Source organism: Photobacterium sp. HL06 (assembly GCF_059552575.1).
Window position 1 is genome coordinate 1,726,802 of the sequence record NZ_CM183914.1, and the last position, 57,671, is coordinate 1,784,472.

At 46.6% G+C, this 57,671-nt stretch carries 44 protein-coding genes (2 of these 44 running past the window's edge); 33 read left to right on the forward strand and 11 right to left on the reverse strand.

Annotation, left to right across the window (positions count from 1 at the left end; all coding sequences use genetic code 11):
* Together AC51G0_RS08210 and AC51G0_RS08215 are read left to right on the forward strand one after the other, a co-directional pair.
* Window positions 1-268 carry the final stretch of a nucleotidyltransferase domain-containing protein gene (locus tag AC51G0_RS08210; protein ID WP_496301562.1) on the forward strand. The gene continues 506 nt to the left of window position 1, outside the view, so 268 of the gene's 774 nt are visible here — the last part of the coding sequence; its start codon lies off the left edge, out of view; the stop codon is at window positions 266-268.
* Between the two features lie 60 nt (window positions 269-328).
* A complete protein-coding gene (locus AC51G0_RS08215) occupies window positions 329-2,707 on the forward strand; it encodes a DNA polymerase II (RefSeq protein ID WP_496301563.1) in 2,379 nt (792 codons plus the stop codon).
* An 87-nt stretch (window positions 2,708-2,794) separates the two neighbouring features.
* Here AC51G0_RS08215 and AC51G0_RS08220 read toward each other — a convergent pair whose 3' ends face one another.
* Window positions 2,795-3,106, reverse strand: a complete 312-nt coding sequence (locus tag AC51G0_RS08220) for a hypothetical protein (RefSeq protein ID WP_496301564.1) — start codon at window positions 3,104-3,106, stop codon at window positions 2,795-2,797.
* Window positions 3,107-3,427: 321 nt separating this feature from the next.
* Between AC51G0_RS08220 and AC51G0_RS08225 the strand changes: the two genes are divergently transcribed.
* On the forward strand, window positions 3,428-3,688 hold the full coding sequence (locus AC51G0_RS08225; RefSeq protein ID WP_496301565.1) for a DUF1289 domain-containing protein: 261 nt from the start codon (window positions 3,428-3,430) through the stop codon (window positions 3,686-3,688).
* Window positions 3,689-3,755: 67 nt separating this feature from the next.
* On the opposite strand, the gene rplY is transcribed toward AC51G0_RS08225, so the two are convergent.
* Window positions 3,756-4,034 (reverse strand): 50S ribosomal protein L25, encoded by a 279-nt coding sequence (rplY, locus tag AC51G0_RS08230; protein WP_496301566.1) that lies wholly within the window; start codon window positions 4,032-4,034, stop codon window positions 3,756-3,758.
* 409 nt (window positions 4,035-4,443) lie between these two features.
* Here rplY and AC51G0_RS08235 point away from each other — a divergent pair, with 409 nt between their 5' ends.
* From AC51G0_RS08235 to AC51G0_RS08250, 4 genes are all read left to right on the forward strand, one after another.
* Complete coding sequence (locus tag AC51G0_RS08235; protein WP_496301567.1) at window positions 4,444-6,606, forward strand: TonB-dependent hemoglobin/transferrin/lactoferrin family receptor; 2,163 nt, start codon at window positions 4,444-4,446, stop codon at window positions 6,604-6,606.
* A 386-nt stretch (window positions 6,607-6,992) separates the two neighbouring features.
* Window positions 6,993-7,988 (forward strand): TRAP transporter substrate-binding protein, encoded by a 996-nt coding sequence (locus tag AC51G0_RS08240; protein WP_496301568.1) that lies wholly within the window; start codon window positions 6,993-6,995, stop codon window positions 7,986-7,988.
* 71 nt (window positions 7,989-8,059) lie between these two features.
* On the forward strand, window positions 8,060-8,707 hold the full coding sequence (locus AC51G0_RS08245) for a TRAP transporter small permease (RefSeq protein ID WP_496301569.1): 648 nt from the start codon (window positions 8,060-8,062) through the stop codon (window positions 8,705-8,707).
* A 3-nt stretch (window positions 8,708-8,710) separates the two neighbouring features.
* A complete protein-coding gene (locus AC51G0_RS08250) occupies window positions 8,711-10,072 on the forward strand; it encodes a TRAP transporter large permease (RefSeq protein ID WP_496301570.1) in 1,362 nt (453 codons plus the stop codon).
* A 57-nt stretch (window positions 10,073-10,129) separates the two neighbouring features.
* Here AC51G0_RS08250 and AC51G0_RS08255 read toward each other — a convergent pair whose 3' ends face one another.
* The 4 genes from AC51G0_RS08255 to AC51G0_RS08270 form a co-directional block, all read right to left on the reverse strand.
* Entirely contained in the window at window positions 10,130-11,473 is a 1,344-nt protein-coding gene (locus AC51G0_RS08255) for a sigma-54-dependent transcriptional regulator (RefSeq protein WP_496301571.1), read from the reverse strand.
* Window positions 11,474-11,476: 3 nt separating this feature from the next.
* Window positions 11,477-13,258, reverse strand: a complete 1,782-nt coding sequence (locus tag AC51G0_RS08260; protein WP_496301572.1) for a sensor histidine kinase — start codon at window positions 13,256-13,258, stop codon at window positions 11,477-11,479.
* Window positions 13,259-13,454: 196 nt separating this feature from the next.
* Window positions 13,455-15,197 (reverse strand): DNA repair helicase RadD, encoded by a 1,743-nt coding sequence (gene radD / locus AC51G0_RS08265; RefSeq protein WP_496301573.1) that lies wholly within the window; start codon window positions 15,195-15,197, stop codon window positions 13,455-13,457.
* A 180-nt stretch (window positions 15,198-15,377) separates the two neighbouring features.
* Window positions 15,378-15,872: a GNAT family N-acetyltransferase gene (locus AC51G0_RS08270; protein WP_496301574.1), complete on the reverse strand. Its 495-nt coding sequence runs from the start codon at window positions 15,870-15,872 to the stop codon at window positions 15,378-15,380.
* 280 nt (window positions 15,873-16,152) lie between these two features.
* Between AC51G0_RS08270 and rsuA the strand changes: the two genes are divergently transcribed.
* The 3 genes from rsuA (at window position 16,153) to AC51G0_RS08285 (ending at window position 18,881) form a co-directional block, all read left to right on the forward strand.
* The gene (gene rsuA / locus AC51G0_RS08275; RefSeq protein WP_496301575.1) at window positions 16,153-16,848 is read left to right on the forward strand and encodes a 16S rRNA pseudouridine(516) synthase RsuA; all 696 of its coding nucleotides are present in this window, start codon (window positions 16,153-16,155) and stop codon (window positions 16,846-16,848) included.
* A gap of 183 nt (window positions 16,849-17,031) precedes the next feature.
* Entirely contained in the window at window positions 17,032-18,222 is a 1,191-nt protein-coding gene (locus AC51G0_RS08280; RefSeq protein ID WP_496301576.1) for a Bcr/CflA family multidrug efflux MFS transporter, read from the forward strand.
* 8 nt (window positions 18,223-18,230) lie between these two features.
* On the forward strand, window positions 18,231-18,881 hold the full coding sequence (locus AC51G0_RS08285; protein WP_496301577.1) for a DUF2913 family protein: 651 nt from the start codon (window positions 18,231-18,233) through the stop codon (window positions 18,879-18,881).
* A gap of 149 nt (window positions 18,882-19,030) precedes the next feature.
* Here the strand turns inward: AC51G0_RS08285 and AC51G0_RS08290 are convergent, their stop codons facing one another.
* Window positions 19,031-20,491: a DUF2867 domain-containing protein gene (locus AC51G0_RS08290; RefSeq protein ID WP_496301578.1), complete on the reverse strand. Its 1,461-nt coding sequence runs from the start codon at window positions 20,489-20,491 to the stop codon at window positions 19,031-19,033.
* A gap of 154 nt (window positions 20,492-20,645) precedes the next feature.
* Between AC51G0_RS08290 and AC51G0_RS08295 the strand changes: the two genes are divergently transcribed.
* The 11 genes from AC51G0_RS08295 to AC51G0_RS08345 all read left to right on the forward strand — a co-directional run bounded on the left by AC51G0_RS08295 (window position 20,646) and on the right by AC51G0_RS08345 (window position 34,912).
* Entirely contained in the window at window positions 20,646-22,016 is a 1,371-nt protein-coding gene (locus AC51G0_RS08295; RefSeq protein ID WP_496301579.1) for an MATE family efflux transporter, read from the forward strand.
* Window positions 22,017-22,277: 261 nt separating this feature from the next.
* Window positions 22,278-22,949, forward strand: coding sequence for an ABC transporter ATP-binding protein (locus AC51G0_RS08300; protein ID WP_496301580.1), 672 nt, complete (start codon window positions 22,278-22,280; stop codon window positions 22,947-22,949).
* Window positions 22,930-25,389 (forward strand): ABC transporter permease, encoded by a 2,460-nt coding sequence (locus tag AC51G0_RS08305; RefSeq protein WP_496301581.1) that lies wholly within the window; start codon window positions 22,930-22,932, stop codon window positions 25,387-25,389. Before AC51G0_RS08300 ends, AC51G0_RS08305 begins: the two co-directional genes overlap by 20 nt.
* Window positions 25,389-26,474 carry a lipocalin-like domain-containing protein gene (locus AC51G0_RS08310; protein ID WP_496301582.1) on the forward strand — a complete coding sequence of 362 codons (1,086 nt, stop codon included), beginning with the start codon at window positions 25,389-25,391 and terminating at the stop codon, window positions 26,472-26,474. Before AC51G0_RS08305 ends, AC51G0_RS08310 begins: the two co-directional genes overlap by 1 nt.
* 44 nt (window positions 26,475-26,518) lie before the next feature.
* Window positions 26,519-27,835 (forward strand): amidohydrolase, encoded by a 1,317-nt coding sequence (locus tag AC51G0_RS08315; RefSeq protein WP_496301583.1) that lies wholly within the window; start codon window positions 26,519-26,521, stop codon window positions 27,833-27,835.
* Window positions 27,836-28,016: 181 nt separating this feature from the next.
* On the forward strand, window positions 28,017-30,305 hold the full coding sequence (locus tag AC51G0_RS08320) for an FUSC family protein (protein ID WP_496301584.1): 2,289 nt from the start codon (window positions 28,017-28,019) through the stop codon (window positions 30,303-30,305).
* A gap of 40 nt (window positions 30,306-30,345) precedes the next feature.
* Window positions 30,346-31,965, forward strand: coding sequence for a TolC family protein (locus AC51G0_RS08325; RefSeq protein ID WP_496301900.1), 1,620 nt, complete (start codon window positions 30,346-30,348; stop codon window positions 31,963-31,965).
* Window positions 31,966-31,970: 5 nt separating this feature from the next.
* On the forward strand, window positions 31,971-32,174 hold the full coding sequence (locus AC51G0_RS08330) for a DUF1656 domain-containing protein (RefSeq protein ID WP_496301901.1): 204 nt from the start codon (window positions 31,971-31,973) through the stop codon (window positions 32,172-32,174).
* 17 nt (window positions 32,175-32,191) lie between these two features.
* A complete protein-coding gene (locus AC51G0_RS08335) occupies window positions 32,192-33,073 on the forward strand; it encodes an HlyD family secretion protein (protein WP_496301902.1) in 882 nt (293 codons plus the stop codon).
* 47 nt (window positions 33,074-33,120) lie between these two features.
* Window positions 33,121-33,792, forward strand: a complete 672-nt coding sequence (locus AC51G0_RS08340) for a potassium channel family protein (RefSeq protein WP_496301585.1) — start codon at window positions 33,121-33,123, stop codon at window positions 33,790-33,792.
* Window positions 33,785-34,912: an AI-2E family transporter gene (locus AC51G0_RS08345; protein ID WP_496301586.1), complete on the forward strand. Its 1,128-nt coding sequence runs from the start codon at window positions 33,785-33,787 to the stop codon at window positions 34,910-34,912. The genes AC51G0_RS08340 and AC51G0_RS08345 overlap by 8 nt, the downstream gene beginning before the upstream one ends.
* Before the next feature lie 158 nt (window positions 34,913-35,070).
* On the opposite strand, the gene AC51G0_RS08350 is transcribed toward AC51G0_RS08345, so the two are convergent.
* Complete coding sequence (locus tag AC51G0_RS08350; RefSeq protein WP_496301587.1) at window positions 35,071-36,981, reverse strand: diguanylate cyclase domain-containing protein; 1,911 nt, start codon at window positions 36,979-36,981, stop codon at window positions 35,071-35,073.
* A gap of 680 nt (window positions 36,982-37,661) precedes the next feature.
* Here AC51G0_RS08350 and AC51G0_RS08355 point away from each other — a divergent pair.
* From AC51G0_RS08355 to AC51G0_RS08375, 5 genes are all read left to right on the forward strand, one after another.
* Window positions 37,662-39,314 (forward strand): thiamine pyrophosphate-binding protein, encoded by a 1,653-nt coding sequence (locus AC51G0_RS08355; RefSeq protein WP_496301588.1) that lies wholly within the window; start codon window positions 37,662-37,664, stop codon window positions 39,312-39,314.
* A 185-nt stretch (window positions 39,315-39,499) separates the two neighbouring features.
* Window positions 39,500-40,453, forward strand: a complete 954-nt coding sequence (locus tag AC51G0_RS08360; RefSeq protein ID WP_496301589.1) for an SDR family oxidoreductase — start codon at window positions 39,500-39,502, stop codon at window positions 40,451-40,453.
* 200 nt (window positions 40,454-40,653) lie between these two features.
* The gene (locus AC51G0_RS08365; protein WP_496301590.1) at window positions 40,654-41,763 is read left to right on the forward strand and encodes a YcjF family protein; all 1,110 of its coding nucleotides are present in this window, start codon (window positions 40,654-40,656) and stop codon (window positions 41,761-41,763) included.
* Window positions 41,744-43,276: a GTPase family protein gene (locus tag AC51G0_RS08370; protein ID WP_496301591.1), complete on the forward strand. Its 1,533-nt coding sequence runs from the start codon at window positions 41,744-41,746 to the stop codon at window positions 43,274-43,276. The genes AC51G0_RS08365 and AC51G0_RS08370 overlap by 20 nt, the downstream gene beginning before the upstream one ends.
* A gap of 169 nt (window positions 43,277-43,445) precedes the next feature.
* Complete coding sequence (locus tag AC51G0_RS08375) at window positions 43,446-43,862, forward strand: hypothetical protein (RefSeq protein ID WP_496301592.1); 417 nt, start codon at window positions 43,446-43,448, stop codon at window positions 43,860-43,862.
* A 146-nt stretch (window positions 43,863-44,008) separates the two neighbouring features.
* Here AC51G0_RS08375 and AC51G0_RS08380 read toward each other — a convergent pair whose 3' ends face one another.
* A complete protein-coding gene (locus AC51G0_RS08380) occupies window positions 44,009-45,340 on the reverse strand; it encodes an Lcl C-terminal domain-containing protein (RefSeq protein ID WP_496301593.1) in 1,332 nt (443 codons plus the stop codon).
* Between the two features lie 312 nt (window positions 45,341-45,652).
* Between AC51G0_RS08380 and AC51G0_RS08385 the strand changes: the two genes are divergently transcribed.
* The 6 genes from AC51G0_RS08385 (at window position 45,653) to AC51G0_RS08410 (ending at window position 55,203) form a co-directional block, all read left to right on the forward strand.
* The gene (locus AC51G0_RS08385) at window positions 45,653-47,026 is read left to right on the forward strand and encodes an SLC13 family permease (protein WP_496301594.1); all 1,374 of its coding nucleotides are present in this window, start codon (window positions 45,653-45,655) and stop codon (window positions 47,024-47,026) included.
* Window positions 47,027-47,415: 389 nt separating this feature from the next.
* A complete protein-coding gene (gene fruB, locus AC51G0_RS08390; RefSeq protein WP_496301595.1) occupies window positions 47,416-48,534 on the forward strand; it encodes a fused PTS fructose transporter subunit IIA/HPr protein in 1,119 nt (372 codons plus the stop codon).
* Window positions 48,534-49,514 (forward strand): 1-phosphofructokinase, encoded by a 981-nt coding sequence (pfkB, locus tag AC51G0_RS08395; protein ID WP_496301596.1) that lies wholly within the window; start codon window positions 48,534-48,536, stop codon window positions 49,512-49,514. Before fruB ends, pfkB begins: the two co-directional genes overlap by 1 nt.
* A complete protein-coding gene (gene fruA / locus AC51G0_RS08400) occupies window positions 49,514-51,268 on the forward strand; it encodes a PTS fructose transporter subunit IIBC (RefSeq protein WP_496301903.1) in 1,755 nt (584 codons plus the stop codon). The genes pfkB and fruA overlap by 1 nt, the downstream gene beginning before the upstream one ends.
* A 201-nt stretch (window positions 51,269-51,469) precedes the next feature.
* Window positions 51,470-52,399, forward strand: coding sequence for an NHL repeat-containing protein (locus AC51G0_RS08405; protein ID WP_496301598.1), 930 nt, complete (start codon window positions 51,470-51,472; stop codon window positions 52,397-52,399).
* Between the two features lie 20 nt (window positions 52,400-52,419).
* Entirely contained in the window at window positions 52,420-55,203 is a 2,784-nt protein-coding gene (locus AC51G0_RS08410; protein WP_496301599.1) for a response regulator, read from the forward strand.
* 347 nt (window positions 55,204-55,550) lie between these two features.
* Here AC51G0_RS08410 and AC51G0_RS08415 read toward each other — a convergent pair whose 3' ends face one another.
* Entirely contained in the window at window positions 55,551-56,228 is a 678-nt protein-coding gene (locus tag AC51G0_RS08415; protein WP_496301600.1) for a hypothetical protein, read from the reverse strand.
* 338 nt (window positions 56,229-56,566) lie between these two features.
* Entirely contained in the window at window positions 56,567-57,400 is an 834-nt protein-coding gene (gene ppsR, locus AC51G0_RS08420; protein WP_496301601.1) for a posphoenolpyruvate synthetase regulatory kinase/phosphorylase PpsR, read from the reverse strand.
* A gap of 255 nt (window positions 57,401-57,655) precedes the next feature.
* Here ppsR and ppsA point away from each other — a divergent pair, with 255 nt between their 5' ends.
* On the forward strand, window positions 57,656-57,671 hold the beginning of the coding sequence (gene ppsA / locus AC51G0_RS08425; protein ID WP_496301904.1) for a phosphoenolpyruvate synthase. Its footprint extends 2,318 nt past the window's final position; the window shows 16 of its 2,334 coding nt (coding positions 1-16); its start codon is at window positions 57,656-57,658; the stop codon falls past the right edge of the window.

Genomic DNA, 57,671 nt, shown 5'->3' on the forward strand with positions numbered 1-57,671 from the left:
CTTGGACTATTGTGAACATATCGCTAAGAAGATGCTCTGGAGCTGCTTCTCTTTGGTGATGCACCGAGAGCAGGCTCTGGCGCTGTCGATAGAGCAATGCGCTGAGGCTTTCCTTAAATATTACCCAGAAAAAGAGTTGGAAATTGAGCGTTTGTTTATTTTAGCAAGCCGTACCCAGGTGCCTAAGAAAGCAGCATTGTTTATGATTGACTCGTTTGGCGGATGGATAGTGTCAGAGTTTGATAAAATTGATCGTAAGATTGGTTAATCTTTATTGAGGTAACCTCTATGTTACTTCTGAATATTTTATGTTGTGCTTGAGGTATTTTTGCAAACTCAATCAACGGGCTTTGTGCTGACAAGGCAAAGCCGAGACTTACGCGGTCAAACAGAGATCGTATTATGGGTTAAAACAGCTCAGGGGCCATGTCGCTTGATTGTTCAAGGGGACAAGCCGGTCTGTTTTATTGTCAATGATGACTACCCACATGCTGAAAGTATCCTTCGTGCTGCTAATGTCTCCGTGACCTGGCGCTCGTTGCCTTTGAAAAGCTTTCAGCACAAGCCAATGTATGCCTGTTATAGCCAAACAGTACGCGACAGTTTGCAGCTGACCACTTTACTGCGTGGTGAAGGTATCGAAGCTTTTGAAGCTGACATTCGGTTGGCGGATCGTTATTTAATGGAGCGCTTCATTCGCGGTGGCATAGCCTTTACCGGAAATAGTCAACAAAAAGCGGGCTATGTGGAATTCCAGCAGGTAAAAGCAAAGGCAGCGGATTATATTCCCCAGCTTTCAGTCGTTTCGCTAGATATAGAATGTTCTGAAAAAGGGGTTTTATATTCAGTAGGTTTGCATAGTGACATGGATAGCCGTGTCATTATGGTCGGAGAGCCGAAAGCAGAGGCGCCAGCAGAAAGCTGGATTCAGTGGGTTGCCTCAGAAAAAGACCTGCTGCTGGCCTTGGAGTCTTGGTTTATTCAGTTTGATCCCGATATTGTGATTGGCTGGAATGTGATCGATTTTGATTTTCGCCTGTTGCTCAAGCGGGCTGAGTGGAACACGCTCAGTTTGCGAATAGGACGGGGGAAACAGACTCCGCATTGGCGGCAATCGACGCAGAACCCCAATCAAGGCTTCATTACTATACCGGGCCGGGTCGTACTCGATGGTATTGATACGTTGAAAACGGCCACCTATAACTTTCGTTCTTGGTCGCTAGAGTCGGTCTCGCAAGAGTTATTGGGAGAAGGCAAGCAGATCCATAATGTCCATGACCGGATGGATGAAATTAATCAAATGTTTCGTCACGATAAGGTTTCTCTTGCGCGTTATAACCTGCAGGACTGCAAACTGGTCACACGTATCTTTGAGTATACGCATTTGTTGGACTTTGCTGTTCAGCGTAGCCGTTTAACCGGTGTCGAGCTGGATCGAATTGGTGGCTCGGTAGCAGCTTTTACCAATTTATACCTTCCTCAGCTTCATAGGACTGGCTATGTGGCGCCTAGCCTAGATAGCGAGAACTGGATTGCCAGTCCTGGCGGTTATGTGATGGACTCAAGACCCGGCTTATATAATTCGGTATTGGTGTTGGATTTCAAGTCGCTTTACCCATCGATTATTCGCTCATTTCGGATTGACCCGATGGGGCTGGTGGAAGGTCTTCAGTTAGAAGAGGGCAAAGAGGATGATCAGGCCATTGCCGGCTTTCGAGGCGGGCGTTTCCATAGAGAAAAACATTTTTTGCCAAAGATGATCGAAGATCTATGGTCAGCGCGTGATCAGGCCAAACGAGATGGTGAGAAAGCGTTCTCCCAGGCGATCAAGATCATTATGAACTCTTTCTATGGTGTATTAGGATCGTCTGGCTGTCGCTTCTTTGATCACCGCTTGGCATCGTCGATCACGATGCGTGGACACGAAATACTTTCTTGCACCAAAGAAATGATCGAAGAGCAGGGGTATGAAGTTATCTATGGCGATACTGACTCCGTGTTTGTGTCTTTAGGTAAGAGCCACACTCAGGATGAAGCCGATACGGTGGGCGATCACCTGGTTAACCGTATTAACGCTGAGTGGCAAAGACGCCTAAGAGATGACTATAACCTTGATTGTTATTTAGAGCTTGAATACGAAACGCACTATCAGAAGTTTTTAATGCCGACCATTAGGGGCTCTGATACGGGCTCCAAGAAACGTTACGCGGGGCTGGTGGTTGATGCTGGCAATGAGAAGATGGTATTCAAAGGATTAGAGACGGTACGGACTGATTGGACACCATTAGCGCAAGAGTTCCAACAAACACTGTACGATATGGTGTTCCATGACCAAGATCCGGATGAATACATCAGGGATTACGTGAGCAAAACGCTAGCAGGGGATCATGATCATCAGTTGGTGTATCGAAAGCGTCTTCGAAGGAATCTTAACGAGTACCAGAAGAACATCCCACCACAGGTACGAGCAGCCCGTATGGCTGATGAGATGAATGCTAAACTTGGCCGCCCTTTGCAATACCAAAACAAAGGGGTGATTGAGTACCTATTTACCACCTCGGGTGCTGAACCCAATGAGTTTAGGCAGAGCCCGATCGACTATAACCATTACCTCGAGAAACAATTAAAACCGGTTGCCGACGGGATCTTACCGTTTATCGGTAAACATTTTGATGAGATCACCGCGCCCCAGATGGGGCTGTTTTAGTTCGGCAGGGCTGCAACACTTCACAGAGAAAGCCGTAATAAACGCGCTGAGGAGCGCGTTTTTATGATCTTGCATGATCAGATTAGATCAGTTGAAGTATTCGACGCTTACAACTGCGGTCTTAACAGCATGAATAGGATCAAACTTAATCGCACCGCGGTTAGGAGTACAGACTTTATAAACATCACCGCAATCGTAGATCGCTAGTATAGTTTCATCGGTACGAAAGACTGCTGGTAGAGGCTTGCCGATTTCGCAGCTGCAGGCTTCTCCTTCATGTTGCCATTCAAGTTTGAAGACGCGCTGCGTTTGAGCAGGGGCTGATACATGGTTGGCAATTGATGAAAAAACAGATTCGGCCTGTGCTGGGCTAGACGTCGATGGTACAAAAAAATCCATGGTTCCCTCCTGGTAAACGTAGTTAAGAATATAAAGTCCGGGCTACGTTAATAAATATTCAAGCTATCAGTCCTGATAACCTTGAAAACAGTACCAGAATTGGAGATAGCTTTGCAACTTAGTTGAATATTCAAGCATTTTGATGCTTCATATAACATCCTATATTTTGTTTTCCTGTAGTGCTTTACTCTATGTAGAAGTTAAAACGCAGTGAAATAACAACGTGCGATTGGCCTGTGCTCTCACTATGAGTACCAAAAGTGGACGTTGTGATTTGTTCTGCTTATTATCAATTGAGGTATTGAATGTGGGGAGGGTAGGATGGAGCAACTCGATTTTTTCTCAATTCCTAGCCCATGTATTGGGGTGTGCCAGGTTAATGAGCGTGGTTACTGCAAAGGTTGCCTACGAAGCCGGGAAGAACGTTTTAACTGGCAAAAAATGACTGCCGATCAACAGCGAAATAGCCTACGTTTATGTCGTCAGCGCTATTTGAGGGTGATGCGAAGAAATAAGGCTAACCAGGAGCCGCCGCTGCCTGAGCAAGAAGTTAGCTCGCAGCAATCGTTGTTTGATGAATGAATGTGATTAAATAGCAGATAAAAAAAAGCGCCTCGAAGGCGCTTTTTTGAAGAGTATGAACCCGCAATTAGATGCGTTTGAAGTCCATGTGCTCAACTTTTGGCTTGTACGCGTGACGCTGGATGTCTTGAGGCTTAACTTGAACTTCAACACCGTCGATCACTAGAGTGATAACTTCGTAGAACTCAGGCTTATCCATTTGGTTGATAACATCGCTGTGCTTAAGAGCGATTGCAATCGGAGCTGCTTCGCCACCGTAAATGATTGCTGGGAACTGCTCTGCGTGACGTAGGCGGCGGCTCGCACCTTTACCTAGATCTGTACGTACTACTGCTTCAAATTTCATCTTAAATACTCTTTAAGTTAACTAAGTCGGACGTAGGAGTAATGCGACCTTACTCAATGTCCTAAATCGAGCGCGGATACTAACATTGGAATGAATATCCAGCAAGGTAAAATCAGCAAATACTTGTTTTAATATCTATATTAGCAGCACTTAACGCATTCCTAATCCGTTTCGTTCGAAATCTGTGCAAGTGTTGCTTGTTATGTCCATTCAAGTGGTTGTCATGAAGTGGCAGCATAATCCATGATGAATTTGCTGGTTGAAGATGCGAGCAAATTTTTGCCGTTAAGCATTCTGTAAAATCAAAAAAATTGATCTAAATCATGCTGATAATGATAGTAATTATCATTATTGTTTGTAATAATCCTTGCCGTTGTCCAATTGATAAAACTAATTTTAAGCAGGGAATATGAATTACAAGCTCACTTTCATTGCCAGCTCGGTTGTACTGGCTCTGTCATCATCACTACATGCCCAGGAAGAAATCTCAATTTTTGATGAAGTTGTTGTTTCGGGTACCCGCTCAGAGCAAAGCATTAAAAATGTGCCTGCGAGTATCTCTAAAGTGACATCTGAAGATATAGAGCAGAACCTTGCCTCTGATGTTAAGCAGGCATTGAAGTACGAGCCAGGTGTCACAGTGAATGGCCGTGGTCGCTTTGGGATGGAGGATTTTACTATACGCGGCATGAGTGGCAGCCGGGTAAAAGTGATGGTTGATGGTGTTGAGCAGCCATCTTCATATAATCCTGGCGCTGATGTTATGCGTAAGAACTCAAATACCTTTGAAGTCGATACATTAACAGCGATTGAAGTTAACAAAGGCCCGTCATCAAGCCTGTACGGTAGTGATGCTTTAGGTGGAACTGTGCTATTGCGTACCAAGAACCCGGAGGATCTTCTGGGATCGGGAAATGATACGCATGTCGGCCTTAAAACGGGTTACGCAAGTGCAAGCGAGGAATATAAAGCAACGATTGAGGTAGCTAATCGCACTGGTGACCTAGAATCGTTGCTTATTTATACCTATCGTGACGGCCATGAGACAGAAGCTCACGGCGATGGTGCCGATATTGATGGCCCGGATCGTGGTGCGGCCGATCCGTTTAATATCGCTTCACATAATGTTCTCGGTAAAATTTTCTATCAGGTCAATGATGAAAACCGGGTAGGCCTGACGGGTGAATACTATACCCGAAGTGCTGATGGCCAAATATTATCTCGTGAAGGCTACGATGGTGGCTTTATGCCTGGTTTTGTTTATACCAATGTTCGTGCGGACGATAAAGATGAGCGTGTAAGGCTGGGAGTTGAGCACGAGTGGTTAGCGGACAATGCTATTTTTGACACTTTAGACTGGAAACTGAACTGGAGCCGCAGCGAGACTGAGCATGATAGTTATGATCGTACCGGACGTTATGGTAACCGTAACCGGGCGAGGGCGGGCACAGATGAGAGTATCCAATTTGATGCCCAGCTACAAAAAGAGATCCAGCTGGCAACTAGCCGCCATGACTTGACGTATGGTGTCTCTACATCAGACAGCTCTTTCGAGCTCGATTATACCGATCACTTTCTAGACGATGGTACGACTACACCGGGGCCGACCGAAGTGCCAAAGTCTGATTCTGATAAACGTGCAGTTTTCGCACAGGATCAGATGTTCTTCATGCAAGATAAACTGGTTGTGACTGCTGGTCTTCGCTACGACGATTATAAAGCAACACCAGAGAGTGCTTCAGGCTTACTTGAGCATAACAGCGATGCATTAACATCGCGCCTGGGGGCGGTTTATCACTGGAATAACAACTTCAGCACCTATGTCCAGTACAGTGAAGGTTTCCGTGCACCAACGATTCATGAGCTCTACTACGACAAAGACAATGCTGCTCACGGCTACAAGATCGTCTCTAACCCGAACCTAAAGCCTGAAGAAAGTCAGTCTTATGAAATTGGCTTGCGTGCGAGCAGCGGTGTGGGTGCCCTTGAATTGTCGGCGTTCTATAACGACTACAAAAACTTCATTAAGAGTACGACAACCGAGGAAGGCGGTTTAGATGTTACAACCAATGAGAATATCGACGCGGCTGAGATCTATGGTGCCGAGTTCAAGGGGAGTCTGTGGCTAGATGAGGCATTGGGTGCACCGATGGGTTCATACGCTCGCTTGTCTTTGGCATACCTCGATGGTGAGGACAAGAACTCCGGCGAGACACTTAATACAATTGCGCCGTTTACGACCGTCGTGGGTTTAGGTTACGACGCGCCTAGCGAACAGTGGGGTAGTGCACTGAATGTCACCTTGGTGGCATCTAAATCTACCAATGACTGGGAAGTAGCAGAAGATGGGAGCGAGGCTAATGTTGAAGCGCCAAGCTATACAGTGGTTGATCTGACAGCTTACTACCGTCCGGTGAATGAACTGACGCTACGTGCCGGCCTGTTCAATGCGTTTGACGAGAAATACTGGCAGTACCAGGATCTTGAAGGTGTCACAGCATCAACCCAAGGTGTGGATAGCCGCACGCAGCCTGGCCGTAACTGGGGTATCACCCTGGATTACACCTTCTGATCGATTGTTGTAAGTAGCCAAGCAGACAAAAACCGCATCATGATGCGGTTTTTGTTGTTTTATGAGCGGTGATCACTAACAGCAACATACCTGCCAGGGGGGTTAACAATATACCAGTGTAAGTATATTAGGCAGAGGCGCTGGCTAACTGACACGCTTTGTCATGTGGTGACAAATGACCCAAATGGATTTTGTCATGTGTCATTTCCCACCCATAGTGACTAACGTGAACATTTTGAGTGCTCGATAAAGTGTGTGAATATTTCTCGCCAGCCCTTGTGGTTAATGGGTTGTTATTTATTTGTGATAGCTTGGCCTGTATATTGCTGATAAGTGGTTATGCAGTCTCCAGAGACGGGGCTGTTACATAATCAAGGAGAGTAATAATGTTAAAGCCACTTACCCTATTATCTGTTTCCGCACTTGCTCTAATGAGCTTCAATGCCGCTGCTGACTGTGATCCCGGCGAGACTGTGATTAAGTTCAGCCATGTAACTAATACCGACAAGCACCCGAAAGGGATTGCGGCATCGTTGCTGGAAAAGCGTGTTAACGAAGAGATGAACGGCAAAGTGTGTATGCAGGTGTTCCCGAACTCGACCCTGTACGATGATAACAAGGTACTGGAAGCCCTTTTAAACGGTGATGTTCAAATGGCGGCACCTTCGCTATCGAAGTTTGAAAAATTCACCAAGAAATACCGCATTTTTGATCTTCCTTTCTTGTTTAATGATATCGATGCTGTCGACCGTTTCCAGAACTCGGAAGCAGGTGACAAGCTGAAAAACTCTATGCGCCGACGAGGCCTCCAGGGGCTGGCGTTCTGGCACAATGGCATGAAACAGATGTCGGCTAATAAGCCGCTGTTATCACCAGAAGATGCCAGTGGGTTGAAATTCCGCGTTCAGGCTTCCGATGTCTTGGTGGCACAATTTGAGCAGCTTGGCGCTAATCCACAGAAGATGTCATTCAAAGAAGTGTATGGCGGCCTGCAGACCAAGGTTATCGATGGCCAGGAGAATACCTGGTCGAACATTTATGGCAAGAAGTTCTTCGAGGTGCAGGACGGTATTACCGAAACCAACCACGGTGTGCTGGATTACCTAGTGGTTACCTCAAATGATTTCTGGAAGAAGCTGCCTGATGATGTGCGCGACCAGCTAGCAACCATTCTTGAGGAAGTGACCACACAGCGTAACTCGGAATCAACCAAAGTTGATTTGGCTAACAAGCAAAATATTATCGAGGCTGGTTCAGATGTCCGACAGCTGACCCCGGCTCAGCGTCAGGCATGGGTCAATGTACTTCAGCCTGTATGGGGTAAGTTTGAGAAAGATGTCGGCTCTGATCTGATTGAGGCAGCGAAAGCGTCCAATCTGTAAGCGTTGAACGGAGCCCTTTGTGATAAAGGGCTCCAGTCTCAATCTGGTGATAACGATAAGTGAAGTATTGTATGGAACAGTCCTTTTTATCCAAGGTTGGAAGCATTACCGATGTGCTTGAAGAGACCTTGATTGCGTTTTTCCTCGGCGCCATGACCTTGTTAACCTTTGCCAACGTAGTGTTTCGTTATGTCTTAAACGACAACATTTTATGGGCGTTGGAACTGACGGTATTTATGTTTGCGTGGATGGTTTTGGTCGGCGCATCGTATGGTGTAAAAAAACATTTTCATATTGGTGTTGATGTCATCATCAATATGGTTTCTGAGCGCTGGCGCAAAACACTGGCTTTGATTTCAGTGACCTGCTGCTTGGCATTTTCTGTTCTGTTGCTGATTGGCTCATGGAATTACTGGTATCCGTTTGCTACCGATCGGGCGTGGTATGAAACCGATGATATCCCGATGCCGGAAATGCTACAGTTTTTGGCTGATTGGCTTAATGAAGGGGAGCGTTACGAAAAACTACCCCGCTTTATTCCCTATGCTGCCTTACCGATCGGCATGGCGCTACTGGTGTTTCGATTTAGCCAAATTGCTGCCCAAATAGCCACGGGCAAGCTAGATCGCCTCATTGCTGGCCATGAAGCCGAGGAAGGTTTGGAAGCACTGAAAGCACACGACGATAGTCCAGACCAATCAAATAGCAAGGAGCACTAGGCCATGGAAATCTTGTTTCTATTTCTGATGGTGATCGGTTTTATGCTGGTAGGTGTGCCGATTGCGATTTCTTTGGGTTTATCGAGCATACTATTTTTGCTGATGCACTCAGATGCCTCCTTGGCATCAGTGGCCCAAACCCTGTTTAACGCCTTTGCCGGACACTATACCTTGTTGGCGATCCCTTTCTTTATTCTGGCATCGAGCTTCATGTCGACGGGGGGGGTTGCTAAGCGGATTATCCGATTTGCGATAGCAATGGTGGGCTGGTTCCGCGGTGGCTTGGCTATGGCCTCAGTCGTTGCCTGTATGATGTTTGCGGCGCTGTCCGGCTCCTCGCCGGCGACTGTTGTTGCTATCGGTAGTATTGTGATTGCCGGTATGGTCAAAAACGGTTACTCGAAAGAATTTGCCTCTGGAGTTATCTGTAATGCCGGGACATTGGGAATTTTGATCCCACCGTCGATCGTTATGGTTGTGTATGCGGCCGCAACCGATGTCTCGGTCGGGCGGATGTTCCTTGGTGGGGTGATCCCGGGTTTGCTTGCCGGGGTGATGTTGATGATTGCCATCTACATCGCTGCCCGGATCAAGAAACTGCCAAAACAGCCGTTTGTTGGTTGGAAAGAAGCGATTGATGCGGCCAAGGACTCAAGCTGGGGGCTGTTGTTGATCGTAATTATTCTGGGCGGTATTTATGGTGGCATCTTCACGCCTACCGAAGCGGCGGCAGTGGCGGCTGTATACGCGTTCTTTATCGCCAACTTTGTCTACAAGGATATGGGTCCCTTTGCTGAGAAAGGCAACACCAAACCTGCGGTTGTAAAAGTGTTTCAGACTTTCGTGCACAAGGATACGAAAAATACCTTGTACGACGCTGGTAAGCTGACCATTATGTTGCTGTTTATCATTGCCAATGCATTGATTCTAAAGCATGTTCTTACTGAAGAGCGGATCCCGCAGATGATCACTGAATCGATGTTGTCTGCCGGGCTCGGGCCGATCACCTTCTTGATAGTGGTTAACGTGCTGTTGCTGATTGGCGGCCAGTTTATGGAACCATCGGGTCTACTGATTATTGTCGCGCCGTTGGTTTTCCCAATTGCTATCGCTCTTGGAATCGACCCGATCCACCTTGGGATTATGATGGTGGTGAATATGGAAATAGGGATGATAACCCCGCCGGTAGGGCTCAACTTGTTTGTCACTGCCGGGGTTGCCAATATGTCGATGATGAATGTCGTCAAGGCGGCGTTGCCATGGGTAGGGGTGATGTTCCTGTTCTTGATCATCGTTACCTATGTGCCATGGGTATCGACCTGGTTACCAACAACCCTGATGGGACCGGAAATTATCACCAAGTAGCGGTTATGCTTGTAGCATGAGAAAAGCCCGGCAGCCTGAAAAGCTGCCGGGCTTTTTTTAGTCGATTTTGTAGTCGTCTTTATCGAGGTTGTAGCGCTGCATTTTGTCGTACAGGGTTTTCCTCGCCACATTGAGGGCTTCCATGGTGCCTTTGATGCTGCCGCCACACTCGATCAACGCTTTTTCGATAACAGCCTTTTCAAACTCGAGAACCTGATCGGTAAGGCTGCGGTTGTCATCCTTCGTGGGTGGGGTATCACCCAGCTGTGCCAGTTTCCCAAGCAAGACAAAACGTTCGGCAGTATTACGCAGCTCACGAATATTGCCTGGCCAATTGTGGCTCATCAGCTGTTGCAGATCTTGCGCTGGCAGGGCGGTAGCCGCTTTTCCATAGCGAGCGGCTGCAACCAGTAAAAAGTGATGGAACAGGGCCGGAATATCTTCTTTTCGCTCACGTAGTGGTGGCAGATCAAGGGTGACGATGTTGAGTCGATAATACAGGTCCTGTCGGAAAGAGCCTTCTTCGGCTGCTTGCTTCAAATCCACCTTGGTGGCAGCGATAACCCGGATGTCGAGTGGGATAAGGGTGTTTGAACCGATCCGCTCAATCACTCGTTCCTGCAATACTCGGAGCAGTTTTATCTGGGCCTGCATCGGCATGGACTCGATCTCATCGAGGAACAGTGTACCGTTTTGGGCGTGTTCGAACTTACCGATCCGCTTACTGTCGGCACCGGTAAACGCACCTTTTTCATGGCCGTACAGCTCGCTTTCAAGCAAGTTTTCCGGCACGGCACCGCAGTTGACGGCAACGAAGTTGTGTTCACGGCGGCCACTTTGTTCATGCAGCGAGCGGGCAACAAGTTCTTTACCGGTACCGGTTTCTCCAAACAGCAAAATATCGGCACTGGTATCTGCGACCTGGCTGATTGCGTCTCGCAAGTCATTGATGCTTGGAGTATCGCCAATGATCCTCGGCCCGAGAGCCTGACTGGCTTTCAGGCTGCGTTTAAGCTGCTGGTTTTCGAGGGTCAGTTTACGTTTTTCTATTGCTCGGTTGACGGTTTCTATCAGTCGTTCGGTTGAAAATGGTTTTTCGATAAAGTCATACGCACCGTCACGCATTGACTGAACCGCCATGCTGACATCACCGTGTCCGGTAATAAGAATAACCGGAATATCGGGCTCTTGGTGAAGAATGGTATTGCACAGGCTTTGGCCAGAAATCCCTGGTAGGCAGATATCACTGACAACGACTAGGGGCAAGCCATCTTGTTTGACCGCTAATAATGCTTCTTCGGCTGATTCAAAAAATCGGGCGCTGATGTCGGCCAACTCGAAGCTTTGCTCGAATGCCATCCTGAGATCAGCTTCATCATCAATAAAAAAGACATCGCACATACTTTATCCTTGTAGTTTACTAAGGCGGACAGAAAACCGTGCCCCGCCCATTGGTGAAGTCGAGATACTGAGCTCACCATCCATGCTTTTTATAATTTGTTGCGAAATAGATAGCCCAAGCCCGAGTCCATTCTTCTTGGTAGTATAGAAAGGCTCGAACAGGGAATGTTGTTTGTCTTGATTTATCCCAGGGCCATTATCGTCGATGTGAATACACCATTCCTGCTGTACTTGCTCTACCGAAAGGTGAATATGCTTGTCGGCGTTATTTTCCAGCGCCTGAATGGCATTGGTCAGCAGGTTGATCAGGACCTGTTCAAGCTGAAGCGGATTGACCTTTACCATCATCGGTGAATCGGCGAGTTGCAGCTCGAGATTTACCCGTTGTTTTTTTAGCTGGGGCTGAACCAGCTCTTTGCTGGCAAGGATAATCGGTGCCAGGTTGGCACTGACTTTTTCATCGGGGTCGCTTTTACGAACGAAGGACTTAAGCTGCTCGCTGATCCGTGCCATTCGCTCGGTCAATGCCGCAATGCGGGTGAGGTTCTCTTCGGTGCGCTCTACTTTGCCTTTGGCAAGGAAGAGGCGGCCGTTGTCGGCATAGCTCCGAATAGCAGCGAGCGGGTTATTGAGCTCATGACTGATACTGGCTGAGATCTGCCCCAGAACCGCCAGTTTGGCTGCTTGGATTAGTTCATTTTGGGTTTGCTTGAGCGCTTGAGCCGTCCGGATCCTTTCGGCTATTTCGGCATGGAGCTCGGCAGTACGTTCCATCACCTGAATTTCCAGTTTTTGGTTAGCAGCCGCTTGCAGCTGCTCGAATTGAAGCCGCTTTAGCTGACGCTGGTAGAGCAGGATAGAAATAAGGTAGAAGATGGCGAATACCAAACAGAGGATCCCCAGAAAATTAAGGCAATCCAACAGTAGCTGGCTTTTAGGCGTCAGAACACGGATGTTTAGTGCAAGGTTGTCGATCGACCGTGAGCTTACGATGTAGTCGTTGGTTATACCGCTGTGTTGGGCATTGCTAAGTTCGCCAGCTGGTTGGTCAAGATCACCAACCAGATTCAGAGAACGAATATCTTGATCCAGATACTGACGGCTGTTTTTGATGTCCATCCTCGTTTTCTGGCTTAATGTCGTTAGGCCTTTAAACAGCCACTCAGGTTTGCTCGACATGAAAATAACCTGATTTTGATCGGTAGCAACAAAGTAGTTGCGCTTGCTTTTCCAGTTTTCTTCTATGGCGGTGAGATCCATTTTTACCACCACAACCCCGAGGATCTCAGCTCCGTGGCTGATCGGGTAGGAATAGTAGTAACCCCGTTTTCCTGAGGTTGAGCCCAAGGCAAAGTACTGGCTACTATTGCCTTCGATAGCGCGTTTGAAATAGGGGCGCCAGGCAAAATTGCGGCCAATGAAAGAAAGCTTTTGGTCCCAGTTACTGGCGGCAATGGTGAGCCCTTTGGCATCAATCAAATATGTATCAGACGCCTGAATGACGTTATTAACCTGTTTGAGGTGTCGATTGGTGATATCAATCTGTGCGGGGTTAGCAGGATCCTTCAATGCGTCAACAAGGGCTTTGTCCTTGGCGATCAGCCGAGGAATATGGGCATATTTATCGAGTCGGTTATATATATGGCTGGCAAAGCGCTCTAGTTGATCTCGTTGCTCAGCGAGCAGGGTACGGTAGCTATGCTGCCAGACAAAATATGATCCCGTAACGGCGCTAACAAAAAATATTGTTATGAGTATGAAATTAATATGCCGGATCCGCAGCATCCTTACGTTCTCCTTTTCCTTTCTGATAGGGTAAACCTTTTCCCTTATCGTCGGTTGAAAATGCTGCTGCGGGGGCGGGAAAATAAGAGGTTGATCATGATATAACCCTGTTAAAATAGGAGCTATATCAATCTCAAGTATCCATGTTCATTGGATTGGCTGGAAAATGAACGGTTAGCGCGGTGTTGATTTAGTGTTAACTCTTCTGGTGTTGGTCAATATCGAATAGCTTGTCACGAATGGCCCAAAAACGGCCGCTTTTTCGGGCAATGATGATCTCTGGTGGCCGCAGGCGGTGTTCATTATTAGCGACTTTTGTCGGTGCCGTATCTGTAAACGGACGGTGGCGATCCACTAGGTGCGGGTTGATAAATTTTTTCAAGAAGCTGTCTTTTTGGGTTTTGGTCGCAAGTGGCCATACTTCGCTGATTTCAGCTTCTTCGTCACTGGAATAAATGACTTTCAGCTGTGGTTTGCCGAATTTGTTTTTGCCTGGTTCCAGCCGTAGATCGGTGCACTTCATGATCATCGCATCTTTAAGCTTTAGCGCGTCCCGGAGCTTTTTGTCAGGGTCGACCATAACGGCATCGCACAGATGGCATCGGCGGGCAGCGATATCATTGTCGGCGCCGCATTCCTCGCAGTATTTGGCCCTGAAGCGATAACCACATTCTTCTCGCTCGCCATCGTCATCTTCAAAATAACCCTGGCAGCGGCGGCCGTAGTGCTCGATGAGGAATCCGGCAGGGTCGAGTTTGCCCCAGAAGCTATTGTTAAACCCACAGGCTGGGCAGGGTACCATGATGACTTCGCTATCACTGTCTGGTTTGGGTTCACCGACTTCAGGCTGGTAGAGATCGTAGCAGTTACCTGCGTATTCCAAGATCAGGCAATCTTTTTTACCTTCAAACAATCGCAGGCCACGACCGACGATTTGCTGATAAAGGCTGATTGACTCAGTCGGACGAAGAATGGCAATCAAATCAACATGGGGGGCGTCAAATCCGGTGGTGAGTACCGAGACATTGACCAGGTACTTGATTTCCTGTCGCTTGAAGGCTTCGATAATCCGATCGCGTTCTTCTAATGGCGTGTCGCCGACCACCAAGGCGGCATTTTCATTAGCCAGGTAGCCCAAGATCTCTTGCGCATGATTCACTGTTGAGGCAAAAATCATGACACCGCGGCGATCTTCTGCGTATTCAATCACTTGCTCGATGATCATAGGGGTTGCACGAGATGATTTTTCGAGCACGCTATCTAAATCGGCCTCACGGTAATTGCCGCTGGCAGAAGGCTTAAGGCTGGAAAAATCATAGCCCATTACCGCCATGTCCATGACTTTGGGCTCGGTAAGGAAGTTTTCGTCCAATAGATAGCGAATAGGCAACTCAAAGATACAGTCACGGAAGAAACGATCCTGATCGGTGCGCACCTGGCCACGGGTGTGGTATTTGTAGATCCACCCCATCCCCAGGCGATAGGGGGTGGCGGTCAAGCCTAGGATCTTGATGCCTGGATTAATGGCCTGCAGGTGGCTGATCACCCTTCGGTAAGCACTGTTTTCATCATCGGGCACCCGGTGGCATTCATCGATGACCAGCAAAGAAAACTCGTTGGCAAATTGGTCAAGGCTATTGACCATCGATTGGACCGAGGCAAACACAACCTGTCGGTCTGTTTCTTTTCGCCCTAAGCCTGCGGAGAAGATAGAAGCCTTGAGGCCATAGCTCTCGTACTTGCCGTGGTTTTGCTCAACCAGCTCTTTAACGTGGGTAAGCACCAGTACCCGGCCTCTGGCAATGCGTGCGAGCTCTGCGACGACCAGGCTCTTGCCTGCCCCGGTCGGCAAAGCCAGTACTGCTGGCGTACTGTGTTTGCGGAAGTAGTGAATAGTCGCTTTGACGCTATCTTGCTGGTAGGGGCGAAGGGTATACATAGAATACTAACTCATGGACATCAAAAGATGAGTCGGTTTGACATTGGGGCTAAGAGTGTACCTGAAATCAGCAATGAAAGGCGATAGCTGAAGGCGCTGGGGTTTAGCGGCCCACCCGTCAAGTGAGCCTGTTTGTGTCACTTCTCTGGAGTTGAGATCAGCACTTCAACAGAGAAGGTACTACGAGGCGATGTGGAGCGGCATTTCTTCTTGCTTGATCACCTTTGTCATCATACAAAACTGGCGGCGAGGGACGAAGCCATGTTTTTCATAGAAGCTTCTGGCTCCGGCGTTGCCAATGTTCACTTCTAATGACAGGGCATGCACACCTGCTTCAGTTACATGCTGCTCAATCTGAGGGATCAGTTCGGTACCAATGCCTTGCTGTCGCCATTCAGGCTTGAGATAGAATTGGTCAATCAGCCCAATACGGCCCCCATATTCAAGGCTGAAGCTATAGCTGATGATGATATGGCCGGCGATCATTTTTTCGCCTTCTTGTTCAATTTCAATAAACCAGGCTTGACCTAGTTCAGGGTTACTTAGCAGCTGGTGGACTGCCTTACTCGTTTGTTCGATTTTTTGAGGGAGAACTTCATATTCAAATAGTTCCTCAACGAGTTTAAGTAGCATGTCAGTTGATGACAAACTTGGCGCAACAAGTGAGATGTTCATAGCACGACCTTTGTTGTTAGGTTTTTTTCATCAAATCCGCTCTGATGATACTGTATGTTTATACGTAACCTATGTGTAACATGTTCATAATTAAAGACCACGAAAAACCAGAAATGTTCTATTTTTTTGTAGCTTAGTTTGTGTTTGGTTGAAAAGCTGGATCTTTCTCTCAGTTGTGAAATTCAGTCGCAAAAAAGATTGCAGTCAGCTAGGCAGGTGTGTCTATGTCCGCATCCATAAAATTGGTATGATACGCGTTTTGCACCATGCGGAGCCAGTAATGAGGCTTGATAAATTCTTAAGTACCACTTTGGGTATCACCCGTAAAGAAGCCGGTAAGCTATTAAAAAACAAACAAATTGAAGTGAACGGCGAGATCGTAAAGAACGGTTCATTGAAAGTAACAGATGACTGCGACGTTGAGTTTAACGGCCGCTCTCTGAGCTTCAGCGGGCCAAGGTACTTTATGCTGAATAAGCCCGAGGGTTTTGTCTGTTCTCATGTTGACGATTATAACCCAACCGTGTTTGTACTGCTTGACGAGGTGAGCCCTGAGAAACTGCATGTTGCGGGGCGCCTGGATGGTGATACAACAGGCTTGGTACTGCTGACCGATGACGGCCAGTGGTCGCACCGTATTACCTCACCACGCCATGACTGCGAAAAAGTGTATTACGTTGAACTGGCGGATCCGCTGCCGGAAGAGACTATTCAGACTTTTGCCGAAGGGGTACAACTGCGCGGTGAAAAAGATCTGACACGTCCGGCGAAGCTTGAAATTCTCGGTGAGCGTGAAGCCGTGATCACCATTTCGGAAGGTAAGTATCACCAGGTTAAGCGGATGTTCGCCGCGGTAGGCAACAAGGTTGTTGGCTTGCATCGAGAGCAAGTAGGTAATATCGAGTTAGATGAAGAACTTGAGCCAGGCGAATACCGCCCGTTGACCGACGAAGAAATAGCCTATTTTCTGAAGTAAGAAAAGACGTCAGAAAAAGATAATAGTGAAAGGGCGGTTTATCCGCCTTTTTTTATGTCTTCAGAGTCTGTTAGCAGGGTTAAGCGAAAAGAAACAGATAATTTCCCTACAGGAAAGAGTTACATCAGTAAATTCATCGTACAATAGTCGGCTTCCTGTTCGAACCTCCAGCATTGAGTATTTATGACAACACAAGACAGTCAGAAGCTGAGCTTGCAATTGATTCTTATTTTGGGCGCTATTGCTGCGCTGACCCCATTGGCTATAGACATGTACCTTCCGGCTATGCCAAGTATTGCAAGAGATTTGGCTGTCTCGCCGAGTGCAGTGCAAAAAACCTTAACCGCCTATACGGCAGGTTTTGCCATTGGCCAGCTATTGCATGGCCCTCTGGCCGATAGTTACGGCCGTAAACCGATACTCATTATTGGTGTGGTTTTGTTTGCGATCGCCGCTTGTGTCAGTGCGGTGAGTCAAGGCATTGTTGAGCTAACTTGGGTACGTGCTGCACAGGGTTTTGCTGGTGCCTCTGCAGCGGTCATTATTCAGGCGCTGGTCAGGGATATGTTTGAGCGTGAAGAATTTGCCCGAACCATGTCGTTTATAACCTTAGTCATGACCATTGCCCCGCTTGCTGCGCCGATGATTGGCGGATATTTGTCGATTTGGTTTGGCTGGCGCTCCATTTTCTGGGTACTGGCTTTGTTCGCCGTTATTGTCATTGTGGCTGTGCTTGGGAAAATCCCTGAAACTCTCCCTAAGGAAAAGCGCTTGCCTTTCCACCTTGGTTCGACGTTGAGAAACTATGCACGAATGCTGACCACACCTACGGCTGTCGGTTTGATCTTTTGTAGCGGTTTCTCTTTTGCGGGGATGTTTACTTTCCTGACGGTGGGAGCCTTCGTCTACATTGATCTTTATCACGTCAGTACTGAACACTTTGGCTTGCTGTTTGGCCTTAATGTTGTCTGCTTGATTTTGATGACCAGCATCAATGGCCGGATGGTGAAAAAGATGGGCTCGCACTGGATGCTGCGTTTTGGCCTGATTGTTCAGCTTATCGCCGGTATTGGTTTGGTTAGTGGCCAGTTATTCCAGCTTGGCTTGTGGGGCGTGGTGATCCCTGTCATGCTCTTTGTCGGTACCATTTCAATTATTGGTAGTAACACAATGGCTTGCCTGTTGGCTAAATATCCGCATATGGCGGGTACGGCGTCATCACTGGCTGGCACGATGCGATTCGGGACGGGAACCGTTGTTGGCGGTATGGTCGCCATGATGCCAGACGCCACTGTTTGGCCAATGGCATTGACCATGGCGATATGTGCAGTATTATCTGCCGGATTTTATTGGTTTATGTCCCGAGACGCTTAAGGAACCACATGGCAATTTTTTATCAAGAAATCTATAAACTGGTCTCTGACGGGCTTCAGGAGCTGGCTGAGTCCCTGCAATCAGGTAAAACACCACATAACCCGGTAAGTGAAACACACTTTCTAAGTGCCTGGGTAACGAAAGTGATCAAGCAACAGCGTTATGATCATTGCACAGCCAAGACCTTACTGGCTTGGCAGCAGCAAGCGCGCAGCATGGGGAAAAATGCTCAGCTGAAGCAGCAGTTTGAACATATTCACCAAACGTTTGCAGGCATCCCTCGTGATGAAGATGTCGCTAAGGCGACCACCAGTGAGCAGATCCAATCGTTGTACAAATTGTTAGAAGACGCTGATTGGTTAGTCACGACGGGCTATGAAGTGAACCGTAAAGTGACACACCAAACGGGCGGCCAGGCCTCCTTGGTTGTCTGTTCGAAACAATACCAAGAGGCTGTGTCTGAAGTGGGTGAAGTGATCAAGCCGATTTCACTGTATGTCCGTGGTGATGCGCAGTTCATCATTGATACGGCCTACAAAGTTGGTTTGCTAATGTACAAAGTCACCGACTACAAGTCGAAAGTGAAGTATCACGGTGAGTATATTATCTACCCGCAAAACGGTGGCTCACACCTGCCTGAGCTACCAACTGCAGCATAGAGTAATACCAATCTAAATAAATATCTGGCCGTTTTATATGGTTAAAACCGCCAACGACTTATCCAGATTGGTATAAGCAGTTAGATCCGATTATCGAGGAATAAGTGGTTATACATTTTTTCCTCGATATTCTTCTCCGCTTCCCGCTCTTACTGCGTAATCGACTTTCCTTCCTGAGCTTTGGCTTTACACCGCTTGACGAGGGCGTGCGTCATTCCTTTGAAAATAAACAGGTGGGCAGGCATCATGGCAAACCAATAGAGTAGCCCGGAGAAGCCAGCAGGGTGCCACCAGGCACGAATATCTATCTCGCGGTATTCGCCTTTATCTTCGATGGTAAATTCAAGCCGTCCCAGCCCCGGGGCTTTCATTCCGAACAGCAGGGAAAGAAAGCGGTTGGGAACGAGATTGATGACTTTCCATGAATCAACCTTGTCGCCAAGTTGAAGTTTCTCGGGATCTCGTCGGTAACGGGTGAGTGCATTCCCGCCAATGACAAAATCCATCCATTCACGGATTCGCCATAAGTAATTAGCAAAGAAGTAGCCTTCTTTGCCTCCTACAAGCTGTACCTGGTGCCAGAGTTGCTCGCAAGTTGCATCTGTTTTCAGTGTGTAGCCAGCCTGCTTAGGGTAATAGCCATAGCCAGTTTGCCAACGGGCAAGGGCGTCGGGGTCAAACCCCCAGATTTCATTGCGCACGACTTCGCTTTCATGGCCGAGGCACTCTTCGACGGCTTCGTCATAAGTGAGCAGATATTGCGGGATCAGCGATTGAATTGCGCTGCCGTCGGCCGAAAGGTCAAAACGCAGGCCACCAATGAGCGCACGGGCAATGTTGGTTGGCACAGAGGTAATAAATTTTAGCCAGTAGGCCGCTATTGACGGGGTTAACAAAGGAAAGGGTAATATGCGAACTTTTTTACCGGCATGAGCTCCCAGCTTACGCATTTGAGTTTCATATGTGATGGCTTCCGGGCCGGTAACATCCATAATTTGGTGCCGGGAAGGACTAAAGTGCAGTAGCTCAAGTAAGTAATGAAGCAGATTACGCAGTGCGATAGGGGAGTTACTGGATTTCACCCATTTCGGAGCGATAATAACTGGTAGGTGGTAGACAAAGTCCCGCATCACTTCGAAAGCGGCTGAGCCTGGACCGACAATGATCCCGGCACGTAGCTCGGTGACGGGAATGCCGCTTTCGCGAAGTATTTCACCTGTTTTCTTTCGGGCGGTAAGGTGTTTGGAGTTCCCCTTTTTAGCTTGAAGAGCACCGAGGTAGATAACCCGTTGAACATCGCTACGCTTGAGAGCCTGACTGAAGTTTCGGGCTGCATTTAATTCGATATCAATAAAATCATGACCATGGTTCATACCGTGAACCAAAAAGAAAACGGCATCGATACCTTGAAGTAGTCCATCTAAGTTGTTGTGTTTATTTAAGTCGAGTTCAATCAGTTCAATGTTGGGAATAACGTCCCAACCTCGTTTTTGCAACAAATCCAGGTTTCGACCGGTGGCTTTGATCTGGTATCCGCTGTTTGCCAATTCGGGAACCAGGTGACTTCCGACATAGCCTGAGGCTCCAACAACCAGAATTGTTTTTATCATCTATTACATGCTCCTTGCTGTAATCTTCTATCACTGTTCTAAGTTAATGATGACGATGGAAAGCGGATGAATAAAAAGTGTTGTTTATAAAAATGTAGTGGATAAAATTCGAACTGTCTTTGCCATATTTTTTTTATTGATATCAAGGTTATCTATGTCCCACCCGGTTCTGTTCCATTTCAGGGGCGATTTTGTCCGTCGTTTGTTGCTCATTGCACTTCCCATTGCATTGCAGACAATGTTGTTTTCCAGCCGTAGCCTGGTTGACATTTTAATGTTGGGGCAACTGGGTGAGCTTGACGTTGCTGCGATCGGTATTGCCGGAAAAGCGCTGTTTGTGGCAACGATAATGATCTTTGGGGTAACCACCGGAGGGGCGTTACTAACCGCTCAGTATTGGGGGGCTGGAAACCCACAGGGTGTGAAGCAAAGTACGGCCTTAACCGTGCTGATGACGACGCTAGCGGCACTGGTGGCAGGCAGTGTTTTTCTGTTTTTACCTGAGCATGTTGTTGGGCTAGCGACGCAGTCGGAAGCGGTGATCAAATTGGGGGCGCATTACCTGAGGATCACGTCTTTTAGCCTGTTCGCTGTTGCCTGGGGCAGCAGTATGGCTGTTGGCTTGCGGGCTATGCATCAGCCCGGTGTGAGTACTTTTTTCAGTGCTATTGGTATCGGGCTGAACATATTTCTTAACTGGGTACTGATTTTTGGTCAATTCGGGATGCCAGCGATGGGCATCGCTGGTGCTGCCTGGGCGACGGTGCTCAGTGGCTTGGTTGAAGTTAGCCTGCTTTATGCTTACCTGCATAGCCGTAACCACTTGCTGGCGTTCCGCTTTACGGTACTGGTTGAGGTGTTTGACTGGAGCAAAATAAAACAATTCCTCTCATTATCGTTACCGACAACCTGCAACCACCTGGCTTGGTCGGCGGGGATTTTTGTTTATCATGCCATTATTGGCCAGGCTGGCGTTCAGGGGTTGGCGGCACTCTCCGTGATGACCCCAATAGAGTCATTCTCGCTGGCTTTATTAATTGGTGTCTCTAATGCGTCGGCGGTAATGATAGGTAACCAGCTAGGGGCAAATAAAATGGAAGCCGCTTATTACCAGGCATGGGCGGTGTCATTTTTTAACTTGGCCTGCAGTGTGCTGGTGGCAATCACCATGTTGTTGATGAAAGATACCGTACTGGATTTATTCTCTGCACTGTCTGGTGATACTCGGGAGTTAACCGAGCGATTCTTTATGGTCTACGCCGTGGCAGTTGTTGTAAAAAGCATTCCAATGACCATGATTGTCGGTGTCTTGAGGGCTGGGGGAGATATTCGCTTTTGTTTCTACCAGGATATGGCAGCTCAATGGCTCATTGGTATTCCGATTACAGCTTTCTGTGCACTTGTCTTACAATTACCATTAGAGTGGATTTATGCGATGTTAATGCTTGAGGAGCTTGTGAAGAGTGTTGCTTCAATTATTCGCCTTAAATCCCGTGCATGGATGAATAACTTAGTTGCAGAATAATAGTAATAACATAAGCGCGACGGTTAAATATTTCATTCCAGAGTTTGTTTAATAGGTTGGGTGAATGCATTCTTACTCAAGCTAAGTGTCTTGATTTATCAGACGATTGTAATTGTCATGTAGGTGGTTTGTTTAAATTGTGGGTGGTTTGTAACCTGTTGTATTAAATTTCCTAATGAGACTTTTAAAGTACTTTCTCGAGTCCGGGCTTTGCTGTAAATTTCACATTCGGAAAACACCTACAAATATTTGGGGATTTGGATGTTACGATTAGTGGAGCTTTGCAAAGGCTATCAGGATGGCGGTGAGTATCACTCTGTCTTGCAAGGAGCAGAGCTGGAACTAAAGCAAGGTGAGCAGTTGGCCCTTATGGGGGAAAGTGGTTCGGGTAAAAGTACCTTGTTAAATCTGATTGCAGGTCTCGATACTGTAGATTCTGGTGAGGTTTGGTTAGGAAAAACGCCCATTCATGCTATTTCCGAGCGTGAGCGTACTGCTTTTCGGCGTAACAATATTGGCCTCGTCTTCCAACAATTCAATTTACTCCCCACGTTGACCACCGCCGATAACATTCGTTTCTGCCGGCAGTTAAAAGGGTTGGATGAAAAGCCAAAATTATGGCGCCAGATTATTTCGGCACTTGACCTCATGCCATTGTTGGGGCGATATCCGGAAGAGATGTCGGGTGGGCAGCAACAGAGAGCAGCTATCGCACGTGCTTTGTATATGGAGCCAGATATCCTGTTGGCCGATGAGCCAACCGGAAGCCTTGACGAGCGCAATGCCGGCGCGGTAATACGTTTGCTTGTTAATCTTACGCGTCAGCTTGATTGCACATTGTTGCTGGTGACACACAGTAAACAAGTGGCAGCACATATGAGTGGCTGTATTCGACTTCAGGGAGGCCAGTTACATGTCAAGCCCCGTAGCTAAAGCGCTTTGGGGGCACTATAAGCGCCACCCCTTCCAGATTGTCTTAGTATGGCTAGGCCTGACATTGGGTATTGCCCTGTTGGTCGGCGTGATGGGTGTTAACCAACAGGCGAGAGAGAGTTACCGCCAAGGTGAGCAACTGTTTTCCAACCCATTCCCATATCGCATTCGTCACAACCAACCCGCTATCAAGGTCCCGCAGGGCTTCTATATTCAGCTACGCCGTGCAGGGTTCAGCCAATGTGTACCGATGGATCAACACAGAATCGTCACCGACCAAAACCGAGGTTTTGATATTGTCGGTATCGATCCCATCGCAATGTTTTCAAATTTTAAAGATCAGGTTACCAGCCAAAATCAAAGCCAGATGATGTCGCTGATGCGGCCACCATACCCAATCATGGTCGGTGAACAGCTAGCAAGCTATATGGGAGTGGTCGATGGCCAGTTTCTAACGTTAGAAGACGGAAAGCAGATTGGCCCGCTGAAGGTTATGGACGAAGAGAGAATTCGTGGCCCAAGGATGATTGCAGATATGTCGCTGGTGCGCGACCTGCATCCTGGCTCAGGCCTTACCTCAATTTTATGCGGCAATATGACGCCGCAACAACTTGCAGCACTTGCCGATCAATTACCTCCGGCCCTGAAATTGGAACGCCATCAAAGTGCAACGCTTGAGCCTCTGACTGATGCATTTCACTTGAACTTGTTCGCAATGGGCATGCTAGCGTTTGTTGTCGGCCTATTTATCTTTTATCAGGCGATGTCACTGTCGCTGTCTCAGCGTCAGCCGTTAGTGGGGTTGCTTCGCCAGGCGGGTGTTTCTGGCTCGCAGCTGGCGCAGGCGTTATTGCTAGAGTTGCTAGTGTGGATTGCCCTTGGCCTGGTTGGCGGGAATTTACTGGGCCTTCTGCTTGCTCAGCAGTTATTGCCCTCTGTGGCAGAAACACTGAATAGCCTCTATGGCGCCAATGTGAGCTTATCGGTGAGCTGGCATTGGCAATGGGGTCTGGCGTCATTGGCTATCGCACTGTTTGGCAGCTTGCTGGCCTGTGGCTGGCCTCTGATCCGGCTGATCAAAACCCAGCCCGCACGTCTATCAACCCATATGTCTCTGGTACGGTTTAGCGGACGTGAGTTTGCCTGGCAGGCACTGTTTTCCTGTATGTTCATTGGTGCGGCCGCCGCGGTATACCAGTTACCACATGGGCAGCTAGCAGGGTTTGTGCTGATAGCATTTATCTTGATCGCTTCTGCCTTGAGTATGCCGTTCTTATTGTGGCAATTGTTCCAGGGCTTAGGCTTAATTGTACGCTCGGCCCGGCTGCGTTGGTTCTTTTCCGATGCGGCAGCCAGCCTGAGTTACCGAGGGGTAGCGGCAATGGCGTTCATGTTGGCATTGGCGTCGAATATTGGTATGGAAACCATGGTTGGTAGTTTCCGTAATACGACGGAAGTCTGGCTGGACCAACGGCTTGCCGCTGATATCTATGTTCGCCCTTCACTCAATGTCGCACCGCGTATCGCCAGTTGGTTAGACAGTAAAGATGAAGTAAAACAGGTGTGGTGGCAGTGGCGTAAAGAGGTACTCACCGATGCAGGAACCTTACAGGTTGTCAGTATTGGGGGAACCAAGGAAGAGCAACAGGCGCTGTCGATAAAAGTAGCTATACCTGATTACTGGCAGCGTTTGCATCACCAACGGGCTGTGCTCGTTAGCGAGTCAATGGCACTGAAGCAGGGCTGGCAGCCTGGTGATGAAATCGAGCTACCAGCACCAATGAACAAGAGCTGGTTGATTGCTGGTGTCTATTACGATTACGGAAACCCTCATGGACAGGTTATTCTGTCTCACAAGCGCTGGCAGGATTATTGGCCGTACAAAGGCCAGGTTGGCTTGGCTATTCACCTCAATCCAGGTACTGACAGCATGGCTGTAATGAAAGAAATGGGCGAACGCTTCCACCTGTCACCAGAGCGGGTACGTAACAATGTTGAGCTTATGGCGCAGGCAATGCGGGTGTTTGATCGCACATTTATCGTTACGGCAACCCTGGGTAAACTGACGTTGTTTATCGCAGTTTGCGGTCTGTTCTTTGCCACTGTCGCGGGTGAAGTCTCGCGTCAGCGTCAATTTGCGCTGTTGCGGTGTATGGGAATGACGGGAAGGGAATTAGCCGCCTTGGGCGGGGGGCAGCTCTTGATGATTGGGCTGTTGACGGCAGTGATTGCTTTGCCATTGGGCCTGGTATTGGCGCAGTTGCTGATCGATGTCGTGTTGAAATACTCCTTTGGCTGGACAATGCCCGTGCAGTATTTTCCGTATGAATACCTGACTTCCTTAGGCTCAGCATTAGCTGTGCTATTGGTGGCAGGAGCCTGGCCGGTGTGGCGGTTGGTGAAACGTTCTGCCATCTTGTCTCTACGGGAGGCATTCTGATGTTGTATCAAACAGCTCGCCGTGGATGGATGATTGTACTGTTGGGCCTAGTAGCGCTAGTGGGGTGCGATCCGGTCGAAACCCGGTCGAACTCGGCTGACATACTCAGCCAGGAAGCAGAAGAAGGCTATGAGCCAGTCGTACCGGGGAAACAATGGGTGTTTCCACAAGATCATCTGGGCCATCCTGGTTTCAAGGCCGAGTGGTGGTACCTCACGGCAAACCTTGAATCTGAAAGTGGTGAATCCTTTGGGGTACAGTGGACACTATTTCGCTTCGCAACCAGTGCAGAGCCTGGCGTTGGCTGGAAAAGTCCACAGATGTACATGGCTCATACAGTGGTTACCAGCAAGGATAAAATATGGCATGCAGAGCGTTTTGCCCGAGGAGGTATAGGACAGGCTGGTGTAACGGCCAACCCTTACCGGGCCTGGTTAGATAACTGGTCATGGCGCTCACATGGAGATAGCCCTTTCCCGGGAACGCTTGAGTTTGCTGATGGAAATATGGCTGCTGAACTTGATGTTATCAATGTCGGAGAATTAATATTTCAGGGTGAGAATGGTTATAGCAAGAAGCACCCGACAGAAGATATTGCTTCCTATTATTACAGCGCACCTTTTTTGAATCTTAACGGCAGCTTAGAGCTGGATGGAAAGATCTATAAGGTTAAAGGTGATGGTTGGTATGATCGCGAATGGAGCAGTGAAGGATTATCGCAGAAGCAGCAGGGCTGGGATTGGTTTTCTATTCATCTAGATGATGGTAGCGCCTTAATGGTTTATCAGATCAGGGAAGAAGATGCCAAGCCGCATTATTTTGGTTCATTGAGCTGGCCTAATGGCAAAACAATCTTATTACAGCCAGAGGATCTCAGGCTGACCCCAATGTCATTTGCGACACACGAGGGAAAAGAGTTTCCTCTTGAGTGGCGCATAGATGTACCAACACAGCAGATACAACTAGAAGTGGATGTTGTCCGCAAGGAGCAGTGGCTACCCTTTATCTTCTCATACTGGGAAGGACCAATCAGGGTCAGTGGGAGCCATTCAGGACAAGGATTTATGGAGTTAACTGGCTACTAGGTACTAAGCCTAGCCAGTTTGCCGTAAACAGATAGGATGAAAACGTGGTAAAAAATATAACAGTAGATGAACAGATGCTAGCTCAGCGTTTAATGAACTATCGTCGTGAGTTTCATCGCTATCCCGAATCGGCTTGGTGCGAGTTTTTTACCACCAGCCGGATTGCAGGTTTGTTGCAGTCACAGGGGTATGAGCTTTACTTCTCTGACGCGATCATCGCACGAGACACGATCATGGGGCGAGATGATGCCAATGTTGTCGGCGCCCAGGAGCGTGCGATCAGCTGGGGAGCTGAGCTTGAGCACCTAGCCCAAATGAACGGTGTAACTGGTGTCGGAGCCGTATTGGATACAGGCCGTCCGGGACCTGTGATAGCCCTGCGTTTTGATATCGATGCTGTTGATGTAATGGAGAGTCAGGATGACTCTCACCGGCCACGCTTTCTTGGTTTCGCTTCACTCGCCCCAGGTGTCGCCCATGCCTGTGGGCATGATGCCCATGCGGCTATCGGCTTGGGAATTGCTGAAACTCTGGCAGCAAACAAAGACAAACTTTGCGGCAAAATAAAACTCCTTTTTCAACCTGCCGAAGAAGGTTGCCGTGCAGGTAAAGCCATTGCCGAAAGTGGTTGGCTTGATGATGTCGATTATTTCTTTGCTGCGCACATCGGCATGAATGTCCCGAGCGGTACATTGGTTTGCGATCCGCAGCACTTCTTGTGCAGTTCAAAGTTCGACTTACACTTCTCGGGTAAACCTGCCCATGCTGGCATCGAGCCTAATGCGGGCCGCAATGCACTCGCTGCTGCATGTACGGCTGTGACTCAAATGCTGGCAATACCTCGCCACCGTGATGGTATGACCCGCCTGAATGTGGGTCAGCTCCATGCTGGTGACGGGCGAAATGTTATCCCGGCCAATGCGGTGCTGATGGGGGAAACCCGCGGCGAGAACCGCGAGCTGAATAACTACATGTATCAGCAGGCTGAACAGATAGCCCAGGCTGCCGCGATGATGCATGGAGTCAAGATTGAAATCAAAGCACAGGGTGAGGCAATAGGCCTGGAAAATGATCCTGAAATGGTTGAGTTACTGGCCAAGCTAGCGCCACACAGCGGCTTTACCGAGATAGTGCGCGAGAAAGACTTTGGAGCCAGTGAAGATGCCGGTTACCTGGTTGATCGGGTACAGGCCAATGGCGGGAAAGCAATTTACTGCCTGGTGGGCTCGGACTTAACCGCTGGCCACCATAATGGTGATTTTGATATTGATGAAAGCCGCATGTTGCCTGCGGTTAAACTGTTTTTGAATGCTATCGAGCGGCTGCAGACCATTGCTGCACCGAAAGAGGACGTCGCTTAACCTCTAGTCCCACTTTAACAGCGTTACGAATAGTTCGTGACGCTGTCACTTCCACTCTGATGCATACCCCTTCAATCGAACTACCCCTAGGGTGTTATATCTAAGACACTTTCTTCGCTTATAACGCTATATTTATCTAGTCTAAATAGACTTTAAGACTGAACATATGCGGGGGTAGGCGATGGCTGAAGAAAGCACAGAATCGGTGCAGCCGTCAGGCGCTGGTATCTCATCCCTTCAGTTTCGTCATTGGCTTTTCCCCTTTTGCCTCAGCGAAAAGTTTAAGTTTGCTGCCCGAGTTGCCATTAGCCTGACCCTCGCTTACCTGATCCCTATGGCCCTTGGGTGGCCACAAGCCTCGACAGCGGCGACAACAGTGATGTTGATTGCCTCGACTGGTAGCCGTCGTGAGTCGCTCGCGAAGGGCACTCTCAGGGTACTCGGGACGATTGCTGGTGCGATCATTGGTTTGGTCTTAGTCGGATTTTTTGCCCAGGACCGGTTGCTGTATATGCTCTCAGTGTCGGTTGCTGTTACTGTCGTTTTCTATATCCGCAGCGCTTACCTTGCTGATCCGACGCTTTTCATGCTCACGGGTGTGATGATCCTGATGATGTTTAATGGCGGGGATGCGGAAGGCGCGTTTTTATATGGCCTTGACCGAACCTACATGACAGTCTTTGGGGTGGTGGTGTACACCCTGGTTGGCGTGTTTATTTTCCCGCCACAGGTTGAACAAAATTTGCGTCAGTTAGCCGATGAACTCGGTGAAATTCAATATCAGTTATTTTTGCTTATCAGTACAACGGCATTAGACAAGGGAAGTACTTCTGGGGCTGAGTCTCAAGCTGCCTCGACACCTGTATCGGTCAAGCCAGAGGGGGATCCATCTCCGGAAAGTGTTTCTAGTATGATCCCAAAATTGTATGCCGCTCAAGAGGCATTTGAGTCACGTTACAGCACCATCAGTACAGAGTGCAGTGAAATTTCAGCGTATAAAAAAGAGTGGGATTACGCCCTGTTTTACTATCGCCAGATCACTGAACTCTTGCTGTTCGCGGCGAAAAGCCACGATCAGTTGTCGGCACAGTCGCATCAATATGTCGAAAATTACCAGCGCCTGGTGGATGATATCAAGCAGCTTTTTACACAAATTCCCGAGGCTTGGGAAAAAAAAGACGGGAGTTTACAAAGAGAGAGCACGTCTGTTATCTATGACATGGACAAACTTCAGACGGCAGACCACCTGAGACGGGGCACAGCAATCACAACCGGCTTTTTGTTTAGTAAGCTTAATGAAAAGTTAACCTGCCTGATCAGTACGGTAAGCTGTATCGATTCGGTGACTGGCAGAATATCATTTCATGACGTGTTGCCAGGCGAGCCTCCAGCATTTAACTGGTGGGATGCTGAAAATGCCAAGACTGCGCTAAAAGTGTTACTGACCTACTGGTTTGCCGGCGCGATTTGGATATTTTTTAATCCACCTGGGGGGTATAATTTTGTCGTTTTCTGTACTTTATTCGTCTCAATTCTCTCATATTTGCCTATTCACCCTGTCTTGTTATTAATACTATTTTCTTTAGGGTTTCTTTTTTCAGTGCCAGCTTATGTCTTTATTTTGCCGCAGTTGTCTTTGGGCTCTGAACTTGCTGTATTTATCTTCATTTACACCTTTGTCGGCTTTTATATATTCAAAGGCCCAATCACCATTTTCTTTTTAATCGGGATGTTTACCTTAGGTATTGATAACGATATGACGTATCACTTCGGTATCATTTTAACAATTGTCACCTTGTTTTACCTTGTCGTATTTATGGTGGTTTTCTCTTATTATTTTCCGTTCTCATCACGTCCAGAGCACCTTTTTCTCGTCATGCGGGAGCGTTTTTTTCGGCATGTCTGTGGGGTTGTTGCCTATTATCAACAAGTAACACCTTCGTACTGGAGCCGGTGGAAGCTAGGCTGGCATTTGGCAACAATGAAGGTAACAGTAAAAAAGCTCAAGGTTTGGGGCAGTAAAGTCAATGCTGCCAACTATGAGAAAATATCGACCGAAGAGCTCATGGCATTTTGTCAGCAGTGCGAATTACTTTGCCATCATCTAATTACGCTAACAAAGTCAGAATCTAGGTTACAAGGCAATTCATTGGTGACGAAAGCCAGAATAGCGCATAAAGATACAGTGATCCCTGAGATTGCCATGCAGTTAGCGTGTTTAGATATCAGTAAATTTATTGAAGATGATAAAGACAGCGTATTGCTTCGTGCTAATGAAAGCTATCATGCTCTTGAAAAAAAGCTGGATGTTTTCTTTGAAGAAATAGAATGGTCTGAGTATTCAAAATCAGACATCGCAGGTTTTTATATTTTTCTAAACTTGAAAAAAAATATATTTGACTCGTTAGTTAAATCTAAGGCCGCAAGTGATGCGATTCACTGGGAGCAATTAACTCAGAGTCGATTTTAGGGGGGGGGCAGTGCTGAAAGTTACCAATGCTTTTATAGCTATGTTCTCTTTTGGAATACTAACAGCGTGCACTGTTTCCGGTCCTGATTTTGAGGGGGTGGAAACCGCGACTCTACCGCAGAATTGGTTGGGAGGAGATAGCTTGCAAAGTGGCTGGAAGACTGCACGTTGGTGGATGCGATTTAACGATCCTGTGCTTGACCGTTTGGTTGAGCAAGCCTCTGCTCAGAACTTGGACTTGGAATCTGCGGGGCTGAGGATCGTACAGGCCCGGGCTGCTCTCGGTGTGGCGGACTCTTTTCGCTATCCGCAACGACAAACCGTGTCAGGCAGTTTGGCTAAAATCTATCAGAATGAAAATACGTTTGATAATGCTACTTTAAGTTTTGATGCCGGTTGGGAACTGGATGTCTGGGGTAAATATGCCAGAAGTATTGAATCAGCAGAAGCTAGCCTGTATGCCTCTATAGCCTCTTACCATGACATTTTGGTGAGCATTACGGCAGAGGTGGCACGGAACTATGTCAACTACCGCACCTTTCAGGAAAGGGTATTGCTGTCCGAACGCAATATTGAGATCCAGGCGCGGGTAGTCAAGATCACCGAGATCCAGTTTGAATCCGGCAATGTTACCGAGCTTGATGTCCAGCAGGCTAAAACCCAGCTCTACACCACCAAATCAGCCCTGCCAGGCTTGAGGATAGGTATGATGCAGTCACGCAATGCATTGGCTGTGCTGCTGGGAAAGTTGCCTAGTGAGGTTGAACAAATACTGGCATCTGCAGCAATCGATGCCAAGATAAAAGCCTTTGATGATAAATATGGTGCTAGCCGATCGAAGCAGAAGCTGAGTGGTTATGACCAATATTCATTGATCCCGTATCCGCCATCAGTCAGCAGCACTGTCGATGCGTCTTTGGTGTTACGCCGTCCGGATTTGCAGTTGGCTGAGTTGCAGGCCCATGCCCAAAGTGCTCAGATTGGTGTAGCTGAAACAGAGCTATACCCCAAGTTTTCACTGTTTGGTGCCATTGGCATTAACAGTACCGTTCAAGCTGGCAATGATTTTAGTTTCAGCGATTCACTAACCCTGTCACTTGGGCCGTCCTTTTCCTGGAATATTTTCCAATATGGCCGGGTTGAAAATAATATCCGCCTTGAAGATGCTCGCTTTCAGGATGCGCTGACTAACTATAATAAACGGGTTCTGCTTGCTGTGCAGGAAGTGAGTAATGCACTTGAGGCTTACCAGCTGAATCAACTGCAGAAATCACTGGCATTTAGCTCAGTAAATGCGTCTCTCCGCGCGTTCAATATTTCGCTCACACAGTATGAAAATGGCCAGATCACGTTCGAAAGGCTGTTGAGCTCGGTAGAGAAAATGACCCGCAGCGAAGACACGTATGCCCAGATAAAAGGTAATGTCGCCAATCAGGTCGTGGCACTTTATAAATCCCTGGGTGGGGGATGGGAAGCTAATTCGGGTAAGCCGTATTTACACAAGCAGCAAACAGAGCAGATGCGGGCGAGAACCGATTGGGGAGACATGCTAGATCACCCAATTTTACCACCGCTTTCGCCGGATCAAGTGACAAAAGCCACGTTGCCATTTGGGGACAAAGAAGACACTGAAGCAGGCCAACAACAGGGGGAACCATGATGGAGATGCCTCATGAACTGGCTGTTGGTGATGTGTATTTCTCGCCTTTTTTGCTGGTGGTGATTTATGCCGTAATAGCGACCTGGGTTTCTGTGGGGATTTTGAACAAAACCCGGCTGTCACGGTTGATTGTATTTCCTTCGTTGACGTTTCTGGCTATTACGCTGCTCTATGTTGTGGCTATTGATGCCTTTTTCCTACGATTTTAGGTGTGAAGATGAAAACGATAAAAAAGCTCTTCGTTATCGCGCTTAACATCCTGATCATTGGCGGTGCAATTTACTTTGGCTACCAAAAGTATGAAGAGTACTTCAATAATCCCTGGACTCGAAATGGTCAGGTTCGGGCCAATGTGATCAAAGTTGCCCCACGGGTATCAGGCCCCGTCGTCTATGTTGCCGTCAGTGATAACCAATTTGTCCGGAAAGGTGATCTGCTGTTTCAGATTGATCCAAGTACCTATGAAGTCGCACTTTCCCAGGCTGAAGTCTCATTGGAGCGTGCCGTTGTCAGCTCTCGAGGCAAAAAGATTGAGTATGACCGACTGCTAGATATAAGAGCGAGGGATAAAGGGGCAGTTTCGCACAAAGATCTCGTTCGCCGTCAGATAGCTTATGAAGAATCTCTACTGCAAATCAAGGTCTCAGAGCAACAACTCAATGCGGCTAAACTGAATATGGCTTTTACTCAGGTTTTTGCATCTGTCGATGGCTATGTTTCTAATCTCGATATCAAAGAAGGTACACAGGCTGTGGCAAACCAGCCGCTGATCGCATTGGTTGATATCGACAGTTTCTGGGTGTTTGGTTATTTCCGAGAAAGCCAGTTGGAGAATATTCGTATTGGTGATGCGGCTAGAGTGACGTTGATGGCCTACCCAGAGCAGCCAATTGAGGCTGTTGTAGATTCCTTGGGCTGGGGGATAGCACCGAAAGACGGCAGCGTTGGCTATAACCTGTTGCCAAACGTCAATCCGGTGTTTCAGTGGATCCGTCTGGCGCAACGTATTCCAGTTCGTATTTCGCTCAGGCAGTTGCCTGAAGGCATTGATCTTCGGTTCGGGCTCACTGCGTCCATCATGGTCATGAAAGATACAGAGCAGAAGTAGTTATGCCTAGTTAGGTTGTCATAATTGAGCGGGTAGGAGGCGAGTGCATGGGCAAAAGAATCAGTGAAAGGAATAACTTCTATTACCTGACAGCAGCATTGGTGATCTTGCTGATCAGCTCGTCACTGGAGCAGGTACTAATGACTGGCTTTTTGGATCTAGTACTGCAAGGTGTAACGGTCTTAAATTTTGTCGTTTGCTTGGTAAGTCTGCGTTTTGACAAACACTGGTACAGGTTTCTCCTGGTGATTGCAATTTGTTGGGGGCTGGTGTCGATAACCAAGGCTATATTCCCGATCCGACAAATTGATGTACTAATTCTAGCGCTAATGTTTACATTTTTTTGGGGCACATTTAAATCGATTGCTCGGCAAATATTGTTTACTGGCAGTATCGACACAAATAAGGTCGTTGGCTCATTGGCCTTGTTTTTGTTGTTGGGGCTAATGTGGGCGATAGCTTATTTGGTGATCCTTGAGTTTTCGGCAGAGTCGTTTACGGGAATGGTGCAATTACCATGGGGTGAGAACTTCTCAAATGCCGCCTACTTTAGCTTTGTCACTCTGACGACACTGGGCTATGGCGACATCAGCCCGATTTCACCGGTTGCCCAGGTTATCGTTTATCTAGAAGCGATAGCGGGTGTGTTCTATATGGCCATTGTTGTGGCCAGTCTGGTTGGCGCCAGCCAAAGTAATCAGGAAAAGAACGATGGATAAACAAATTGAAAAGCATCAAAGCAGTATCTTTGTCAATAACATGGTTGAGTCTGCGATCCGGATTGGTTTGTTGTTTGTGCTGCTCGTCTGGACTTACGACATTATTAAACCTTTCATTATCCCCGTTTTATGGGGAGCGATTATCGCCGTTGCGTTAATGCCTCTGACCATTAAACTTGCCAATGTTTTAAATGGCAAGCGGGGATTAGCTGCCACAATTTTAGCCTTGATTGGGATAGCCTTGCTTGTCACCCCCTTTGTGATGGTCTCAGGGTCTATCTATGATGGGGTCGCGCATTTGACGGAGGTGTTGCAACAAGGTGATGTGAAAATCCCGGGGCCAACGCAACGTGTTGCCGAGCTCCCATTAATCGGTGAGCAGTTATATGAAGTATGGGCCTTGTTCGCGTCCAATATGGAAAGTGCGGTTGCCCGCTACAACGAAGAAATAAAAGCGGCGGTGGGAGCGGTAGCCGGATTCTTGGGTAGCAGCCTAGCAACCATGGTCATGTTTATTATTTCATTATTGATTGCGGCCGGTTTTATGGCGCACGCGGAATCAATGTCAAAAGCCGTTCAGGCCGTGTCAGTTCGGGTAGTCGGTAAGCATGGTGAACAATGGGCTAATTTAACGGCAGCAACGGTGCGTAGTGTATTGCTCGGCGTAGTCGGTGTGGCATTCATTCAGTCTTTGCTGGTTGGGGCCGCATTCTTTGTGTTTGGTGTTCCTGCCGCTGCACTGCTCACCTTTATCGTGTTTATTTTTGGTATCGCCCAGCTACCGGCAACATTGGTGGTATTGCCAGTGATCCTTTACGTATTTTCGGTTCAGGATACAACACCGGCGACGATATTTACGGTGTGGGTATTGCTCGCCGGGCTGTCGGATAACTTCTTGAAGCCGTTATTGATGGGGCGAGGGGTATCAATTCCGATGCCTGTGATTTTGTTCGGTGCCATTGGCGGTATGATCTCGGCGGGAATTATCGGTTTATTCCTTGGTGCAGTGATCCTGGCAATTTGGTATGAATTATTTACCACCTGGCTGAAGCTGGATCCGGATGTGGTTACGGAGTCGGCGGAAACTGAACTGGAGCAACAAACACAATCAGAAAAATGACCAGTGTAACGGCATAATCATTATGATTTGCCGTTTAGGTAAAGGGCTTAAGCTAAATCTCTTTCTAGTTAAAAACATTTAAGCCCTTTTTCGACCGTTGAGAGCTATGAAAAATAGGATAAATTCAATTATAAATAATAACTTATTAAGTTATCTTTTTACTGCGAAATCAAGAGGCGCTGGTGCTGCGATTTTTCTTTCATTGATGCAGAAAAATAATAGTAACGGTTACGGCCATCAGCCTTTGCTGTGTACATGGCTAGATCGGCATTCATAAGCAGGGCGTCGGCATCCGTTCCATCTCGCGGATACAGAGAAATCCCTATACTAGGTGAAATAAAGACATTTTCAGCACCTAACGAGAAAGGCGCAGAAAACTTGCGTAAGATTTCTTTTGCCACGCGTTCGATGTCATGTTGGTTATGCTCTGTGATGATTATGGTAAACTCATCCCCACCTAGGCGTGCTACTGTATCGGTTTCCCGTACAGAGTTGCGTAGCCGTTCCGCAACATCTTTTAGCAGTCGATCCCCCATATTATGGCCAAGTGTATCGTTCACTTCCTTAAAGCGATCAAGATCAAGGAACAACAAGGCCATAGGCTGGCCTGTACGGTTTGCTTTGTTCTTTTCCTGCTCCAGCCTATCAAGGAACATTTGGCGGTTAGCTAGCCCGGTGAGGGAGTCAAAGTTCGCTTGACGCCAGATAAGTTCTTCAGCTTTTTTCTTGTCTGTTATATCGGTAAGGGTGCCACACATACGTAGCGGGCGCCCGTCCTGCCCATAGTTAACAATTTTGGCACAGTCCAAGATCCACTTATATTCTCCCTGTTTGGTGAGTATGCGGTATTCCATTTTGTGCTGAGAGCTGCGGCCTTCCAAGTGAGCTGTAATGGATTGCCAAGTTGCCTGTCGATCATCGGGATGTATATCGTTAAGGTTTAGGTGCGAGTCAGCTTGTATCTCTTTGAAACTGTTCCCCAGAATGTTTGCCCAGCATACATTCCTTTGCACAGTGTTGGTTTCAATATTCCAGTCCCAGAACCCGAGCTCGCTGCCAGCTAAAACGGAAATGAGTTGCTCCTGACTGGCCAGTAATTTAGCTTCGGCATGTTTACTTTCGGTAGTGTCTAACATTCCAGCAATTGCAAACTGGACTTCCCCTCTGACCCGGTAGCAGGCAACCGTCATATGAGCATAAACGGTTTCACCATCTTTGCGGATAAAGCGTTTGTCGAGTGAATATCCGTCATTATCGCCTGCTAGCATGTGTTCAAACTTATCTACATCATGCGACAGGTCTTCAGGATGAGTTAAGTCAGACCAGGTCAACTGCAGCAGTTCTTCCTGGCTGTAGCCGAGCAGCTCACAAAGCTGGGGGTTTACTCGAAGCCAGCTTTTTTCAGGGCTAGTAATAGCAATCCCTATGTTTCCTAAATCAAATTGGGAGCGAAACAAGAACTCACTTTCTTGCAAGGCATCGGCGGTTTGCTTACGCTGAAGCCGTCGCGTAAACAGCATGCCCAGTAAGACAGTAATAAGAGGAAAGAGCAGTAATACAGGGAAGGTAATGTTGGAAAGTACTTTTAGCGCGATATCCCAGGGTAAAATAAATATCAGTGCCAGCATTACGACATGAATAATAATACCAAACAGATAAATTTCGCGGCCCGATAATTTTGATAACGGACGCTGACGAGAATAGTGCCAGATTATACCTAAGGAGCCTGAAGATATAATAACAGCAACGCCAGCAATTGCGGCTTCCCCTCCTTGGAAAAGGCGCAATGTTGCAGTCATTGCCATAGCAATTAAAGTAGGAACTGCGCCGAAAAAAAGCCCTGAGATCCCAAGCAGTACAGAGCGAGTATCAATGATTATTCCTGGTGCATACTCCCATGGAGAGAGCATGATGATGATGCCGATCAACCCAAGAGCAAGGCCTGTTGGTGCGGCCTTAAATGAGTTAAGTTCAGTACGATAACTGCTGGTTGCCATGTCATAGATAAAAAGCATTGCCAGTAATAAAGCGGCATTATGAGTCAGGGCGAGGAGGCCGGAATGGTACATGCCTATTTGAGTCTCTTATTCATTTGTTTTTATAATGTAATGTTCGTGTTGCAAGTTGGTGCCGAATAATAGCAACTTAATGTAAGGCTTGACCATAGCTATTTGTTGTAATGATTATAATTTTTGTTTGATTTTCAGGTGTGCTAGTAACAATTGATCACATGTGGTAATAATGTGTAACAAATAGAAATAAACTGTCATGTGTGCGTGTTGGCTTTCCATTTTTGGTTATCAATTAATTCATTTTTGAACAATATTACCCCCCTTTCAATTAGATTTAATGAAGAAATGTTCGAACTTGCATTAATAAATTTATCGTTCGATCATATTCCACATGGCGAATATAAATGCAAATCAATGCGATTCTAGTGGTTTTTTATATTTGTCGAACAATAATTATTACTCCTATATGAATAGTTGAGTTTCCCCGGCTTACTATCATATTTCTTGGTAAAACCAGAAACTTATACCTATTCTAATTGTGTATCCTAATTATGAATATTAGGCCTTATCCGGGAGGCATAATTAACACCTGTCTCACTGATAGACCAACATTTTGCCCGTACTTATACCTAACTGATTATAAAAAGTTAATTTCATACCGACGTTGGTGTAATTATATATTATAAATCAGCCGCTTAATAAAATGAGGCGGGGTATATGGAATAGGAGAGAGGTTTATGACGACACTCGCTCAAGTTTTGTTCCAACGCATTGAAAAAGAAGGTGTGGATTGTACTTTCGGGATCCCTGGGGATTTTGTTCTTCCTCTGTATGCAGCCCAGGAAGAATACGGGATGAAAAGCATTGTTTGTACTCATGAACCCAGTGCAGCTTTTGCTGCAGATGCTTATGCTCGGTTGAAGGGGCTAGGGGTGGCTTTGACCACGTTTGGCCCGGGAGGGTTGAATATGGTCAACCCGGTAGCGATGGCGTATGCAGAGCATTCTCCTGTCCTGGTAATTAGTGGAGCGCCCGATCTTAAAGGAAGAACTCCAGGATATTACCCGCATCACCTGGTAAAAGATTTTAATAGCCAATTAAACGTCTTTCGTGAGATTACTGCGGCTGCAATTACTCTGGACAACCCGGAAACAGCGGTGAATGATCTTGAGTGGCTGATTCAAACCATTATTCAATTAAAACGACCAGGGTATCTTGAAATTCCCCGGGACATGATCAATTCGCCTGTCCGGGTTCCCATTGATTTTCCCCGTACGCTCTCCCTCAAATTCGAGTTCAATCAAGATACGCTCAATGAGGCGGCCCGGGAAATAGTACATATTTTGACTACGGCGGTTTCCCCTGTCATCTATGCAGGGGTTGGTGTCCGTAGAAATAATCTAGCTCCTCAGGTGATCAGGTTGTCGGAACAATGGGGAATTCCGGTCGTCAGCTCGGTATTGGGAAAGGCTTCATTTCCAGAAACCCATTCCCAATATCGAGGCGTATATATGGGAGAGCTGGGAGATCCTCTAGCTAGAGATATTATAGAAAATGCAGACAGTGTGCTCTCCATTGGTGTTATCCATAGCGACGTGAATACCGGTTTTTTAACCGGGGAAATCAATAGACATCGCCATATTGCGATCCACGAATTTGTTACTGAGGTTTTTCATCATAAATATGAAAACTTACCTATGGAGGCGATGGTTACGGCGTTAGCCGAGAGACCGCTACCCGCTAGAAAAGTACTTCCTGCTCAAGTGGAGATTGCGAAAGACTTAGAGGAAGGGATACAAGGGAAACCGGGTGAGCCATTGAAGATGGTTGAGACCCTCCATGCGCTGAAGGAATTGGATGCATCAAAGTACAGTGTGCTGGCAGATATAGGAGAAGCATGGTTTATCGGGCTGGGACTCAAAACGGATATATTTATGGCTCCTGGGTATTATTCGAGCATGGGGTTTGCAGCCCCTGCAGGTCTGGGTGCAGGAATGGCCCGGAAAGATCTGCGCCCTTTGATTATTGTGGGAGACGGAGCCTTCCAGATGACTGGTGTTGAAATTGCGACCATTCAACAACAGGGGATCCGTGCAATTGTGCTGGTATTGAATAATAGCGGATATAATATGTTGCGGGCCTTGGATGATTTCAAACAGTATTATGATATTCCCTCCTGGGATTATACTGCTCTTGCCAAATCTCTCCATTGTGAGGGAGAAAAAGTCACTACTCTTCCAGAATTACAGCAAGCACTTGAACATGCAGAGCACGCTTCAGGGCTATATCTGATTGAGGCCTTAGTGGATCCAACTGATCACGCCCCGATTATGGCCAAAATCCAAACGCTATTTGCTAAAAAGAGAAACGTCTATGATGGGAATAATTGAGTTTTAGAGAGAGTGATAATAATTGTTGAAAATCAATATCTTAATAAAGGTGCGCGCTCCCTTGCTTTGCCAGTTTAGGAATGGGTAGGTAGTAAGTTGAATATTTGCTCTATAATGGAACCAGGGAACAACGTTGCAGGATTGGCGTTGATAATAGGCGGATATGCAAAAGGAAGTGAAAAGCAATGGGAACAATATTTGATAAGGCCAGACGGCTGATTAACAAATTGGAAGTGATCACCAGTACTATTAACCTGCCAAAAGTAAAATCTGACGAGTCAAATACCAGCCCGCCGCTAACTGGGCGGTTCGGGGCATTAGATAATAAAACGGTTTTTATTAGTGGGGGCTCTCGGGGAATTGGTTTTGCCATAGCAAAACGCTGTGCAGAGGCTGGGGCAACCGTAATCATCGCTGCGAAAACAACCGAGCCGCATCCTAAACTCCCTGGGACAATTTATACCGCGGCGGATGAAATCAACGAGATGGGTAAAGGTAGGGCGATCCCTATTGTATTGGATATTCGCGATGAAGAGGCGATCAAGCATGCGGTAGAGCAAGCTTGTGAGCAAACCTCTGGCATCGATATTGTTATCAACAATGCCAGCGCGATCAATCTGGAAAATACCGAAAATACCCCAAGTAAAAAGTTTGACCTGATGTTTTCTATCAATGTACGGGGCACATATTTACTGACTCAGGCTTGTTTGCCTTACCTGAAACGATCGGATAACCCGCACATCCTTACTCTTTCACCACCGATTAACCTCAAACCAGAATGGTTCAAAAACCACGGTGCCTATACCGCATCAAAATACGCAATGTCGATGATGGCACTGACTTTTTCTGAGGAATTCAAAGCCTATGATATAGCGTCTAATGCGCTGTGGCCGAAAACAGCGATTGCAACTTCAGCGATATTGAATATGACAGCAGGGAAATTACTGAAGGATCGCTCGCGGAACCCGGAAATCATGGCTGATGCCTGTTATGAGATCATCACTAGGGATGCCAAAGAGTGTACCGGGAACTTTTTCATTGATGAAGAAGTGCTCAGGCACCAAGGGGTAACTGATTTTAAACATTATGCCTGCCATCCAGGTGGTAGCTTACAGCGGGATCTATTTTTAGATAGTTAGCACTTTTTCAGATTAAGCTATGGTATTGTCAGTATTAGTTTCAGTTACTTACTAGAATGTACTCAGCACAGTTACTCTTATTAAGCTGTACATTTGGAACGTGAATAGACAGACCATAGCTTCGTTCATCTTTGGTTCAAATCGAAGCAGGTATATCGGAGTAGGAATATAGGTGTTCTCACTAGGAAGTACTTGTAGCTATGCATCACTTTTTTAAGCAAATTTATCAATATATCAATCCTTCGGTAAACCCTGATCTTGAGTCTGCCGCTTCGCAATGGCAGTCGCAGCTGCCGACGATTTGGCTATTAGGGAAAACGGGAGCCGGAAAGTCTTCCCTTGTTCAGTCCATAACGAATAACTCAGCTATTGCTGTCGGCAATGGTTTTCAGCCCTGTACCCAATCTTCAGTCATTTATCGCTATCCGGAAAGTAACCCGCTGCTGGGTTTTCTCGACACACGTGGGCTTGCTGAAGCGAACTATGATCCTGAAGAGGATATCGAAGCCTGCCAGCACCAGAGCCACGCATTGCTGATTGTGATGAAAGCCGAAGAGCCGGAACAAAGTGATGTGTTAAATGCCTTGCGAAAAATACGCAAATCAGGGGCTATCAAGCAACTGTTGATTGTCCATACCGGTATTTTGTCGCTGCCGGACTCCGATGAGCGAAATAGGGCTATCAGCTATAACCAGTCACAGGTTGAGAGTGTCTGGCAGGGTGAGCTTGAATCGGTGACGGTAGATTTTTCTCCTGATGATGGGCATCCGGTCGGGTTAGAGGCGCTTAGAAAGTCGCTGGCCGACATGTTGCCAATCCTCTATTTACTGGCTGATGAGCAAGAGCACCACAGCCGTGAAGAAGCGAATTTTCACCAGCTAAAGCGAGAAGTGATGTGGTATGCGGGAACAGCGGGGGCAAGTGATGCCATTCCCGCTGTTGGTTTGGTTTCGGTTCCCGCTATTCAAGGCAAAATGTTGCATAGCTTGGCAAACCAATATGGGGTCGAATGGGATAGGAAAAGGTTTAGCGAGTTTGCAGGCTTGCTCGGGACCAGTTTTGTGATTCAGTACCTGTCAAAGCTTGGGCTCAGGCAACTCGTGAAGTTGATTCCTGTCTACGGGCAAACCGTCGGAAGTGCAACGGCAGCCGCATTGAGTTTTGGTTCAACCTACGCAATAGGGCGGGCGGCCTGCAAGTACCTTTATCATATCAGTAAGGGCGAGCCGGTTTCCGAACAGGAAATCAAGCAAGCTTTTGAACAAGCGTTCAATAATGTAAAGGATCTGCATGAAAAGAACCCGAAATAGTATTGGTACCCTGGCACAGTTCTCGAGAGGAGTAGTACCGCTGCTTCTGGCCTCATTGTTGATACCTTTATTGATATTGGCGGTTATTGGTGTGATCAGCTTGGTGCAGGATGGTCGGTGGTTGCTGTTCGCAATCTTGGCGGCGATATCATCAATAGCGGTGATCATACCTTACTTCTTGGTTAGAAAGCTCTGGCAGGCGGATGAACAAGCATTGCATACCGTGCCTGATTATGATGTTGAGCCCTCGGGACAATGGAGTGAGTTTGATAACGAAACCTGGCAAGTTCTTAATCAGCGCATTGATGTCCTTTTGAGTACGAATTCAGAATGGGGGGGATTACGCGATCATGCTTTTTTGCTCGCAATGGAAACGGCGGATCATTATCACCCTGATAAGCAGTCGAAAGAACTGGCGTTTACCGCACCGGAATTTCTGTTGATGGTTGAGGAGGTCAGCCGTCGCTATCGCCAGTTTCTGCTCGAGCATGTGCCATTTGCAGAGAAAATTCGCCTTACTACGTTGAAACAAGGTTACCAGCAAAAAGATAAATTGGGTGCGGCAAAACAGGTTTACGATATTTATCGTGTCTTTAGAGCAATGACGCCGGCAGGATTGGTCGCAGAGGCCAGGGGGCAGATCCTTGGTCATATCTTTGATGAGGTGAGCGATGAAGTTCAAACCAAATTAAAACGTGTACTGTTGCAAGAAGTGGCCTCTGTCGCCATTGAACTGTATAGCGGCCGTTTTGCTGCTAGAGATAATGAGCTTGGGGCAAGTTCTGTATTGCGAGCAGACCAAGAGAAGGTTGTCGCAGATGTTGAACCTCTACGAGTTGCGGTTGTAGGACAGATCAGCGCGGGTAAGTCATCGCTGATTAACGCATTAGTAGGTAGCATGGTTGCAGAAGTGAGTGCACTGCCTTCAACGGACAGTGTGATGATCCACCGTTGCGAAGTGGAAGGGATCGATTGGGTGCATTTCGTCGATCTTCCGGGGATTGATGGTCGGCAAGAAACCGATGAGTTACTGTTAGAGCAGCTAGTAAATAGTGACATGGTATTTTGGGTGTTGAAAGCCAATCAATCTGCAAGGCAGCTTGATGTGCTATTGAAACATAAGCTGGATGCGTTTTATTGCGACGAGAAACACCGAGCACGTAAGAAGCCGTTAATATTGGCGCTGTTAAATCAGGTTGATAGGCTGCAGCCAGTTAATGAGTGGCACCCTCCTTATGATCTAAGTGCACCGACTTCAGCTAAGGCTGAGACAATCAAAGCAGCAGTCGCATATAACCAACAACAGTTAACCCCGGATGACATCATTCCGGTTGCTATCTGTGACGGAGCAGAAAAATATAATATTGAGCAAATTGCTGACTTTCTCCTATTTAATTATGAAGAGGGGGTAAACACACAGCTTAACCGTCGTCGTTTGGATCACCATAAGGTTGATCTCATCAAACAAATGAAGCGCCTGTACCGGTTGGGCGAAAAGGCCTTTCAGTCGTGAATATAAAGGGTAAAAGTGTAAACTATCTCTGGCTCAACAATAGCTTCTGAAAATATTTCCAGGTTAAGTGCTTGGGATACTGTTGATTTAAGCCTTACGTCGTCAACTATACTGATATCGAACTTCAGGAGACGGTTGCTTAAAGCCCATTGACGACGATTGACGTGATATGGGCATACTAAATGGCTGGCGTATCAACTTTAACAAAGGTTGGGATATGCAAATAAAATGTGCTTTACAGGTGTTTTTGGATATCTGGCCTGCAAGAGGGCTGGCATTGGTTTTGGTGCTTTTATCAAGCTGTCCGGCTTTGGCTTATAACCGGGGAATGCCTGCACCAAACCCTGTGGGGCAAGTAGAAGAAAGCCAGGAAAATAACCAAGTAAGTGCTTACCTGAAATATAAGCCTGAGATGGAAAAACAAGCGAAACATTTGGTAACCAAATTGCGAGGGACGATTACTGACTCGATACCGGATGAGCGTATTCTAATCGTTACGTTTAATAAAGCAGATGTGAAAATCCTCGTTGATGAACGTTGGAATTATCGTCACATCATCGATTATGTGGAAATTGACCCAGAATGATAGTGGTTGAGTAGAAAAACATCTTGTTTCCTCTCGTGGCTTCTATGAGCAATATTTCGTCATTATTATTGATACTTTCCTGAGTATAAAGAGAGAATATGATACTTCTCCCTTCTTTCTACCTATGTCTAATTAGCTAAACTTAGCTACATCACATCTCGCACCATGCGTACATAATTGTAGATGCGAATGGCATCCCCTTGCGGACCATGTCCTGTCGGGTAATCATCAGGGTTACCTTCCTTAGGATCGCTACGTTGCGCGCCTGCACCATGAATATCTGTCCAAGCATTGTCTATATACCCCAAAGCGCGGCCAAAGCTGACATAAACACCCGCAGATGCCGGGGTATCCGTCCAATTCAGGTGGGTGGTACTTGTCCAGTAATAAGGATAATCCACTTCACCTGCTTCATTTTCGATAGGGGTTGCATTGAACAAAGGGTAAATAGCGGCAGTGCCAGTAGTATCCGGAGATCGACTATAGTCCAGAATACTTTGAAGCTCCTTGGCATTGGGCAGGCGCCAGTCACTGTAGCCGAGATAGTTACTGCTGTTTTTATCGGCTACCCAGGCGAGTGCTTCGGTCCAATTTAAACCAGATTCGCTATCGTCTTGGGTCCACATCAGGTTTGTGATCAAATCTGTAATGGTTGTATCACCATTATCTAAGAAAACGTCCTCGCCAAACTCAGGGAGGTTGGTCGTTTCCTGCGTATTTCGGGCGCAGGTGACCAAGAAGGTTTTATCTGTACCATTGAGCTCTAGGTCATAGCCTTTGATCCGTCCATCGGCGAAATTCACCCCAAAGAGCTTATTGTCTGAGCCAGCAACATACATTGAGCTGGAGGCATACTGAGCGTCAATAATGCGTTCGCCAGCATCGGTATCACCGTAGGCAAATTCAAAATAGTTGGTATCAATAAATGGAGTAAGCCCTGAGGTATCGTCGCCGTCGTAACCACTCGGATCTGTACCAGTGAATATGATAAGCGAATAGAGCTGTTGGATATCCGGCAGCTGCCAGTCTGTATACCCCCCAAGCGAGAGGTCTTCGCAATAGTTGATAGCATCTTCATAAGTGAGTTTATCACCGGAGAGAATACTGCCATCACCATCGGTATCTGGGCTTCTTTGCCACATGAGGCTGGTTACGTTATCAACAACAATATCAGTGGAATAGATGGAATAACTTGAAGCATTTCCTGCATGTTGGGCATCTTGGCCATAATAGCTTTCATCTGAATCCGGACATGTTATTTCGCTACTGGTGTTGTAACAGGCTGCCTGCTCTGTATCGACAACCGGATAATGGTAGGTGGTATAGGTTGTGACTTGGGTAATATCACTGTTGCCGATACTATCGCTGCTGTCGTCATCTCCTTCTGTATTGCAGGCTGTTATGCTTGCCAGGCTCAATATGATGAATGCTGCCTTCCACCTGATCATAAGTACATTACCGATTTGCTTCGAGTTCATTGTTTAGCCCCTTTTATCACCATTCAGCCGTAGGTTACGGAGAAAACGTGCAAACCATGAGCAAGAAATAAGGAACAAATGTGGAAAGGTAGCGCTGCTGTGATCACAAGGTATAACGCCTTTATGATTAGGTATCGCATACTTCTTGTTATTAATAGCTAACTCATTATTTTTAATCGTTAATCTCATTAACAATCAAAGCTTGGTTGTGCTAATAATTGTATTAGTTACCGCACTCCATCAATAATCGGAGTAGGTTATTTCAACTGTCGTACCTAGGTCATTAATACAATGAACAAAAAAGGAAAGCGTATGACAACCTTAAGCCTCGCCGTTAAAAACTGGTTGTATGACCGTAACAGCGTGATTTTCCTCGGTGATGTTGCGCTGTTTGTTATCTTGTTAAACACCCTGCCATTTGAGCCCGATGTCGTCGTAGGTCTCAGCCTGCTAACTTTCATTGCCATACTTTGGTTAACAGAAGCCATTCACGTCAGTATCACCGCTGTTTTTGTTCCCTTGCTTGCTGTCGGGTTAGGGATATTTGAAACACCTCAGGCGCTTGGTAACTTTGCCAACCCGATCATATTCCTTTTCCTTGGAGGGTTTGCGTTGGCAGCAGCTTTGCATCGCCAGGAGCTGGATAAAGCGATTGCCGATAAGGTTTTGTTGTTTGCCAAAGGCCGTATGGCGGTTGCCACAATGATGTTGTTCGGGGTGACCGCTGTCCTTTCAATGTGGATCAGCAACACGGCAACGACGGCAATGATGCTGCCTCTGGTGCTGGGCATTCTGAGTAAGGTCAATGCCAAAAAGGAACACAATACCTATGTTTTTGTTCTGCTAGGAATAGCATACTGCGCCAGTATCGGTGGTATTGCCACTATCGTGGGTAGTCCGCCAAACGCCATTGCTGCAACCGAAGTGGGGCTGAGTTTTACCGAGTGGATGGCATTGGGTTTGCCTGTCACACTTGTTTTGCTGCCTCTGGTGGTAGGCCTGCTTTATTTGATGCTAAAGCCAAACCTTAAGCATACGTTTGAAATAACCCACGAGCCAGTGAAGTGGAACAACGCAAAGCTGACCACGTTGGTCATCTTCGGTATTACCGTTTTCATGTGGATTTTCAGTAAACCCCTGAACGCCTTTCTTGGTGGTTTTAGCAAATTTGATAGCCTGGTGGCCCTGTCAGCCCTTGTGCTACTTGGGATTAGCCGGGTGGTTGAGTGGAAAGACATTGATAGAACCACAGATTGGGGAGTGTTGTTGCTGTTTGGGGGCGGGATCTGTTTGAGTAATGTGCTCAAAGCTACCGGTACCAGTGTCTTCCTTGCTCACAGTCTAAGTGGGTTCCTTGAACAGGCCGGATTGTTCTTCACCTTTCTGATTGTGGTGGCTTTTGTCGTATTCCTAACTGAGTTTGCCAGCAATACGGCAAGTGCTGCTCTGCTAGTACCAATATTCGCTTCTATCGCCGAGGTGCTGGGCGTATCGCCTGTGATCCTATCGGCGCTTATTGGCGTGGCTGCATCATGTGCCTTCATGTTGCCAGTCGCAACGCCACCTAACGCCATCGTTTTCGGCTCAGGTTATATTAAACAGCGCGAGATGATGAAAGTCGGGGTGATTGTAAACATTGTCTGCATCATCACCTTGGCTCTCTTTGCCTGGCTGTTCTGGCAGTAGACTGCTGAGTTGAAGGGGACTATACCTCGATATCACCATAATCAAATCAGAGTTTGGGCCGCCGAGCGGCTCAAATTCTGACTTAAAGAAGTTTGTTCGTCTAATTTCATTCTCTACTATCTATTCTTGATCCTTGACTGAATTTGTGCGCCCGATCATATATTCGGCAATGATCTGATACTGAACAATTGCAATACCTGCTGAAACCATTCAGCATGTAAGCTGAATGGTTTCAGTGAAGCTGTCAAAGAATTATAAGTTCTGCTTAGCTTTACTTTTAGCAAAAAAGCTGAAACGTTTCAGCTTCTGTTGGAACTAAACTAAATTTAAGACGTGCAGATAGGGCGAAAGGGGTTTTCGCCGAGTCAAACAAAGACTGGAGTGAGTACATGTTGTCACTATCAAATAACGATATTCAGCTAAAGCAAGCGGCTGCTGATAAACAAGAAGCCATCAAGGCATTGGCTGCGGGTTTGGAACAGCAAGGCTTGGTTGATACGGGGTATGTCAACGGCATGCTGGATCGTGAAGCGCAGAATTCGACGTTTCTGGGAAATGGTATTGCGATCCCGCATGGCACAACTGATACCCGGGGTTTGGTAAAGCAAACTGGCGTACGTGTACATCACTTTCCGCAAGGGGTGGATTGGGGTGACGGCAAAATAGCGTATTTGGCGATTGGTATTGCCGCTAAGTCAGATGAACACCTAGGGATCCTCAAGCAACTGACAAAGGTACTGTCGGCTGACGGCGTTGAAGAAAAGCTAAAGCACAGTGATAGCGCCGATGGTTTGATTGCAATTTTAAATGGTGAAGAGCAGCTAGAAGCCGAGTTAGATGCGGGCTTAGTTCAATTGGCCTTCCCGGCGACAGATTTGGTTCAGCTAACGGCTGTTGCTGCAGGTTTGGTGAAGAACCGACAGGCGGCAGGCAATGGCAGTATTGCCGATGCAATTTCATCGGGAGCTAGTTACCTCGGGCAAGGCCTATGGTTGGCAAAAACACATATAGATGTGAGCAAAACGGCCCTGGCTTTTGTCACACCGGAGACGGCATTCGAGGAGCAGGGGAAACAGGTTAAAGGCTTGTTGATGGTTGCTGCCTGTAATGGCTCACACCTGAATAACATGAACTTCCTGGCCCAGCTGCTCTATAAGCAGCAGGTGGAAACACTGTTTACAGCTGATGAAGAGAAAGTGGTTTCACTGCTGACGCAGGAAGTTATCGAAGGTAACAGCGAAGTATTCAAGATCCGCAACTCACACGGCCTTCATGCACGTCCTGGGGCAATGCTGGTTAGCGTTGCTAAAAAATTCAGCTCAAATATCTTGGTTTCCAACCTTAATGGAGATGGCAAAGCAGTTAATGCGAAAAGCCTGATGAAAGTGATTGCCCTCGGTGTGAAGCACGGCCACGAATTACAGTTTACTGCTGACGGGGAAGATGCAGAGCAGGCACTACACGCTATCGGACAGGCAATTGCTGATGGTTTGGGAGAGGGTAAGTAATGACTGATTGTAAGAAGCCGAAGGTAGTGACTGTTACCTTGAATCCGGCTTTGGATCTGACCGGTAACCTCAATGCGTTGACTGCAGGTACGGTTAACCTGGTTGAGAAGGGGAGCCTTCATCCGGCAGGCAAAGGAGTGAATGTTGCCAAGGTGCTGGCCGAGCTGGGCGCAGACGTGACCGTTACCGGCCTGCTAGGTGCTGATAATCAGGAACCGTTTTGCCAGTTGTTTGAAACCTTGGGTGTCGCTGATCAGTTTGTCCGAGTAAACGGCGCTAGCCGGATCAACGTCAAGCTGGTCGAGGCTAGTGGGCAGGTCAGCGATATTAACTTCCCCGGTGTTGCGGTCTCTGAACAGGACATTCAGCAATTTGAACAAACACTTTTCACTTTGGCAGACAGCCATGATGTGTTCGTGATGGCAGGGAGTTTGCCTCAGGGGATTTCTCCTGAACTTTGCGCCAGCTGGGTGGTTCAGCTACAAGAGCGCGGTAAGCATGTCTTTTTTGACAGTAGCAAGGCTGCACTAGCTGCTGGCTTGAATGCCGCGCCATGGCTGGTTAAGCCTAATGATGAAGAGCTATCAGATTGGGCTGGTCGTGAATTGACCACAAAACAGGATTTAACAGAGGCTGCAGAGCAGCTAGCACAAAAGGGCATTGCGAATGTTGTGGTGTCGTTGGGTGCAGAAGGCGTGATGTGGCTGAATAGCGAAGGTTGGCTGCGTTCTCAGCCACCGAAGATGAATGTTGTGAGTACTGTTGGTGCAGGTGACACATTAGTGGCGGGTCTGTGCTGGGGGCAACTCAATAACTGGAATAAACAAGAGACGCTGAGTTTTGCCACTGCGCTTTCAGCATTGGCTGTTAGCCAGGTTGGTGTCGGTGTTGATGATCTCAACTCGGTACTGGCGGTAAAAGAAAGTGTCCAACTATTAAATAGCAACGTGAATGCTAACATGGAACAGAGGGTATCATGATGAAAATCGCAGTTGTAACAGCTTGCCCTAGCGGCATTGCAAATAGTGTTATTGCCGCTGGCTTAATGGAAAAAGCTGCAGCAGAACTTAAACTGACGGCCAATATTGAGTGCCAGTCAACAGTGATGTCGGTTAAGGCATTAACCGATACACAAATCAAAGAGGCTGATTGCATTGTAATTGCGGCAAATACGGCTGTTGATACAACACGCTTCAAAGGTAAAAAGGTTTATCAGTCAGCTATTGATGATTGCTTGGCTGATCCGAAGACCTATCTCGAGCAAGCTATCGCGCAAGCGAAGGTGCTGAAGAATGTACAGGCTGTCGCATCTGCTAAAGAGTCAGCTTCTGACTCTACCTCTGGTTCGAAAAAAATTGTCGCGATCACAGCGTGTCCAACCGGTGTTGCGCATACATTCATGGCGGCAGAGGCTCTGGAAGATGAGGGTAAACGCCAGGGGCATACCATTAAGGTTGAGACCCGCGGCTCGGTAGGTGCGAAGAACCAACTGACAGCTGAAGAGATCGCTGCGGCTGACTTGGTGGTCATTGCGGCCGATATTGACGTTGACCTGTCTCGCTTTGATGGTAAGAAGCTGTATAAGACCAGCACCGGGCTGGCATTGAAGAAGACGACCCAAGAGCTGGACAAAGCCTTTTCTACAGCCTCTGTTTATAAGCATGAAGCGGGTGCTTCTTCTAATGCAGGACAGAAACAGGAAAAAACAGGTGCCTATAAACACCTGATGACAGGTGTATCGCATATGCTACCACTTGTTGTCGCTGGTGGCTTGGCCATTGCACTGTCGTTTGTATTTGGTATTGAAGCGTTTAAAGAAGAGGGCACATTGGCTGCTGCTCTGATGACTATCGGTGGTGGCTCAGCCTTCGCACTGATGGTACCGGTACTAGCCGGTTTCATTGCTTTCTCGATTGCTGACCGTCCGGGTCTGGCTCCTGGCCTGATCGGTGGTATGCTGGCAAGCTCAACGGGCGCGGGTTTCCTTGGTGGTATCGTTGCGGGTTTCCTGGCAGGTTATAGCGCCAAGTTTGTTGCCGATAACCTAAAACTGCCTCAGTCAATGGAAGCACTGAAACCTATTCTTATCATTCCATTGATATCAAGCCTGATCACTGGCCTTATCATGATTTACATTGTTGGTGGCCCGGTTTCCGCAGCAATGACAGGTCTGACTGACTTCTTGAATAACATGGGCTCTGCAAATGCGGTACTGCTTGGTATTATTCTTGGCTCAATGATGTGTTTTGACCTGGGTGGCCCTGTTAACAAAGCGGCCTATACTTTCGGTGTTGGTCTGCTGGCTTCCCAGACTTATGCGCCAATGGCGGCCATTATGGCGGCAGGTATGGTACCAGCACTGGGTATGGGCTTGGCGACGTTCCTTGCCAAACGTAAGTTTAATGCCAGTGAGTCCGAGGCAGGTAAAGCATCATTTGTATTGGGCTTATGTTTTATCTCCGAAGGTGCGATTCCATTCGCGGCTCGTGATCCAATGCGTGTTATCCCAAGCTGCATGGCTGGCGGTGCGTTAACGGGGGCACTATCTATGCTATTTGGTGCAAAACTGATGGCACCACACGGTGGCCTGTTTGTTCTCTTTATCCCGAATGCAATTACGCCGGTACTGATGTATCTGGTAGCCATTGCTGCAGGTACTGTTGTGACAGGCGTGACTTATGCCTTCTTGAAAAAATCAGATGAAGAGCAGTTAGTGACAGCAACGGCTAAATAGTACTACCACTAAAATAATGAAAGCCCCGGCATGATTATCATGCCGGGGCTTTTTTCGTTGTTTTTGACAGTGAGTACGTTGCTATTGGTTTAGTTGCATATTATTTACTACACTGATTTATAGCACAATTTTTTGTCTCGAAATTGTTCCAACTAACCACTTAGGGTTGAAAGTGATTTTTTATGGATAGGGAATAACGAAATGAAGGGATTGATTACTATTCTTTGTGTCTGGTTGATTTGCCCAGCTTCTGTGTTTGCGGCAGCGCCTGAGATTATTGCTGGTAAAACTGTGTTTAAACATGTGATGACGTTCGGAAGCAAAGGCTCTGGCGCGGGTCAATTTCGTTATGTTGAAGACTTCGCTATTGATAGCTATGGGCGATTATTGGTGACGGATGCCAAAAACAGTAACGTGCAGGTGTTTGATAAAGATACCGGGGACTATATAAGTAGTTTCGAGGGGGGAAGTGCGGGGAAGTTTGAAAAACCGGAAGGGATTGCCATAGATGACAAGGGTAATATCTTTATTGCTGATTATGTCAACGGCTATATTAAAAAATATGATAAGGATTTTAATCATATTAAAACGTTCAGTGATTTCGGTGTGGAGCCGGGGGAGAATATGGAGTCTGAATTTATGACAATATATGAAAATAGACTCTATATGGCGGATAAGGGCAACCATCGGGTAGATGTTTTTGATCTTGATGGCAACTTTTTGTTTTTATTTGATAATAATAAATCTATGGATACCCCTCAAGCTGCCAAATCAAACTCTGAAGGGGACATTTATGTCGTTGATATGGGAAATGATAGATTGCTTCAGTTTGACAGTGAAGGGATATTAAAGCATCGATTAGGAAAAAATGGAAAACGACAAGGAGAGTTTAATAAGCCTGTCGGATTGGCAATAGATAGTAAAGATCGTATTTATGTCAGCGAGGCTCATAACGACAGAATTCAGGTATTCGATAAAGACTTTACCGTGTTGGCTTCCTGGGGCGAACATGGAAGTGGTAATGGTCAATTTAAAAACCTTCATGGGTTATTAGTTGATGAAAGGGGATATATTTTCGCTGCCGATACGGGTAATAATCGAATCCAAGTCTTTGCACCGTATAATCAATAGAAGAATAAGGGTGTTATGTTATGAGTAAAGGTCTTAATTCGCAGCAAAGCGACAGTCGATACATTGTCATCTGCTTAATCATGGTGACTGTCTGTGGTTTGTTAAGTGCCTTATTTATCAATTACCAGCTTTACCAAAGTCGTCATGCTGCGGAACAGATAAGTAATAGTGCGGAATACTCATTGTCGACATTGACACCAATGTTGAATGAGCAAATAAATGTCATTGAGCGAATTGAAAAAGCAAGACATGAAGCCAATTTGGGCTATGTGCATGTTAGGAATATTCTCAAGGCGCTAAAAAAAAGCGAGATAGAGAGTAATAAAAAAGAGAACTTGCTCCAGCAGGCAGAGCTGGGAGCAAGCAAGATCAAATTAGTCAGAATACTTATTGACGAGAGTCGGCGTTCTACCGATGAAGTTGGGGGGAACTTTAACTTTATGCTCGATCAGTTAGAGAATCTGGCACGGGTTAAGGATGTTAATTCCTCACTCAATGTTGTGTTTATGACAACTGTAATCACAATGTCATTGTTAACTCTTGTTTTGTTACTGGGTACTATTTTCATTCATCATAGCCTGAAGCGAATTAAAATTTCGTCAGAACAAGCCTTAAAAGCCAGAGCTGAATTACAACAGAGCCAAGTCCAACAGAAAATATCAGAATTAAATGGTCTACTCAGTGGAGAGCGTTCAGTTGATGAGCTTTCAAAGTCTTTCCTAGAGTTTTTGGCTCCCAAACTGGGAGCTGGCGTAGCTGCGTTCTATTATTTGGAAAATGATACATTATGCTTTAAGCACGGGTATGCGTCTAGCAGTGAGGCTGTTAAATGCTACAAGCTGGGAGAAGGTATTATTGGTCAGGTTGCAGCACAAAAAATGGTGATTGAGCTGGAACAGGTCGCCGAGGGTTACTTTGATGTAACTTCTGGAACGGGCAGCGTCGCACCAACCCGAGTGATCGCTGCTCCTGTCATCAAGGATCAGGCTGAAGATATTAAAGGAGTGATCGAAATTGGTCTCTTTACGTCGCTGACCGGGTTTCAATACTCATTACTACGGGAGAGTATTGGGGTTCTCACCATCTCGATTCGTTCAGCTGAATATCGGAATAACCTGAATCGGCTATTGTACCAATCAGAACAACAAAAACATCAACTGGAAGTTAATTCTAAGAAACTCATTCAAGCTCGGGATGAAGCTCAGCAGGCCACCCGAATTAAATCAGAGTTTCTTGCCGCGATGAGCCACGAGATCCGTACTCCGATGAATGGGGTGCTGGGGATGCTGCAAGTTCTTCAGGATACCGGTATGAGCAAGGAGCAATCTAAGTATCTACAAGTGATCAGTGGTAGCGCGGAATCATTACTTAAAATAATTAACGATATTCTTGATTTCTCTAAAATTGAGGCAGGAAAGGTCGAACTTGAAAATGTTCCGTTTGATTTGTTGCTGTTAATAGAAGATATTATTGAGCAGCTATATAACAATGCCAGAGAGAAAAAAATTAGTTTATTGATGTATTTTGATCCGAATGTTCCCCGTCTGGTTAAAGGTGATCCAGTACGGGTCAGGCAAATTTTGATTAACTTATTAGGTAACGGAATAAAATTCACCCATCAAGGGTATGTTCAAATAAACATTGAAGTCTTAGCAGTGAAAGACGATAAAGCGAATATTGTTTTTAAAGTAAAGGATACAGGTGTCGGGATTGAAGAAGACAAGCTAGACATGGTCTTTAGTCAGTTTACCCAGTCTGATTCATCAACTAGTAGGCAGTTTGGTGGAACAGGGCTGGGGCTGTCGATCAGTAAAAGCTTGACTGAATTGATGGGCGGAGAAATCACGGTTACTAGTAAGATAGGACAAGGTTCGTTATTTGATGTTAATATTTTCCTTGATAGGCAAGAAGGCAACGTGTATTTCCCATCGAAGGATTTAGATCAGCTGAAAATATTATTGGCAGATAGTAATGAATTACGCAGTCGTATGCTACAGGATCAGATAGCCAGTTGGGGGATGGATTATTTCAATGTGTCTAATATAGAGCAACTACTGAGTATTCTTCAGGAAGATCTAAGTGAACGGAATCATTATGATATCTTAATTATTGATGAAGACTTAGCTTCTGCAACTGAGCTTAATTATCTTATATCTGAAAGCCGACCTTTATCGTTGAAGGGCTCTTCAATGATTATGCTCCAGTCCGTGCACAAAAAGACATTGATTGAAGCTGATGGAACTTGTTTTTCTGGCGTATTATCCAACCCTGTTAAGCCGTCAGACTTAATGGACCTTATCGCAGAAGCATGGGATAGCTCAAAGTCTATTCTTAAATCATCTAGTACCGAAAAAGCAGAAAAGACCTCTGTGGAACCTTCGACAATCGAACCACTATCTTTCAACCAGGATGCGATGCAGATCCTGTTAGTCGATGACAATAAGGTCAATCAGAAAGTGGCTGCCGTGATGTTAAAACAATTGGGGCTCAGTGCGGACATTGCTGGAAATGGTGAGGAAGCCATCGCGATGTTAATACAGTCGCCTTATGATCTGGTATTGATGGACTGCCAGATGCCAGTGATGGATGGTTATACTGCCACAAGAGAAATTCGCCAAAGCCAACAGCCCTTTTCAAATATCTATATTATTGCTCTGACGGCCAATGCTATGAACGGTGACAAGGAAAAATGCCTTGAAGCCGGTATGAATGATTACCTAACGAAACCCTTACGCAAAGCAGATCTACTGGCCAAGCTCCAGAAGGTGCTAAAAAGCAAGTGTTGTGAGCAAGAAACTAGGTAACCGCTGAACGTTCTCAAGTTTCATGAGAAGTGGATAATCTGGCTAGTTGATCCTCGGTTGTTATAGAAAAAGGAAGCCCCGGCATGAGAATATCATGCCGGGGCTTTTGCCACCGCTGCCTACGAATTGATTATGTTTGTCCTAAACCAGCAAGAGTGGTTAGTAGAATTCTTTTCCCCCATCTGCCTGCACAACGTGCTAAAGCACAAGAGAACTCTAAAGAACAAACACATCTGTTATTAGTTGTAGGCTTTCCATGCGTTTAATAAACAGTGCTGTCACTGTAATAGCGCTCTTTTTTCTTAGTTATTTATTGTTATTATCCCCTAAAGTTATTGCTTTTATTGTTATTTTTCTTCTTCTACTGCTACTAGTAGATCTTCACCATCGGTGATCAGTAAGTAAGACTTTCCTTGATCTAAATGGCATAAGCTAATTGCTTCTGCAGCAAAAAATAACTCGCCACTACAGTTTTCCATCGTCATGTAAGGTGTTAGTTGACCTTTTTTAGCTTCAATGGAAGAGATCGCCGTCGAGATTACTTGAATCCGTGTATCTTGATGGCTGAATACTCGTACACTGTATTTACCTTCTTGACTCGAAGGTTGCTGCATAGCTGTTGTTAATGCTATTTGGCTGTCGTCTAGCCAGGCTATTGCCCAGAGATTATCTGAACGGTTTAGCATGACTTCTAATGCTTCAGCTGTTTCGGACTGAGTATTGGTATCCCAGGTGCCGATGTCGATCTCTAACGGAGTCGTTGCCGTCCAGCTAATTGAATGACGAGCCACTTCCGTATTGTTATTCGTTGCTACTTTATTGGAATCGTCAAAAAGTGTTACCGAACCGTTGGTTTGTTTAACAAAATAGTCAACCGGCTCACTTGCAGTATTGACGAAATCTATCTCAATTTGAGGTGGACCTGTAAGTTCACCTTCAGCTAATAGGTCTTGTTCTGAATAGCTATCCCCACCACATGCCGTAAGATACACAGCAACAATAATGCTTAGCGCTGGCCTAATCATGTTAGGAACCTCGTTGTAATTATTTGTGACGCTCAGAGTAAGCATATTGCAAGAATTAGTGATTTTTTGATGAATCACAGGGAGAAAATTGAGTAATTAATAAATGACTGATTTTACAGGGTTAAAGTGCTCTCAATAGTGAGAAAATAAGATGAGACACAAGTAAGAAGAGCGATTTTGCTCGTTTTTTATCCTATTTGAGGCGTTTGGTCGTCAGGAAAGAATTGACGAGCCTAGGAGTGTGCTGCTGGCACAAGTAAAAGGCTCGTCACTAGAGTCTAAACTCAAATTCTTGACTAAACTCGTCGGTTATTTCGCAAGAATAAAAATGTTTCTCATTAACACATACGCCGTTTTAAGCCGCTCATATCGAGTAACCGAGTTGAGATTTCTTCCACAGATAATGACGTCGTATTCAGATATGGGATCGCTTCTCGCCGGAACATTGCCTCAACTTTATTTAACTCAGATTCGCACTGATGTTGGCTGGCATAATCACTGTTTGCATAGCGCCCATTTCGGATTGCAACCAAGCGACCCGTCTCGATTGTTAAGCCATAGGTTTTATAACGAAATGGCTCAATGGCCTGGGGCAGTTTCAGGCTCGCCATGTCTTCAGCAATGAACGGATAATTAACCGCTCGGATACCAAACTGCATGGCTAGGTACAGGCTGGTAGGGGTTTTGCCACATCGTGACACTCCCAGCAGAATGATATCTGCCTGCTCAAGGTTGTTCAGCGAGACCCCATCATCATGGGCCAGAGTGTACTCAATGGCGGCGATGCGATCCTGGTAGCTGGCGGCATCTTTATTGATACTGTGGGAGCGTTGTAATTTAGGGCTTGGCTCCATATCCAGATCATGCTTGAGAGGCTCGACAAGTGCATTCAATACATCGTAAAGGTTAGCTTGGCTTTGTTCGATAATGGCTTTCACTTCCGGGATGACAACTGAATAAAAAACTAAAGGCTTTATGCCTGTTTCTTCATAAACACGGTTGATCTGTTTTTGTACGTTTATGGCGCGATCGACCGATTCGACAAACGGGAGGGTGGTTTGGCGGGTTTCAATCGCAAATTGACCTAAAACAGCATGGCCAAGTGTTTCAGAAGTAATCGCTGTACCGTCAGAAACGTAAAACACATCACGAAAATTGGATTTGCGCTGCATAAAAAGTTGAATCCTTAAAATTAATCTGTAACGTTAAGCACATCAATACTTATAACAATAACCTTACAGGGTATCTATTCTTCTTTTACATGTATTGAGTAAAGATGAATACCTAAACGGGAACATATTGTGACGCAGTATTTTTTTAACTGCGAATGCAATCGTTTTCGTTGAGAGGTTGCCCACATAAACTGTTGAATCCAATAAAGGAGAGTTGCCGTGCAACAGAATGTTGTTTGGTATGATGCTTTGTCAATGAACGATGTTGACA

What these genes read in the sequence shown, in the direction of transcription:
- AC51G0_RS08320 (WP_496301584.1), top strand. Translation starts at nt 28,017, where the DNA reads ATGGCTGAAGAAAGCACAGAATCGGTGCAGCCGTCAGGCGCTGGTATC.
- AC51G0_RS08325 (WP_496301900.1), top strand. Translation starts at nt 30,346, where the DNA reads ATGTTCTCTTTTGGAATACTAACAGCGTGCACTGTTTCCGGTCCTGAT.
- AC51G0_RS08245 (WP_496301569.1), top strand. Translation starts at nt 8,060, where the DNA reads ATGGAACAGTCCTTTTTATCCAAGGTTGGAAGCATTACCGATGTGCTT.
- AC51G0_RS08220 (WP_496301564.1), bottom strand. Translation starts at nt 3,106, where the DNA reads ATGGATTTTTTTGTACCATCGACGTCTAGCCCAGCACAGGCCGAATCT.
- AC51G0_RS08290 (WP_496301578.1), bottom strand. Translation starts at nt 20,491, where the DNA reads ATGATAAAAACAATTCTGGTTGTTGGAGCCTCAGGCTATGTCGGAAGT.
- AC51G0_RS08305 (WP_496301581.1), top strand. Translation starts at nt 22,930, where the DNA reads ATGTCAAGCCCCGTAGCTAAAGCGCTTTGGGGGCACTATAAGCGCCAC.
- AC51G0_RS08365 (WP_496301590.1), top strand. Translation starts at nt 40,654, where the DNA reads ATGCATCACTTTTTTAAGCAAATTTATCAATATATCAATCCTTCGGTA.
- AC51G0_RS08295 (WP_496301579.1), top strand. Translation starts at nt 20,646, where the DNA reads ATGTCCCACCCGGTTCTGTTCCATTTCAGGGGCGATTTTGTCCGTCGT.
- radD (WP_496301573.1), bottom strand. Translation starts at nt 15,197, where the DNA reads ATGTATACCCTTCGCCCCTACCAGCAAGATAGCGTCAAAGCGACTATT.
- AC51G0_RS08310 (WP_496301582.1), top strand. Translation starts at nt 25,389, where the DNA reads ATGTTGTATCAAACAGCTCGCCGTGGATGGATGATTGTACTGTTGGGC.
- AC51G0_RS08415 (WP_496301600.1), bottom strand. Translation starts at nt 56,228, where the DNA reads ATGATTAGGCCAGCGCTAAGCATTATTGTTGCTGTGTATCTTACGGCA.
- AC51G0_RS08340 (WP_496301585.1), top strand. Translation starts at nt 33,121, where the DNA reads ATGGGCAAAAGAATCAGTGAAAGGAATAACTTCTATTACCTGACAGCA.
- AC51G0_RS08255 (WP_496301571.1), bottom strand. Translation starts at nt 11,473, where the DNA reads ATGTGCGATGTCTTTTTTATTGATGATGAAGCTGATCTCAGGATGGCA.
- AC51G0_RS08240 (WP_496301568.1), top strand. Translation starts at nt 6,993, where the DNA reads ATGTTAAAGCCACTTACCCTATTATCTGTTTCCGCACTTGCTCTAATG.
- AC51G0_RS08380 (WP_496301593.1), bottom strand. Translation starts at nt 45,340, where the DNA reads ATGAACTCGAAGCAAATCGGTAATGTACTTATGATCAGGTGGAAGGCA.
- AC51G0_RS08375 (WP_496301592.1), top strand. Translation starts at nt 43,446, where the DNA reads ATGGGCATACTAAATGGCTGGCGTATCAACTTTAACAAAGGTTGGGAT.
- AC51G0_RS08225 (WP_496301565.1), top strand. Translation starts at nt 3,428, where the DNA reads ATGGAGCAACTCGATTTTTTCTCAATTCCTAGCCCATGTATTGGGGTG.
- ppsR (WP_496301601.1), bottom strand. Translation starts at nt 57,400, where the DNA reads ATGCAGCGCAAATCCAATTTTCGTGATGTGTTTTACGTTTCTGACGGT.
- AC51G0_RS08350 (WP_496301587.1), bottom strand. Translation starts at nt 36,981, where the DNA reads ATGTACCATTCCGGCCTCCTCGCCCTGACTCATAATGCCGCTTTATTA.
- AC51G0_RS08270 (WP_496301574.1), bottom strand. Translation starts at nt 15,872, where the DNA reads ATGAACATCTCACTTGTTGCGCCAAGTTTGTCATCAACTGACATGCTA.
- AC51G0_RS08330 (WP_496301901.1), top strand. Translation starts at nt 31,971, where the DNA reads ATGCCTCATGAACTGGCTGTTGGTGATGTGTATTTCTCGCCTTTTTTG.
- fruA (WP_496301903.1), top strand. Translation starts at nt 49,514, where the DNA reads ATGAAAATCGCAGTTGTAACAGCTTGCCCTAGCGGCATTGCAAATAGT.
- AC51G0_RS08410 (WP_496301599.1), top strand. Translation starts at nt 52,420, where the DNA reads ATGAGTAAAGGTCTTAATTCGCAGCAAAGCGACAGTCGATACATTGTC.
- AC51G0_RS08355 (WP_496301588.1), top strand. Translation starts at nt 37,662, where the DNA reads ATGACGACACTCGCTCAAGTTTTGTTCCAACGCATTGAAAAAGAAGGT.
- AC51G0_RS08370 (WP_496301591.1), top strand. Translation starts at nt 41,744, where the DNA reads ATGAAAAGAACCCGAAATAGTATTGGTACCCTGGCACAGTTCTCGAGA.
- rplY (WP_496301566.1), bottom strand. Translation starts at nt 4,034, where the DNA reads ATGAAATTTGAAGCAGTAGTACGTACAGATCTAGGTAAAGGTGCGAGC.
- AC51G0_RS08300 (WP_496301580.1), top strand. Translation starts at nt 22,278, where the DNA reads ATGTTACGATTAGTGGAGCTTTGCAAAGGCTATCAGGATGGCGGTGAG.
- AC51G0_RS08385 (WP_496301594.1), top strand. Translation starts at nt 45,653, where the DNA reads ATGACAACCTTAAGCCTCGCCGTTAAAAACTGGTTGTATGACCGTAAC.
- AC51G0_RS08285 (WP_496301577.1), top strand. Translation starts at nt 18,231, where the DNA reads ATGGCAATTTTTTATCAAGAAATCTATAAACTGGTCTCTGACGGGCTT.
- AC51G0_RS08250 (WP_496301570.1), top strand. Translation starts at nt 8,711, where the DNA reads ATGGAAATCTTGTTTCTATTTCTGATGGTGATCGGTTTTATGCTGGTA.
- fruB (WP_496301595.1), top strand. Translation starts at nt 47,416, where the DNA reads ATGTTGTCACTATCAAATAACGATATTCAGCTAAAGCAAGCGGCTGCT.
- AC51G0_RS08345 (WP_496301586.1), top strand. Translation starts at nt 33,785, where the DNA reads ATGGATAAACAAATTGAAAAGCATCAAAGCAGTATCTTTGTCAATAAC.
- AC51G0_RS08360 (WP_496301589.1), top strand. Translation starts at nt 39,500, where the DNA reads ATGGGAACAATATTTGATAAGGCCAGACGGCTGATTAACAAATTGGAA.
- AC51G0_RS08405 (WP_496301598.1), top strand. Translation starts at nt 51,470, where the DNA reads ATGAAGGGATTGATTACTATTCTTTGTGTCTGGTTGATTTGCCCAGCT.
- rsuA (WP_496301575.1), top strand. Translation starts at nt 16,153, where the DNA reads ATGAGGCTTGATAAATTCTTAAGTACCACTTTGGGTATCACCCGTAAA.
- pfkB (WP_496301596.1), top strand. Translation starts at nt 48,534, where the DNA reads ATGACTGATTGTAAGAAGCCGAAGGTAGTGACTGTTACCTTGAATCCG.
- AC51G0_RS08235 (WP_496301567.1), top strand. Translation starts at nt 4,444, where the DNA reads ATGAATTACAAGCTCACTTTCATTGCCAGCTCGGTTGTACTGGCTCTG.
- AC51G0_RS08260 (WP_496301572.1), bottom strand. Translation starts at nt 13,258, where the DNA reads ATGCTGCGGATCCGGCATATTAATTTCATACTCATAACAATATTTTTT.
- AC51G0_RS08280 (WP_496301576.1), top strand. Translation starts at nt 17,032, where the DNA reads ATGACAACACAAGACAGTCAGAAGCTGAGCTTGCAATTGATTCTTATT.